The organism is Shewanella sp. AS16 (genome assembly GCF_021412365.1).
In the GTDB taxonomy this organism is placed as follows: Bacteria; Pseudomonadota; Gammaproteobacteria; order Enterobacterales; family Shewanellaceae; genus Shewanella; species Shewanella salipaludis.
Genome location: NZ_JAKCLK010000006.1, coordinates 1 through 57,671 on the forward strand (window position 1 = coordinate 1; position 57,671 = coordinate 57,671).

A 57,671-nucleotide genomic window follows, 5' to 3' on the forward strand; every position below is an offset into this window, starting at 1 on the left:
AATATATCGTTGGATATTACAGCCAGGTCAGGCCGCATCAATATAATGGCGGTCTGACACCAAGTGAGTCGGAGAGAAGGTTCTGGCTTGCGTATAAAACCGTGGCCAAAAAAGGTTGACCACTACAGACCACAGCCCATTGCCAGTTGATTGATGCCGACAGTACACCCTTCTACCATGTGATTAATCTCTGTGTCCGAAGGGCATTTTGCGGCGACTGAAGTTTATCAGGGCACTCGTGCACTCAATCTTTGGCGCATCAGCCACCTTAATCCCCCGACAATCTTAGCTTTGATGTGCTTGCGACCCCGTGACCTATATGATCTATGAATCAGTGACTGACGGACTCTGTTCTGGACGTGTTATTGCCTGGCGAAAGAGTTTAGCTGTCCTTAATAGCTCTTGTCCTTATAGCGCTTGTTATAATTCCTTATAGTTGGCGTTTAGACACTGGCGCGGAACCACTGGGAGATAGCCATGAGTGAGTTCAATCTGCAGGCACCCGAGACAGGGGCTCTCCACCCGCTCGTCGAACCCGAGTGGCTGGAGAAACACCTGGACGACCCGGACCTACGCATAGTGGATGCAACTGTGCAAATCAAGCTCTGGCCATTCCCGCGCATCAGGAGCGGTTGGCGTGAGTTTAAGCGAAGCCACATCCCAGGCGCCACATTTGCAGATCTCCTGAAAATATCGGATCCGGGGCGACCTTCCCATACCTTTACTATGCCGACCGCGGAACATTTTGCCGACCACATGGGCCGGCTTGGCATAGGGAAAGGCACACGTGTCGTGCTTTACGATGGGCGGGAGAACATGTGGGCCACGCGATTGTGGTGGATGCTGCGCACCTTCGGGTTCGACGACGCGGCGGTCCTTAACGGTGGCTGGACGGCCTGGCGGCTTGAAGACCGTCCCGTCTCTTCGAAACCTTGCGTGTACCCTGCTGCCACCTTCACCCCGCATGTCAGATCTGGGCTCATCGTTGGCAAAGAGGAGGTGTTGAGTGCAATTGAGGACTCGAAAACCTGCATAGTGAATGCGCTGGGCCGCCGCCAGCATCGTGGTGAGCGTAAAGAATATGGGGGACGTGGGCATATTCCAGGCGCAAAAAACGTGACGGCATGGGAAATCCTCGACCGGGAGACGATGCGCTATCGTCCGGTCGAAGAGCTGCGCAAGCTGTTTCGCCCCATGTTGGAGGCCGAGCGCGTCATTACCTACTGTGGCGGTGGCATTGCCTCTTCGAGCGATGCGTTTATCCTCCACTTGCTGGGGCATAAGAACGTGGCCGTTTACGACGGGGGGCTCATGGAGTGGTCGGCAGATCGCAGCTTACCCCTTGAACTCGGAGAATAGGACAGCCCAACCTTTTGGTACTTCTTGACCATTATTGCCAGGCTTGAGATCTCTGGAATTCACCTCATAACTGTAAGCCATGCTCTTAGTGAATCAAAAGTTAATGGTGAACCTTTATCAGCGTAATGGGTACCCAGCCGGAAGGTTTAGCTGAGTGACTAAACAGAATGTTTTACATAACAGTCTCTTGTGATAATCTGAACGCCATTTAAGCCATGTGCATGCGTACTAGCACATACGTACTATTAACCCAGTTCGACGTTAACCCAGTTCGACTTACAAGGAAAGTTGATGAAAATATTCAAACTATTAATTGTCCTAATCTCTGTCACGTCATTCGGTGTCCTGGCTAAAGAACCAATAAAAATCGGGATATTAGGTGATATTGAAACCGAAGGCTTTTTCAGCTCCACACTCACCTCTTTCTCCATCCAAGAAGTAACCCCCAATTCCCCTGCTGAAAAAGCTGGGATCATTGCAGGTCAAAAAATCATTGCCATTGAAAATTGCCATATTCCTGGATGTGCCTCAAGTGAGGCCAAGAAATTAATGAAGAAGGAGTCCGGAGAAACTCTAAACTTACTCTTGGAAAACAAAGACGGGAGCCATGTTCCCGTCAAAGTTGTTTTTAACGCTGGGTAAGTCTAACAAGCCAAGTCTGCGGCTTTTACTCGCAGGTCTCCGGCCAAAGCACTCGCAAGCCGCGGTTTGCGAGTAAACAATGGAGTGATAAGGCATAGATGAGAGCAAGTTTAAGACAAAAAATTATCTCTGTTTGCGAGCAGAAAATAGCCAGCAAGGGCCAGAATGTTGGGCTGTCGTTCTATGCCTTTTTCGCCAATAAAAATGATGATCCTGCACTGCTCATGGAAGCCGCCGAGTGGTGGATAGAGACGCAGCGACTGGACCACTTCGAAAAAGCCGTCAAGATCAAGGCGCTGGTGCAGGCAGACTGATGCTTTAATACGACAGGTAACAACAGGCAACGTATCGGACAAACCCGGGGCGAGCAGCCCCCTCTCCCAAAAAAAGAAAAAGCGAATGCCATGGCATTCGCTTTTTTGCTTTAGTCCAGCTGGGGCATCAAGCCTGGTTATGCTTGGCGGCAAACTCGTTCATGAAGTTCACCAGCGCCTGCACGCCTTCGAGCGGCATGGCGTTGTAGAGGCTGGCACGCATGCCGCCGACTATCCTGTGGCCCTTGAGCGCCACCAGACCCGCGGCCTCGGCCAGCTTCAGAAACTCGGCATCCAGTGCCGGGTCGGCCAACTGGAAGGTCACGTTCATCCGTGAGCGGTTGGCGAGATCCACACCATTGCGGTAGAAGGCATTATTGTCGATGCAGGCATACAAGAGCTCGGCCTTGCGGCGATTGACGTCGGCTATGTGGGCCACGCCGCCAACGGACTTGAGCCAGGCGAAGACTTCGGCCGCCAGATACCAGGCGAAGGTCGGTGGGGTGTTGAACATGGAGTCATGCTCGACCGCGATGCGATAATCCATCACGGATGACTGAGGCAGCGACGGCAGTTTGAGCATGTCGTCACGCACTATCACCAACGACAGCCCGGACGGACCTATGTTCTTCTGGGCGCCGGCATAGATGAGGCCGTAACGGCTGACATCGATTTCGTGGGACATGATGGTCGACGACATGTCGGCGACAACAGGCCAAGGGCTGTCCAGCTCATCGAAAATTTCTATGCCATCGACTGTCTCGTTCGGACAATAGTGCACATAGCGGTAATCGGCATCGATTTTATGCAAGTCAGGCAAAACCACGGCATTGAGCCCATTGTGTTTTTCAACAATGTTCAGGCTGTCGATCTGCGCCTCACCCGCCAGTTTCTTCGCCTCGGCTACCGCCGCCGAAGACCATTGACCGTTGACCAGGTACAGGGCACGGCCGTTGTCACCGAGGAAATTATTCACCACGGCGGAGAACTGACCGCGACCACCGCCATGCATGAAGAGCACATGGTAGTTGGCCGGGATCTGCATCAGCTCGCGCAGATCCGCTTCGGCCCTGGCCGTCAGCGCGATAAACTCTTTGCTTCTGTGGCTGATCTCCATCACTGAGACACCCAGACCATTCCAATCCAGTAATTCCTGTTGTGCTTTCTTCATTACGGCCTGAGGCAACATGGCAGGACCGGCACAGAAATTATAAATCGCGCTCACTTCTCTACTCCTTCAGCATCATAAATATTTGAATGGGGCTAAAAAAACGAGCGTCCAAATGGACGCCCGTTATCATGACTCTCGCTTAGTCTTCGTCTTGCTCATCGTCAACAAGCTCGTCTTCATCTTCGTCCGGCTCTGGCTCTTCCTCGATATCATCATCGAGCGGCTCGTCGGCCAATTCGCCTTCGCTGACCGTCGCGGCAATGGCAACGGGCACTATCGGCAAACCATTTTCATCCAACTCAACCTCATCGTCATCGCTCTGTATCTCATCGATACGTTGCAAGCCGACCACGGTTTCATCGCTGGCGGTGCGGATAATGGTCACGCCCTGGGTGTTACGGCCTATGACAGACACGCCCACAGCCGGGGTACGCACCAGGGTGCCCTTGTCGCTGATCAGCATGATTTCATCATTCTCACCAACCTGCACCGCACCGACCACGGCGCCGTTACGTTCGCTGACCTTGATGGAGACCACGCCCTTGGTGGCACGGCTCTTGGCCGGGTATTCTTCCAACAGGGTACGCTTACCGTAACCGTTTTCGGTCACGGTCAAGATGGCGCCATCTTCTTTCGGCACTATCAGGGAGACCACGCTCTGACCGTCTTCAAGCTTGATACCGCGCACACCCGTGGCCGTACGGCCCATGCCACGCACTTGATCTTCGCTGAAGCGCACTACCTTGCCTTCGTCCGAGAACAACATGATCTCGTTGCTGCCATTGGTGATGTCGACCCCGATCAGCTGATCGCCGTCTTTCAGGTTCACGGCTATGATGCCGTTGGCTCTTGGGCGGCTGTATTCAATCAGCGAGGTCTTCTTCACTGTGCCGTGGGAAGTCGCCATGATGACATACTTCTCGGCGTCGTATTCTCGCACCGGCAATATCGCCGTGATGCGCTCACCGTCGGTCAGAGGCAAGAGGTTGACTATCGGACGGCCACGGGCGGTACGGCTCGCCAGCGGCAGTTGATACACCTTGAGCCAGTACATCTTACCGAAGTCGGAGAAGCACAGTATGGTGTCATGGGTGTTGGCGACCAGCAGCTTCTCGACGAAGTCTTCGTCTTTCACCTTGGTCGCGGCCTTGCCCTTGCCACCGCGGCGCTGGGCCTGGTAATCGCTCAAGGGTTGATACTTGGCATAGCCCAGGTGCGACAGGGTCACTACCACGTCTTCTTCGTTGATAAGATCTTCCAGACTCATATCGACTTCGTTGGCATTGATCACTGTCCGGCGGGCATCGCCGTATTCTGTGAGTATGAGTTCCAGCTCTTCCTTGATGACTTCCATCAAACGCTCTGGGCTGCGCAGAATAAACAGCAGGCCGGCAATGAATTCCAGCAACTCTTCGTATTCGGCGATGATCTTGTCATGCTCCAGACCTGTCAGGCGGTGCAGGCGCAGTTCCAGAATCGCCTGGGCCTGTTGCTCGGTCAGGAAGTACTGGCCATCGCGAATGCCGAACTCGGGTTCCAGCCACTCAGGACGGGCGGCATCGTCACCCGCCTTCTCCAGCATGCCCTGCACATGGCCCAGGGCCCAGCCCTGCTCGACCAGCTTGGCCTTGGCATCGGCCGGGGTCGGCGAGGCCTTGATGAGGGCGATGATGGGATCTATGTTCGCCAGCGCCACCGCCAATGCTTCGAGTATGTGCGCCCGCTCGCGGGCCTTGCGCAGTTCGAATACGGTACGACGGGTGACCACTTCGCGGCGGTGCAATATGAAGCACTCGAGCATTTCTTTGAGGTTGAACAGCTTGGGCTGACCATTGGTCAGGGCCACCATGTTGATCCCGAAAGAACACTGCATCTGGGTATGGGCATAGAGGTTATTCAGTACCACCTCACCCACTTCGCCACGCTTGATCTCGACCACGATGCGCATGCCGTCTTTGTCAGACTCGTCACGCAGGCCGCTGATGCCTTCAATCTTCTTGTCTTTGACCAGTTCGGCTATCTTCTCGATAAGCTTGGCCTTGTTCACCTGGTAAGGGATTTCCGAGACTATGATGCGCTCGCGGCCATTGTCTTCGGTCTCGACGGCGGCCAGGGCGCGCATCACGGCGCGGCCACGGCCTGTCTTATAGGCGTCTATGATGCCCTTGCGGCCGTTGATGAGTGCCGCGGTCGGGAAATCCGGCCCGGGGATATACTCCATCAACTGTTCGATCGACAGTTCAGGCTCTTCGATGAGCGCCAGACAGCCCTTGACCACTTCGGTCATGTTATGGGGCGGAATGTTGGTGGCCATGCCGACCGCGATGCCCGAGGAGCCGTTGATCAACAGGTTGGGCACCCGGGTAGGCAATACCGCGGGAATTTGCTCTGTGCCGTCATAGTTGGGAACGAAGTCGACCGTCTCTTTTTCCAGATCCGCCAGCAGCTGATGCGCCAGCTTATCCATGCGGATTTCTGTGTAACGCATGGCCGCCGCCGAGTCGCCGTCGACCGAACCGAAGTTACCCTGACCGTCGATCAGCGGGTAACGCAAGGAGAAGGGCTGCGCCAGACGTACTATGGTGTCGTAGACGGCAGAGTCGCCGTGGGGATGGTATTTACCTATGACGTCACCGACCACACGGGCCGATTTCTTGTAAGGTTTGTTCCAATCGTTCTTCAATTCACTCATGGCAAACAATACGCGGCGATGCACTGGCTTCAAGCCGTCGCGTACGTCTGGTAATGCACGACCCACGATGACGCTCATGGCGTAATCCAGGTACGAATTCTTTAGTTCGTCTTCGATATTAATTGGCGAAATAGATGATGCCAGATCAGTCATAAACTGCTCGTTCCCCTGAAAAATAGCCGACAACACAGATTCCGTGTCATTGCCCGGCCCAAAAACGTGATTTGGCATTCTAACACAGTTATTTAATGTCGCCAGAGCTATCATTAACGATTTAAATAAGCGCCCGGGACTGCGGCCCTTGGCGCGGCAATTTCTAGCTATCTAGCTGAGTTGGCAGCAAAAAATCCAGGGCAATTCGGCCCGGCGATGGGGATTATTGGCTTTCTCGGCCGGAAAACCGCAGGAGTGGCCGTTTATTTGTGCAGCAATAACCCGGGTTATGCTGTTTTTTCAAACAAGTATCACCAATTGGGCCCGCCTGACTTTGCTTATTTGCACCGATCGTTATAATAGCGCCACAATCACAGCGCATCAGGTTATCCCATGCATCAGAATCAAAACGTCGATCCCCAGGAAATTGCCAAGTTTGAACGTATGGCGGCCACCTGGTGGGATCCCAATGGTGAGTTCAAGCCACTGCATCTGTTGAATCCCCTGCGTCTGAACTATATAGACAGCACCGCCGGCGGCATATTCGGCAAGAAGGTGCTGGATGTCGGCTGTGGCGGCGGCATCTTGTCCGAGAGCATGGCGCGCATAGGAGCCGAGGTCGATGGCCTGGACATGGGCGAAGAGCCGCTGGAAGTGGCCCGCCTGCATGCGCTCGAAACCGGAATCGAAGTCAGGTATCTGAAAAATACCGCCGAAGCCCATCGCGAAAACCACAGGGACTATTATGACGTGGTGACCTGCATGGAGATGCTCGAGCATGTACCGGATCCCCAGTCGGTGATCCAGGCCTGTTGCGACATGGTCAAACCCGGCGGCACTGTGTTCTTCTCGACCATCAACCGCAACATCAAGTCCTATGTGCATACCATACTGGGCGCCGAATACCTGCTGAAGATGTTGCCGGTCGGCACCCATGACCATAATAAGTTCATCAAACCGTCCGAGCTCATGGCCCTGATAGACAACACAGATCTCATCTGCAAAGATGCCCTGGGCATAGGCTACAACCCGCTGACCGGGGTGTTCAAATACACTCCCAAGGTAGACGTCAATTATATGCTGGCCGCGGTTAAGGTCGACTGACATGGCAGCTAACCCGGCATCCCTGACACTGGCCGGCGTTGCCGGGGTGCTGTTCGATCTCGACGGCACCCTGGTCGATACCGCCCCGGATCTGGTGCAGGCGTTGAACCTGGCCTTGGCGGATGCGGGCTTCGACAGCCAGCCGTTGGCGACCCTGCGTCACGCCGCATCCCACGGCAGTCTGGCGCTGGTCAGGGCCGCCCTGCCCCATGCCGAGGCAGACATGCAGCATAGGGTGCAGACGGGCTTGTTGGCCCACTATCAGCGCATCAACGGCGATCACAGCAGCCTGTTCGCCGGCGTCCCCGAGCTGCTGGCATTGCTGGAGCAGCAACAAAGGCCCTTCGGCGTCATCACCAACAAGCCTGCGCGCTTTACCCGGCCCCTGCTCGACAAGCTGGCGCTGACCCCCAGACTCGACTGTATCATCAGCGGTGACAGCACCCGCTTCGCCAAACCCCACACGGCGCCCATGCTGCTGGGGGCACAGCAACTGGGACATGCCCCAGGACGCCTGCTCTATATAGGCGATGCCGAGCGGGATCTGGTCGCGGCGCAAAATGCCTGCATGCAGGGGGCGATCGCCCTCTGGGGCTATATAGGCGCAGGGGACGATCCCCTGAACTGGCCGGCGATCGCCCGCTTCGCCCGGCCACAGGCGGTGACGACGGCACTCAGCTTCAAGGACTGAGCCCCGGGCTTATCAGTCATGGGCGTCAGCCATGAGCCGGGACGGACAGGCTCAAACGATCCCTGGCGATCGCTGCTTATTTTGGCGATCGATTCGGGCCCATGATATTGAACAAAAAACACCCTGGCGGCTGCAGCGCCACCCAAATTTGGGCTCTAGGGTTAGCCACTACTAACGCCGGGCGTTATCCTCAAGATATCCACAAGATATCCCTGAAATTGATACTTGCAAAAGCCCCTCAACCTCACTATCTTGTAGTTAAGATTAAATTAAACACCATATCTTGTGTATAGGTAACAATCAGACACACTAGAAGTTCTCCGTTTAACTTAAGTGTTTTTTACAATACTTGGCGTCGTTAGCGGTATTTTGGTTGATTGTTTACAAGGAAGCGTACGGTGATCTAGCGTCACCCGAATAGATATTAGAACCAAGGCCTCTCTTCAATGAATAGCAATATGACAGTTACAAAGCGCTGTGGTGATCGCGAGCCGATCGATCTCGAGAAGATCCATCGCGTAATTACTTGGGCAGCCAAGGGATTGAAAAACGTTTCTGTATCTGAAGTTGAACTTCGCTCACACCTGCAGTTTTTCGACGGCATTCCAACGGAAGCCATCCACGAGACCATCATCAAAGCCGCAGCGGATCTGATTTCGCCCGAGTCGCCGGACTACCAGTTCCTGGCAGCCCGCCTGGCCGTGTTCCATCTGCGCAAGAAGGCCTTCGGTCAGTTCGAGCCACCTGCGCTGTACGAGCACGTCACCCGTCTGGTGGAACTGGGCAAGTACGATCAACACATATTGCAAGACTACAGCCGTGAAGAGCTGGAGCAGATGAATGATTTCATCGACCACTGGCGCGACATGGATTTCTCCTACGCGGCGGTCAAGCAACTCGAAGGCAAATACCTGGTGCAGAACCGGGTGACCCATGAGATCTACGAGAGTGCCCAGTTCCTCTATATTCTGGTGGCGGCCTGCCTGTTCGCCCGTTACCCGAAAGAGACCCGCCTCAAGTACGTCAAAGACTTCTACGATGCCGTGTCGACCTTCAAGATCTCCTTGCCGACCCCCATCATGGCGGGTGTGCGTACCCCGACACGTCAGTTCAGCTCTTGTGTGTTGATCGAATGCGGTGACAGCCTGGATTCCATCAACGCCACCGCTTCCTCCATAGTCAAGTATGTCAGCCAACGCGCCGGCATAGGGGTCAATGCCGGCCGTATCCGCGCCCTGGGCAGCCCAATCCGCGGCGGTGAAGCCTTCCACACGGGTTGCCTGCCTTTCTACAAGTACTTCCAGACGGCGGTCAAGTCCTGCTCCCAGGGCGGCGTGCGCGGCGGTGCTGCGACCCTGTTCTACCCCATCTGGCATCTGGAAGTCGAGTCTCTGCTGGTATTGAAAAATAACCGCGGCGTCGAAGATAACCGTATCCGTCATCTGGACTATGGCGTACAGCTCAACAAGCTGATGTATCAGCGCCTGATCAAGGGTGAAAACATCAGCCTGTTCAGTCCATCGGACGTGCCTGGCATGTACGATGCCTTCTTCGAAGATCAGGATGAGTTCGAGCGTCTGTACCTGCAATACGAGCAAGATCCTGCCATCCGCAAGAAGACCCTCAAAGCGGTCGAGCTGTTCTCGCTGATGATGCAGGAGCGCGCCTCTACCGGCCGCATCTATATTCAGAACGTGGATCACTGCAACACCCATAGCCCGTTCGATGCCAAGGTGGCGCCGATCAGACAGTCCAACCTGTGTCTGGAAATCGCCTTGCCGACCAAGCCTATGAACAACATAGACGACGAGCAGGGTGAAATCGCCCTCTGTACCCTGTCGGCACTGAACCTGGGCACCCTCAACTCGCTGGACGAGATAGAGCCGCTGGCCGATCTTGCCGTGCGTGCCCTGGATAACCTGCTCGACTATCAGGATTACCCGATCAAGGCGGCACAGATTGCCTCCATGAATCGCCGTACCCTGGGCATAGGGGTGATCAACTTCGCCAACTATCTGGCCAAGAATGGCGTCAAGTACTCGGACGGCAGCGCCAACAACCTGACCCACAGAACCTTCGAAGCCATTCAGTTCTACCTGCTGAAGGCCTCGATGAACCTGGCCAAGGAACAAGGTGCCTGTCCTGCGTTCAATGAAACCACCTATGCCAAGGGGATCATGCCGACGGATACCTACAAGCGCGATCTGGACAAGATCTGTGACGAGCCGCTGCACCTGGATTGGGACGGTCTGCGCCAGGACATCAAGCAATACGGCCTGCGTAACTCTACCCTGTCGGCCTTGATGCCATCCGAGACCTCATCGCAAATCTCCAATGCGACCAATGGTATCGAGCCTCCACGCGGCCTGATCAGCGTCAAGGCCAGCAAGGATGGTCAGTTGAAGCAAGTCGTGCCCGACTTCGAGCGCCTGAGACATAACTACGAGCTGCTGTGGCAGATGCCCAACAACGACGGTTATCTGCAGTTGGTCGGCCTGATGCAGAAGTTTGTCGACCAGGCGATTTCGGCCAACACCAACTATGATCCTGCGCGTTTCGAAGGCGGACGTGTGCCTATGCAGACCCTGCTCAAAGACTTGCTCTCGGCCTACAAGTTGGGGGTCAAGACCTTGTATTATCATAATACCCGCGACGGCGCCTCGGATCAGTTCGACGATCTGACCAGCCTGGAAAAAGAAGACGAAGATTGCGCCGGCGGTGCCTGCAAGATTTAATCTGCCGCACTCATGTTAACGGTTTTGCAGGGATCCATTGGGGTCCCTGCTTCTTGGAAAATAGACCATGGCTTACTCTACATTTTGTCAAACCCCGAACAATGCCACCCGCGAACCCATGTTTTTGGGTCAGTCGGTCAATGTGGCGCGTTATGACCAACAGAAATATGAAGTCTTTGAAAAGCTGATAGAAAAACAGCTGTCTTTCTTCTGGCGCCCCGAAGAAGTGGATGTCAGTCGCGACAAGATTGACTACAATGCCCTGCCGGATCATGAGAAACACATCTTCATCTCCAACCTCAAGTACCAGACGCTGCTGGACTCGATTCAGGGTCGCTCGCCGAACGTGGCGCTGCTGCCGCTGGTGTCTCTGCCCGAGTTGGAAACCTGGATCGAAACCTGGTCCTTCTCCGAGACCATACACTCGCGCTCTTATACCCATATCATACGCAACATAGTCAACGACCCTTCTGTGGTGTTCGACGACATAGTAGTGAATGAGGAGATACTCAAGCGGGCCGGCGACATAGCGCATTACTATGATCACCTGATCAAGCTGACCCAGATTTACCACCTGCTGGGCGAAGGCACCCATCAGATAGATGGCAAGGAGATGCTGGTCACCACACGTGAACTGAAGCGTTCCCTGTACCTGTGCATGATGTCGGTCAACGCGCTGGAGGCCATACGCTTCTACGTCAGTTTCGCCTGCTCATTCGCCTTCGCCGAGCGCAAGCTGATGGAAGGCAACGCCAAGATCATCCGCCTCATCGCCCGCGACGAAGCCCTGCACCTGAACAGCACCCAGCACATACTCACCATAATGCAGGCAGGCAAGGACGATCCCGAGATGGCCGAAATCGCCCAGGAATGCCAGCAGGAAGCCTATGACCTCTTCGTCAAGGCCGCCGAGCAGGAGAAGCAATGGGCGACTTACCTGTTCAAGGACGGCTCCATGATAGGCCTGAACGAGCAGATCCTTTGCCAATACGTGGAGTTCATCACCAACCAGAGGATGAAGTCGGTGAATCTGCCCCAGCCTTATCCGGAATCCAGCAATCCCTTGCCTTGGATGAAGAACTGGCTGGAGAGTGATGCGGTACAAGTGGCACCGCAGGAAGTGGAAGTCTCTTCTTACCTGGTCGGTCAGATAGACTCGGCCGTCGACGGCGACGAGTTCCTCGATTTTGATCTCTAAGCTATTTCGCAAGGCGCCCATAGTCAGCCTGAAAGGCCAGCCCGTGTTGTTGTTTACCCAGGAACACGGCAGCCTGCTGCAGGCGTTGGAATTCAAGAAGGTGAAGGTGTTTTCCGAGTGCCGCAATGGCTTTTGCGGCGCCTGCAAGACCCGGCTCAACAGTGGCAGTGTCAGCTACCTGACGCCGCCCCTGGCCGAGCTTGAGGCCGACGAATGTCTGCCCTGCTGTTGTATCCCGCAGACAGACATAGATCTCGAGCTATCCCCCAAGGGCGCAGAAGTGGTTGTCCGGACTCGCCTGAACAAGAAAGAAGTCGCTGTCTAAGCCTGCCCGGCTCTCTGTCCCTGCTTTTTGTCCCAGTCTTTTACAATAACCTTTTTGCAATAAGCCTTGGTAAATGGCCTAAGTAGCAATATCTGCCATCCAAGGCATCCGCATTGCTATACCTCTTTCTATACTTCTAGGTCTATTATGCTGCCCAGCATCTCCGACGCGGCATCCACCACGGCCACCGCCGCCTCTCCCTGCTGCAACGACTCGACCGCCGAGACCAGCGCAGTGGTCTTATCCGGCGCCAGAGACGCCGAATCGGCTGCGCCTGAGGCGGAACCTTGGCTGAGCGTCTGGGGCTCGCTGGGGCGGGCGACGTCCACGGTCGCCTGGGTCAGGCCGGATTGCGCCTGTTGCAGGCCCTGAAGGCCCGCCGAAAATCCCGCTTGAATTTGCATGAGTCGCTTCCTGTTCTCTGACGAATACGGCAATAAGAGGCCAATTATTAACCTCTTAGGCCAAGATGTACAGCATTGATGTACGGCATGAGTGTCGGCCGGTGCCATAGAGGCCGAGACTCATGCGGCTCAATCCCGCTCACGCTAAATCCTGGCTCATGGCTGTCAATCCCGGCTCATGGCTGTCCAGGCCTGCTCCCAGTCTTTCCACACTGGGTTGAGCCCCTTCTGCCTCAGCCTGGCCGCGACCTCAGCGACGCTGCGCTCATCGCTGATCTCGAACTGATCCAGTTGGCTGTCCGGGTGTTGATAACCGCCCGGCTGGGTCGAGCTGCCGGCACTCATCTGAGTGATCCCCAGCGGCATCAGATTGTCCCTCAGTGCCGGGGTCTCCCGGGTAGACAGGCTGATGTCGAGCTGGGGATTGAACAAGCGAAAGGCGCAGATCAGCTGCACCAACCCCAGATCCGAGAGTACCACCTTGGGCGCTATGCCGCCGGTGCAGGGTCTGAGCCTGGGCAGTGAGATGCTGTAACGGCTGCGCCAATAGCGCTGTTCCAGATAGCTCAGGTGATGCCCCATCAGCAAGGCGTCGAGGCGCCAATCGTCCAGTCCCAGCAACACCCCAAGGCCTATCTTATCCACCCCGGCACGGGCGGCCCTGTCCGGGGTGTCCAGGCGAAAGCCAAAGTCCCGCTTCTTGCCGCGGGTGTGATGTTGGGCATAGGTCGAGGGCCGATAGGTCTCCTGGTACACCATGACGGCATCCAGTCCCAGGGCCACCAGTTGGGCATATTCGGCCTCCGCCAAGGGCTGCACCTCCAGCGCGACTTGGCTGAACCTGCACTTCACTTGCGGCAATACCGACTTGAAATAGTCTATGCCGACCTTGGTCTCGTGCTCACCCGACACCAGCAGTATGGAGTCGAAGCCCCGCGCCTTGATGATATCCATCTCGGCCGCCAACTCCATGTCATCGAGCGTCTTGCGCTTGAGCTTGTTGCTCATGCTGAAGCCGCAATAGTCGCATTCGTTGGCACAGAGATTGGAAAGGTAGAGTGGCAGATACAGGCCCACATTGGCGCCGAAGCGCTGGCGGGTCAAGGCCAGGGACTGCTGCGCCATCTGCTCTATGTAGGGCGCCGCCGCCGGCGACAGCAGCGCCCGCAATGACGTCAGGCAGCCTGCGGGCCGTTGCAGCGCCCGCTCGACCTCGGCCGCCGTGGTGGAATAGATCTCCAGCGCCAGCTTATCCCTGGGCAGCGCACCGAAGTGTTCAACGAAGCTCATGCCGGCGCTCCCGCTTGCAGGAAACCGGTCAGGGGACTGGTGTTGACCGCAGTGGCGTTCACCTGTCCCAGGCCCGCCAGATAGGCGCTGCGGCCGGCGCTGACCGCCTCGGCGAAACAGCGCGCCATCGCCTCTGGGTTGCGGCTGCTGGCGATCGCCGTATTGACCAGCACAGCGTCCGCGCCCATCTCCATCGCGCGGCAGGCCTGGGACGGGGCGCCGAGCCCTGCATCTATCACCACGGGCACATTGGCCTGCTCTATGATGATCTTCAGGAAGGCCTCACTCACCAGCCCCTGATTGCTGCCTATGGGACTGGCCAGCGGCATCACGGCGGCGCAGCCCACCTCTTCCAGGCGGCGGCACAGGACGGGATCGGCATGCACATAGGGCAAGACGACGAACCCCGCCTCACATAAATGCCTGGCAGCGCCGAGGGTTTCTATGGGATCCGGCATCAGGTACTTGGGATCCGGGTGGATCTCCAACTTGATCCAATGGGTGCCCAGCATGTCTCTGGCCAATTCCGCGGCAAAGATCGCCTCCTTGGCGGTGCGGGCCCCGGCGGTATTGGGCAGGAGTTTTACCCCTGTCGCCCTCAGTGGCCCGAGTATGTCATCGGACGCCCTCGCCAGGTCCACCCTCTTCATCGCCAGGGTCACCAGCTCCGAGCCCGAGGCCGTCAGCGCCGCCAACATGGTGGCGGCGTCACTGAATTTGCCCGTGCCGCTGAAGAGCCGGGAGCCGAAGTCATGTGCTGCAATAGTTAACATATCAACCTCCGGCCACGGCGGAAAAGAGTTCCAACTTATCGCCCGCCCGGCACTGGATGTGCTGCCAGCGATTGCGGGGCACCAGCTCGGCGTTGAGTACCAGGGCGAAGGCGTTGGGATCCAGCCGGCGTTCATGCAATACCGCCGCCAGACTGGCGTGTTCTGGGACGGCCAGCGGCTCGCCATTGAGTTGAATCGAAATCATGGGATTAGCTCCATAGGGGACTGCAAACAGGGCAATCCGGGTCACGGGTTAACTTGGCATGCTGCCAGTGCAAGCTCTTGGCATCGAATCTGTGCAGGTAGCCGCCGTCGTTGATGTCCAGCAAGAGGTTGAGTGCCTGCAAGGCCTGCATGGACGCCATCACCCCGACCGCAGGCCCGAGCACCCCAGAGGTGCTGCAGCTTTGACTCAGCCTGGTGTCGGCCGGAAACAGGCAGTGGTAACAGCCGCTGGCGGCTAAGCTGCGGCCGTCGAGGCAGAAGAGTTGCCCCTGGAAGTGGGCCACGGAAGCACTGACCAGGCTCAGGCGGCGCTCGATACAGGCTTGGTTTACCCTCTGACGGGTCAGGAAGTTGTCGGTGCAATCCAGCACCAGGGCATGGGGCTCGGCCACAAGGGGCGCCAACAGGTGTCCGGCATTGTCGGCATCGAATGCAAGGCAGTGGTGCCGCAAGGCAAGACAGCCATGGGCCGCCTGCAGCTTGTTGGCGGCCACCTCGGCCTTGAACAGGCCGAGATCCGCCTCGCAGTAGAGTAACTGGCGCGGCAGGTTGGACAGCTCTATCCTGTCGCCGTCTATCAGGGTCAGGCGGCCGACACCCGCGGCGGCCAGATACTGAGCCGCCAATTGTCCCAGGCCGCCCAGCCCTATGATGGCTATGTGGGCGGCGAACAGCCTTTGCTGCCCAGACTCGGACACTTCCGGCAAGAGGAGTTGCCGCGAATAACGCATGAAGTCCCTGTCGCTCAGCGACCCGGGCGGACGCTGAGTCATGGGCATACCGCCTCCGACCAGGCGAGGCTCAGGGCCAGATAGGCCGCGGCCGGTGATTCTGCCTGGGTGACGGCGCGCACCAGGGCGATGGCATCCACCCCTGTGGCTTTGACGGCCGCCAGGTTATGCCTGTCTATGCCGCCGATGGCCACCAGAGGGAAATGCCCCTCGAGCAGGCGCACATAGGCCCTGAGCTTGTCGAGCCCCTGGGGCGCCGACGGCATGCTCTTGGTGCTGGTCGGGAATATGTGCCCGAGGGCGATGTAGGAAGGCGCCAACTGCCGGGCCAGCAACAGCTCGAAATAGCCATGACTCGAGATCCCCAGCGCCACCCCGGCCCGCGCCAGGGCACTCAAATCGGCGCCGGCCAGATCTTCCTGGCCCAGATGCACTCCGTAGGCGCCGTGTTTCAACGCCAGTTGCCAGTGATCGTTGATAAACAGCTGAGCTTGATGGTCGCGCCCCAGGGCGATGGCGCGCACTATGTCCGCCTCCAGCGCGGCGCCGGCTGCCGGGGTCATGCAGGTTTTGGTTCCTGCGCCTAAACCTGAGCCGGAGTCAGAACCAGGGTCAGAACCAGAGTCCGTGTCGGTCTTCAACCTCAGCTGCAGGGTATCGACGCCCGCCAGCAGCAAAGTTTCCAGCATGGCCAGGCTGTCCACCACGGGGTAGACGCCTATGGGCCGTTGCAGGGGGGGAAAGGCCATGGGGGCGGGATTGTCTCTGTCGAGATAACGCACCCGGGGGAAATCACTCAAACGCTGTGGCCAGCCGCTGCGTCCCAACACCCCGGCACCGACGCCCGGGGCATAGCCCTGCCCCAGACCCGCGTTGACATAGGCCTTGGCCAGCACCACGGCATCCTGCAGCACAAAACCTGCGGCGAGCGCCGACGCTATGGCGGCAGACAAGGTACAGCCTGTGCCGTGGTGATCCGCCGTCGCCACCCTGGGGCTCGTCAGACTGAAGCGGCAATGCTGGTGCAGCGGCGAGCTGCCCGCCACTTCATCCAGGATCAGTATGTCGCAGGACTCCTGCGCCAGCCAGCGGCCAGCGACATCGCCGCCCTTGGCCAGCACCCGGGTCTGCAGCCGCTGGGCCAGGCGCGCGGCGGCGGCCTCGAAGCCGGCGAAGTCCTCCACCTGGCTGCCATCCAGCAGCGCCAGCTCGGCATAGTTGGGGGTGATGAGGCTGAGCAGACCGGCGAAAGGCTCGAACTTGGCGCCGTCGGCCGGCGCCCGGGTTCCCAGGGGGTCACCGCAGCTGGCCGTCATCACGGGATCCAGGATCACGGCCACTGACGTGTGGCTGCGCGCCTGATAGTCCGCTAACCGGGTGGCGAGCCAGTGGGCCAGCAGACTTACCTGCCCTGGGCCGAGCAAGCCTATCTTGATGGCCCTGGGCGGCATGTCGGCGAGCAAGGTGTCGAGCTGCGCCAGCAACATGGCATCCGATACGGACTCGACCAGGCTGACCGCCACCGAACTCTGGGCGGTGATCTGGCTGATGATGCTGCAGCCATGACAGCCCAGATCTTGGATGGTCGCCAGATCTGCCTGAATGCCGGCGCCGCCGCCCGAGTCAGAACCCGCTATGGTCCAGACTATGGGTCGCGAACCCGCCGGCATAGGGGCCGGGGCTTTGCTTGCCATAGGTTATTGCTCCGACTCGAGTGCCAGGGGATCCGCAAGCTCGCCTACCGGGTGGTAGATGGCCGCGCCCGAGGCCTTGAACTGCGCCGCCTTCTGCGCCATCGCCGCCGCTAACCCGGCCTGATCACCGGGCTGAGTCACGGAGATGTGTTGCGTGAGGGTTTGCGCCTCCTGGGCGGCGGCATAGTCGCGCACTTCCTGGGTGATCTTCATCGAGCAGAACTTGGGGCCACACATGGAGCAGAAATGGGCCACCTTGGCCGACTCCTGGGGCAGGGATTCGTCGTGATAGGCCCTGGCGGTATCGGGATCCAGCCCCAGGTTGTATTGATCTTCCCAGCGGAACTCGAACCTGGCCTTGGACAAGGCATTGTCGCGCACCTGAGCGCCCGGATGCCCCTTGGCAATATCGGCGGCATGGGCGGCGATCTTATAGGCGATCAACCCCTGCTTGACATCTTCCTTGTTGGGCAGCCCCAAATGCTCCTTGGGGGTGACGTAGCAGAGCATGGCACAGCCATACCAGGCGATCATTGCCGCCCCTATGCCCGAGGTGAAGTGATCATAGCCTGGGGCTATGTCCGTGGTCTGGGGCCCCAGGGTGTAGAAAGGTGCCTCGTCGCAATGGGCCAGCTGCTTGTCCATGTTTTCCTTGATGAGCTGCATGGGGATATGCCCAGGGCCCTCGATTATGGTCTGGACATCGTATTCCCAGGCGATCTTGACCAGCTCTCCCAGGGTTTCCAGCTCGGCGAACTGGGCCTCGTCGTTGGCATCCGCGATACAACCCGGGCGCATGCCATCCCCCAGAGACAGGGACACGTCGTAGGCGGCGCACAGCTGGCAGATCTCACGGAAATGGGTGTAGAGGAAGCTCTCCTCGTGGTGGCTCAGGCACCATTTGGCCATGATGGAGCCGCCGCGGGAGACTATGCCCGTCAGGCGCTTGGCGGTCATGGGCACGTAACGCAGCAAGACGCCTGCGTGTATGGTGAAGTAGTCCACCCCCTGCTCCGCCTGCTCTATCAGGGTGTCGCGGAAGATCTCCCAGTTGAGCGCTTCGGCCACGCCATTGACTTTCTCCAGCGCCTGGTAGATGGGCACTGTGCCTATGGGCACGGGAGAGTTGCGCACTATCCATTCGCGGGTCTCATGAATGTAACGTCCGGTGGAGAGATCCATCACGGTATCGGCGCCCCAGCGGGTCGACCACACCAGCTTCTCGACTTCCTCCTCGATGGACGAAGTGACCGCCGAGTTGCCTATGTTGGCGTTGACCTTCACCAGAAAGTTGCGCCCTATGATCATGGGTTCGGCTTCGGGATGATTGATATTCAAGGGAATGATGGCGCGGCCGCGGGCCACTTCATCGCGGACGAACTCCGGGGTGATCAGCTCACCGACGACGGCCCCGAAGGCCTCGCCCTGGGCTTTCTGGGTCAGCACCCCTTCTGCGACTTCGGCGCGGGCCATGTTTTCCCGAATGGCTATGTATTCCATCTCAGGGGTGATGATGCCCTGACGCGCATAGTGCATCTGGGTGACACAGCGGCCGGGAATGGCGCGGCGCGGCGGGGACAAGGCCTCGAAACGCAGGTGATCCAGGCCGTCGTCGGCCAATCTCTGCTGGGTAAACTCTGAGCTTACAACCGTTAGCCGCTCTGTATCCTGGCGCTCGGCGATCCAGCCGTCACGCAGCTTGGGCAACCCCAGACGCACATTGATGTCTGCGGCCGGATCCGAATAGGCGCCGGCACAGTCATAGACCCTTATCGGTGGATTCTCCTCCGTGAGGGGGGCACTCTCGCTGCCGCCAATCAGGGTCGGGCTCTGGTGTATCTGCCGCATGCCGACGCGGAGATCCTCGCGGCTGCCGCCGAGATAGATTTTCTCGGAATTGGGGTGCTGCAAAGGTTTCAGGGTATCGATAAAGGCTTGCGCCTGGGCACGGGTTTCACGACGATTTGACATAAGCAATCTCACTTCTGAGTAAGTTGGAGTTGCTTGTCTGGAGACTTGAGTGGTTGATTAGCAGACGCAGCCGGGCAGTGCCTGTGCTGCGAAAATAACGCCTCTGGGTTCGAGGCCGTTTTCACGGCTCATCCGGTTGCTTGAAAACGCGCCCGGAACGAACATCATATGAGTTTCATTACATGACTTTCATTGGCGTTATTACGCTTGTTTCCTTCGCAGGTATTAACCTGATCAGGTTCAACGGATCCCGAATGAACGGTCTCAGCCCTAAGGCACTCCGACAAGATGTGCCTCAGTATAGACAGAAGCCTGAACCATGAACAAGGAAAATTTACTCGGCCTTAACAGACGTTAAAGCAAAAAAATAGATTCGATAAGATATTGTTTAACAACACTTAAATAAACATAATTATAAAAAATTGGTATATGAATGAATAAAACAGATGGCAATAGTGGCATTATTTGTGCTGCTTGACATGCATCTGCGCCCATCTGGCGTCTATGGCATCCTGAATATCCTGGTTCATCTTCTTGCCGCTGCAGTCGAAGGGGTAACCCAGGTTTTCCGCATAAGGGTTAAGTTGGTTGCCCACCTTGACCACCCGGTAACAGGTATCGCCCTTGCGCACGATACGGTTGGGATCCAGTTTGTTGCCCAGGGTCGTCGCTTTGCTGAAATCGTCGGCATTGGGCACCAGCAGCACTTCCATCTCAGCATCCATCTCGCTCATGGAACGCTTGGCGGTAAAGGCATCCGCCTCCTGCCGTACCAAGGTGTCCAGTGCCTGGCGGCGTTGACGCTGAAGATAACTCAGGGTGGACGCATCCCGGCTGAACAAGTCCTGAGCCACTGCGTCTCTTGGGGGTGTCGGGGTAAATCTGGCCTCAGGCACCAGCAGCCTAGTATCTGTCTCAGGCGGGGAAAACACCCAAGCTTCAGCTTCATTCGGAGGCGGCGCCGGCGCGGCCACATCATAGATAAAATGCGCCTCGGGCTCGGGCTCGGCAGGCTCAGTTTCAATCGTCTGGGGCTCAACAGCTGGCGTCTCTGCGGCCGGCCGGGTCCCTGTGGCCCGGCTCCCGGCAACATGAGTCTCGACGACTTGGCTCTCCTGGGCCTGGTTCTCGGCGGCATGAGTCTCGGCGGCTTGGCTCTCAGGGGGAACGGCCTGGCCGGCGGGTGCATACAAGAGGTAGGCCTGGATCTTGGGCGGTTTGACCGCCGCGACCGGACGCTCGGGCAGGCGCCAATACGCCTGCGCCAGCCACAAGAGCAACAGATGCAAGCCAAGCGCCAGGGTGACAAAACCTATGCCCGAGATTCGGCTAGCCGGACCCAGACGCATCAACCGCCCCAGGCCGCGGGCCGCCAGCGGTGCGCTGGCGAATGTTCGCTCTTCCCTCATGGCCTGTGTCGCCCGAGGATCCTGTGCCGCAACATCACAGCATTCAGGCACACTCATAAAGGGTACTTCCATTTCTTGCATCCATTCCCACTCCCTGACCAATGCGTCTGTTAGAGGTGGTGAGTCGAAGAAAGTTCCGCCTGGTCAATCTCTTAATCCGTCCCTTGAGCAGGCGGCTAAGCGGCGCCTGGAACCTAAGCTGGCACCCTATCCAGATCGGCAAGGAGCCAATCCATGGGCAGAGCCCGGGTAACCCGGGCAGGGAGTTTAAGCTTACACTTGTACGCTTAAATCTGGTATTTGACCGGCTCAGCTGTTAGACTCGCCGACATTCTAGCCAATACGGATGTTATCCCCATGCCCGAACAGAGCAACGCGCTCGACACTGCGACGCCCATCCCCCTGGAAGTCACCCAAGGCGCAGAGCCACGCCCCGAGGCTTATAGCCGGGCCGAAGAGTTGGCCAACAGCATCAGCCATGGCCTGGGGGTCATAGGCGGCGTAATCGGCCTGCTCGCCATGCTGGATAAAGGCAAAGATCATCTGAGTGGGCTCGAATTGAGCGGGGTGGGCATCTATGGTGCCAGCATCATACTGCTCTTTCTCTGCTCCACCCTCTATCACAGCGTCACCGCGAATCACTTGAAACGCAGGCTCAAGATCGCCGATCACTGCGCCATCTACTGCCTCATCGCCGGCACCTATACGCCGCTGATGCTGCTCGCCCTGCAAGGCACACAGGCGCTGGTGATCTTGACCGCCATCTGGTCACTGGCCCTCGGCGGTCTGGTGTTCAAGATGCTGTTCATTCACAGGTTCAAGCGCCTCAGCCTGGTGCTCTATCTGGCCATGGGCTGGTTATGTGTCACCGTCATGGGGGATCTCAGCGCCGCCATGTCGCCCCTGGGTTTTCGCCTATTGCTGCTGGGTGGGCTGTTTTACAGCCTGGGGGTGATCTTCTATGCGGGCAAGCGTATCCCCTTCAATCACGCCATCTGGCACCTGTTCGTGCTGGGCGGCGCCGTGAGCCACTTTCTCTGTGTCTACCTGACACTGCTCTAGCCTCGGGCTGCCAGCTCCCAGCGGGCAAAGTCGGCGCTCAGCCCGGCCGCCTCGGCCTTTAGATTGGCCGCGTCGAACAGGGCTATGATGCACTCCAAGGTGCAGAGGCCTCCGGGGATTTGATTGCGACGCTGGGTGAATCTCGATGCCTGTGGCTGTGCCAGGGATATTCTGGCGGCGGTGCGCAGATAAGGGCTCTGACGCAACATCTTACGCGCCTCCTGCCAGGTGGCATCGAGGATCACTATGGTGTCGGCTTCGCAGGCTTCTGCTGCCTGAGTTGCGGGTTCGTCAGCCCCGGGATTTCTGCCTGCGGCTAGCCGGCTTGCTGACGCGGGCACGGCACAGGCCTCAGACTCGGCGGGAAACAGCAGGCTCGCCTGCCGCGATTCGAGCATGGCCAGCAGAGCAGCTTCCGGCCGGGTCCTGGACCAGATCACCCTGCGGCATAATTCCGGAAAGGCCTGCAGAGCCAACTGGCCCGTATTGCTGGCGCGATCCAATTCCCGCTCATGGGTCAATAACACTATCTGCACGCTCATTGCCCGTCTCGCCTCACTGATCTGTGCATCCTGGCCTGTGCATCCGCCGCCAAGACGGCAAGCTGTGACCAAGGCCGGTGAAAAATCAATAAAAAAACACCTCCCGCTCAGGAAGGTGTCTAAGATGTCGAAAGCGACTGCCGTCAAGCGCCTCAGGCGTATTTACGCACTTTCTTCAGAGCTATCTGTTGCTTGAGCGTGGAAAGGTGCTCGATAAAGACTTTGCCATGCAGGTGATCTATCTCATGCTGCAACACTATGGCCAAGAAATCATCGGTTTCTATCTCTATGGCCTTGCCGGCGCGATCCAGGGCGGTGACTTTCACCTTCTCGAAGCGGGCCACCTTGGCACGGTACCCGGGAATGGAGAGACAACCTTCCTCACCCACATACTCACCGGACTTCTCGACTATCTCGGGATTGACCAACACCAGGGGCTGATCCCGGCCCTCGGACAGATCTATCACTATGATGGCGTCTTGACTGCCGACCTGGGTCGCCGCCAAACCTATGCCATCCTCCGTGTGGTACATGGTCTCTATCAGATCGTCGATAAAGCCTTGCACTTGGGTCACGTCCTGCACCGGGCGAGCCTTACGTTTCAGACGTTCATCCGGGATGGTTAAAATATCGAGTACAGCCATGGACAGTTATCATCTCTTTGCGGGTAAAAATTTCGCCGCTATTATGGACTAATTCGTGCAAAGACAAAACCCCATTGAGATGCGCCTGTCCTCGGAGGCGATTCACCCGGATGGGATTTAGCGCTATTATCCTTATTAGCTATCCCCACTGAATCACGAGTCATGAGCCCGGCATCGACTGAGACTGCAGAAGATGAGACGGCGCCACTCGGGTCAATATAAGGCAAGGCAAAGACGCAATGATGTTAGAAAACCGCAGCTGGTCGCCCATGGAAAAAATCTGGCATATTATCACCATGATCCCGCCGGGTCGGGTCATCAGCTATGGCAAGGTCGCCGACTATGCCGGGCTGCCCGGCCGCGCCCGCTATGTATCCAAGGCGCTGAAAACCGCGCCCGACGCCATGCAACTGCCCTGGCATAGGGTCATCAACAGCCAAGGTAAAATATCATTCAAGGAAAATTCTGCCGCCTTTCAAGAACAAATGGAATTATTGAGACTCGAAGGAATTGAGGTCATACGGGGCAGAGTCAAACTGCTCAACTACGAATGGCGCCCGGACATGGCGACGCTGGTGATGGCGATGCCCTTTTGAGTCTATTACCCGAACACATGAAGGAGTCCAGCTTGCGTACTATTGCCCGAATCATCTGCGGCCTGTTATCCCTGTCTCCCGGCCTGTGGGCGCAGGCGACACCTACGCCCTTAACGGCGCAAACCGCCGAGTACAATGTCTATTATGGCAGCATAGAACTGGGTAAGGCCCGCTACCAGTTGCCCGCCAGCGACGACGGCCTCTATGTCTATCGTTTCGACAGCGCCCTGAGCCTGTTGCTGCTGACCGACGTACGCCATGCCCATAGCGAGTTTACCCGCGAGGGCGAACAGCTTATCCCACTGCGCTACATGCATGAGCGTTCAGGCACGGGCCCCGACTACAATGAACAGAGCGCCTTCGCCAAGGGTCAGGCAGTAGTACATACCCGCTATAAGGATGAAAGGGGCAAACTGCCCTACGATGGCTTACTCTTCGACCCACTCATGTTGCAGCTGCAGCTGAGATTGGACATAGGGGCGGGCAAGACCCAGCTGCATTACAACATGGTCAAAGATAATGAGATCGAGGAGTATGACTTTCGGGTCCTGGACAAGGAACGGCTGACACTCGACAGCGGCAGCTATGACACGGTCAAAATTGAGGTGATGCGGGATAACCCCAAACGCCAGACCTTCTTCTGGATGGCACCCGAGCTCGCCTATCTGCCCGTGCGTCTGACCCACTTCGAAAAAGGCAGCAAACAGCTCGACATCCAGCTGCTCAGCTATCAGTTCAGTGAGGCCATGCCGCTGCCGGGCGAACAAACCACCCAAAGGGTCAAACCCGGCGAGCAACCCGGGTTATCGAAAAGTGCCGACACAGGAACCCAGTCGGCACACTGAGCCTAACCGGGGGGCCTGAACCGCCAGGCTAACGACTCAGGCCGGCGGCAGCAATTCCCCCTGTTTGAACAGGGTCCACTCCCCCGGCTGCAACAAATGCCAATGCTCGTTGTTGGTCAGCGGCCGGGTAGCGACCACTGTCACCACATCCAAGGGCGTCGTTTCCTTGTCGAAGTCGATCACCACATCCGTGTCTATCAGGGTCGCCTTGCCGAAGGGCGCGCGCCGGGTGATGTAGCAGAGATTATTGCTGCAATAGCTCATCAGATACTCGCCATCGCTGAGGATCATGTTGAATACCCCGAGTTGGCGTATCTCGTCGGCAAGCCCGGCAATGAAACGAAACACCGCCTGCATGTCCTCCGGGGCCCGGTCACCGAACTTGTCGGCCACGCATTCCAAAATCCAACAGAAGGCCCGCTCGCTATCCGTATCTCCGACCGGCTGGTAGCGGGCGACGACAAACTTATCCTGATAGTCGCTCAACTGACCATTATGGGCATAGGTCCAGTAACGGCCCCACAATTCCCGGGTGAAGGGATGGGTGTTTTCCAGCGCCACACATCCCCGGTTCGCCTGGCGAATATGGCTGACCACCACCTCGCTCTTGATAGGGTATGACTGGATAAGCTTGGCTATCTGGGACTCGCTGCTGGGACAGGCATCCTTGAAGGTGCGGCTGCCCTTGCCTTCGTAGAAGGTAATGCCCCAACCGTCGACGTGGGGGCCAGTGATCCCGCCTCTCTGTGCTAAGCCGGTAAAACTGAAGACAATATCGGTTGGCACGTTGGCACTCATAGCCAGTAATTCACACATCTATATGCCCTGAATGATCTAAAATAAGCAAGTAGCTTAATTCTAACGAGTTGACGGAATTTGTGGAATCCTCGCGGTCGACAAATAATTTAAACAATTGTTTGAAAAATGCTTGTGTTCAAATTCGCTTAGGTTTAACTTTTACTACGATACAGGTCTGACCACAGCCTATACTGTGTACAAGATAGATAAAAGTTATATGACCCGTGATGGACACAGCGTCATTTTTAAGGAGAACTACAGTGACTACCCTACTTTGGATCATCGCCATGATCTTGGTGCTGGGAGCCGTTGCATACCTCAGGGTATCTCTGCTCACTGCCACTATTGCCGCCGCAGTCGTCATGGCTGCCGGATGGGCTCTGGATATCATAGGCCCAATAGGCGGGATAATCTTCCTGGCCATTGCCCTGCCACTGAACATCAGTGCATTCAGACAAGGCATACTCAGCCGTCCGCTGTTGAAGCTCTATCGCGGCATCATGCCCGAGATGTCTTCGACCGAGAAAGAAGCCATCGAAGCCGGCACCACCTGGTGGGAAGCCGATCTCTTCGCCGGCAAGCCCAACTGGAAAAAGCTGCATAACTACCCGGTTGCCCGTTTAAGCGCCGAAGAACAAGCCTTCCTGGATGGCCCGGTCGAAGAAGTATGCCGCATGCTGAACCAGCATCAGGTATCCCATCAGTTGGCCGATCTGCCGGCCGAGATCTGGCAATACCTGAAAGACAACGGCTTCTTCGCCATGATCATCAAGAAGAAGTACGGTGGTCTGGAATTCTCCGCCTATGCCCAATCCAGGGTACTGCAGAAACTGGCTGGCCTGAGCAGCGAACTGGCTTCGACTGTCGGGGTACCTAACTCTCTGGGTCCTGGCGAACTGCTGCAACACTATGGTACACCCGAACAACAAGATCACTATCTGCCTCGCCTGGCCAAGGGCCTGGAAGTGCCTTGTTTCGCCCTCACCAGCCCGGAAGCAGGCAGCGATGCCGGCTCTATCCCTGACTTCGGCATCGTCTGCAAGGGTCAATGGGAAGGCGAAGAAGTGCTCGGCATGAAGCTGACCTGGAATAAGCGCTACATCACCCTGGCCCCTGTGGCTACAGTACTGGGTCTGGCGTTCAAACTGCGCGATCCTGAGCATCTGCTCGGCGACCAGGAAGAACTCGGTATTACCTGCGCCCTGATCCCGACCGATGTCGCAGGCGTGGAAACCGGCCGTCGCCACTTCCCGCTCAACTGCATGTTCCAGAATGGTCCGACCCGCGGCAATGAAGTATTCGTGCCCCTGAGCTTCATCATAGGCGGTCCCAAGATGGCCGGCCAAGGCTGGCGCATGCTGGTCGAATGCCTGTCCGTTGGCCGTGGCATTACCCTGCCGTCCAACTCGGCCGGTGGTGTCAAGACTGCCGCCCTGGCGACCGGTGCCTATGCCCGCATCCGCCGTCAGTTCAAGCTGCCTATAGGCAAGCTCGAAGGCATAGAAGAACCTATGGCACGCATAGGGGGTAACGCCTATCTGATGGATGCCGTGACTTCTCTGACCACCACAGGCATAGACTTGGGTGAGAAGCCTTCGGTCATCTCCGCCATAGTGAAATACCACCTGACAGACAGGATGCAGAAATGCGTCATAGATGCCATGGATATTCACGGTGGTAAGGGCGTCTGCCTCGGCCCCAACAACTACCTGGGTCGTGGCTATCAGGCCGCACCTATCGCCATCACGGTGGAAGGCGCCAACATACTGACCCGTTCCATGATCATCTATGGTCAGGGGGCGATTCGCTGTCATCCCTATGTCCTGGCGGAAATGGAATCGGCCTTCGATACCGATGCCAAGCGTGGTCTGGCGAACTTCGATGAGGCCCTGTTCGGCCACATAGGCTTCACCACAAGTAACCTGATCCGCAGCTTCTGGCTGGGTCTGACCTCGAGCCGCTTCTCCAACGCGCCTTATTCAGACAAGACCAAGCGTTACTATCAGCACATGAACCGCTTCAGTGCCAACCTGGCCCTGCTATCCGATCTCGCCATGGCGACCCTGGGTGGCAACCTGAAACGCAAGGAACGCATCTCTGCGCGTCTGGGCGACTTGTTGAGCCAACTCTACCTGGCATCTGCCACGCTGAAACGCTACCAAGACGAAGGTCGTCAGACAGAAGATCTGCCACTGGTACAATGGGCGGTAGAAGATGCACTGCATAAGCTGCAGACCTCGCTGGACGATCTGCTGGACAACTTCCCCATGGGTCTGGGCGGCGTATTGCGCTTCGTCTTATTCCCCTTCGGCCGTCCACTGAAACGCCCAAGCGATGTGCTGGATCACAAGGTGGCCAAGATAATGCAAACCCCTTGTGCCAGCCGCGATCGTTTAGGCCAGGGCCAGTTCTGGGAAGCCTCGGAGCATAATGCCGTCGGCATCCAGGAACAGACCTTCAAGGACATACTGGCGTCTGAGCCGCTGTACGACAAGGTGTGCCAGGCTGCCGGCAAGCGCCTGCCATTCATGTGGCTGGACAAGATCGCCGCCGAAGGCAAGGCGCTTGGCGTCCTCAGCGAAGAAGAGGTCGCCCTGCTGGAACGTGCCGAGATTGGCCGTATGAAGTCCATCAACGTCGATGACTTCGATCCACAGGAACTCAGGGCGCAGACGCTGAACAGCGACAAGACACAAGAACGCGCCGCTTAGTCTGACTTGGTCTGAGCAGACAAACCTCCTAAAAACCGCCCCATGCCAGGGCGGTTTTTTTATTTCCCGCCGCGGCAAACCTTTCTCAGGCGACACAAGCCAAGGGCATGCTCGCCGGCCTCACTCGAGCCCATGCCCATGGACAAGCCCCCTGCATCGCCCGAGGCTTAATCTCGAGATAAGACATGGGTGCAACTATTGCGTTTGCAACTATTTGTCTTTGATTTATTTGATTTTTTTACACGAACACACAATTTGAGTCTAAGATTAACTATAGGAGGCTGGTTTATCAGTTCATCCAAACCATAACATCACTTGCGTTTCAGGGGGTTACTATGGGCATATTCGAGCATTATCAAAAGCGGTATGAACAAAAACTCGAAGAAGAATACACGCTGCAACAGTTTCTGGACATATGTAAGGAAGATCGCAGCGCCTATGCGTCGGCGGCCGAACGCCTGCTGCTCGCCATAGGCAAGGCCGAGGTCATAGACACGGCGAAGGATCCTGTGTTGAGCCGCATCTTCTCCAATCGACTCATCTCCAGATACCCGGCTTTCGGGGATTTCTATGGCATGGAAGAAGCGATAGAACAAATCGTTGCCTATCTAAAACATTCGGCCCAGGGGTTGGAAGAATCCAAGCAGATCATCTACCTGCTCGGTCCCGTCGGTGGGGGTAAGTCATCCCTGGCCGATAAGCTCAAGGAATTGATGCAGAAAGTGCCCATCTATGTCCTCAGTGCCGACGGCGTTCACAGCCCGGTCAATGATCACCCCTTCTGCCTGTTCGATCTGGCGGAGGATGGCCAGCTGCTCAAGGAAGAATACAAGATCCCCGAACGTTACCTGAAAACCATAATGTCGCCCTGGGCGGTGAAACGTCTGCACGATTTCGGTGGGGATATTTCCAGATTCCGTGTGGTCAAGGTCTTCCCTTCCATCCTGAATCAAACGGCCATCGCCAAGACAGAACCCGGCGATGAGAATAACCAGGACATCTCCTCTCTGGTGGGGAAAGTGGATATCCGCCAGCTGGAGCATTTCGCCCAAAACGATGCCGATGCCTATTCCTATTCTGGGGCCCTATGCCGCGCCAATCAGGGATTGATGGAGTTTGTGGAGATGTTCAAGGCGCCGATAAAAGTGCTGCATCCCCTGCTGACCGCGACCCAGGAAGGCAACTACAACGGCACCGAGGGCCTGTCGGCCCTGCCCTTCAACGGCATCATCCTGGCTCACTCCAACGAGTCGGAATGGCTGAGCTTCAAGAACAACAAGAATAACGAAGCCTTCCTCGACCGTGTCTATATCGTCAAGGTGCCCTACTGTCTGCGGGTGTCGGAAGAAATTCGCATCTATCAGAAACTCCTGGTCAACTCGGAACTGAGCCAAGCCCCTTGTGCCCCCGGCACCTTGGAAACCCTGGCACAGTTCAGTGTGCTTTCCAGGATCAAGGTCCCGGAAAATTCCTCTATTTTCTCCAAGATGCGTGTCTATAACGGCGAGAGCCTCAAGGACACAGATCCCAAGGCCAAGTCCTATCAGGAATACAGGGACTATGCCGGCGTCGACGAAGGCATGCATGGTCTCTCGACCCGTTTCGCCTTTAAGATACTGTCGAAGGTATTCAACTTCGATCACAGCGAGATTGCCGCCAACCCCGTGCATCTGTTCTACGTGCTGGAACGTCAGATAGAGCAAGAGCAGTTCCCCAGCGATGTCAGCGAACATTATCTGGAGTTTCTCAAGGGCTACCTGATCCCCAAATATGTGGAATTCATAGGCAAGGAAATCCAGACCGCCTACCTTGAGTCCTACTCGGAATATGGCCAAAACATTTTCGACCGTTATGTGACCTATGCCGACTTCTGGATCCAGGATCAGGAATACAGGGATCCCGAGACAGGCCAGTTGTTCGACCGGGCCGCGCTCAATGCCGAACTGGAGAAAATCGAGAAACCGGCCGGGATCAGCAACCCCAAAGATTTCCGCAATGAGATAGTCAACTTTGTGCTGCGGGCGCGGGCCAACAACGAAGGCAATAACCCCTTGTGGACCAGCTATGAGAAACTGCGCACCGTCATAGAGAAGAAGATGTTCTCCAACACCGAAGACTTACTGCCGGTCATTTCCTTCAATGCCAAGACTTCGACCGACGATCAACGCAAGCACGATGATTTCGTCAACCGCATGATGGAAAAAGGCTACACCAAGAAACAAGTCAGACTGCTGTCTGAATGGTATCTGAGGGTGCGTAAGTCATCATAGTATCGCCATAACACCTGGGCCTTAAACCTGAGGCCCAGCTTATGGTTGGGGAGGTGCGTATGGCGAATTTCATTGACAGGCGACTCAATGCTAAGGGAAAGAGCACAGTCAATCGGCAACGATTTATCACCCGCTACAAGCAACAAATCAAGAAGGCCGTCAGCGATGCCGTCACGCGCCGCAGTGTGACCGACGTCGACACAGGGGAAAAGATCGGCATCCCCACCCGGGATATCAGCGAACCCATGTTCCACCAGGGGCAAGGGGGGGTTAAGGAGCGAGTGCATCCAGGCAACGATCAGTTTGTCCGCGGCGATCAAATCGAGCGGCCACCCGGTGGTGATGGTTCAGGTGCAGGCAAAGGCAAGGCATCGGATTCGGGCGAGGGCCAGGATGATTTCGTGTTCGAAATCTCCAAGGATGAGTATCTCGAACTCCTGTTCGAAGATCTTGAACTGCCCAACCTGCAGAAAAACCGCCTCAACAAACTGGTCGAGTATCAAACCTATAGATCCGGTTTCACCAACGATGGGGTACCGGCCAATATCAACATCATACGCTCGTTGCGCTCATCGCTGGCACGGCGTATCGCCATGTCGGCCAGCAAAAAGAAATTGCTCAGGGAATTGGAAGAAGAACTGCTGCTGCTCGAGAATACCCCAGGATCGAAAGCCGAAACCATCATGGAGCTCAAGAAACAGATTGACTTGCTGAAACAGAAAATCGCCAGCGTGCCTTTCATCGACACCTTCGATCTCAGGTACAACAACTATGCCAAGCGTGAGGTGCCTTCCAGTCAGGCGGTGATGTTCTGCCTCATGGATGTGTCAGGCTCCATGGACCAAGCCACCAAGGACATGGCAAAACGTTTCTATATTCTCCTGTACCTTTTCCTCACCCGGACATATAAAAACCTGGATGTCGTCTATATCCGGCATCATACCCAGGCCAAGGAAGTGGACGAACACGAATTCTTCTACTCCCAGGAAACGGGCGGTACCATAGTCTCCAGCGCCCTGAAGCTGATGCATGAGATCCAGCAGGCGCGCTATCCCGCCAGCGAGTGGAACATCTATGCCGCCCAGGCCTCCGACGGCGACAACTGGGCCGACGACTCCCCCACTTGCCGCCAATTGCTGGATAAACAGATCCTGCCCCTGGTGCGCTACTTCAGTTACATAGAAATCACCAACCGCACCCACCAGACCCTATGGCGGGAGTATGAAACCCTGCAACAGAAATATGACAACATAGCAGTGCAGCACATACGGCAGGCCGAAGATATCTACCCTGTGTTCAGAGAGCTATTCAAGAAACAAGCGGTTTAAGGGGGCATTATGGGGAACATAGCACGCACACCACTGAGTGATGGACCCGAATGGAGCTTCGAGTTGCTGCAGGAATATCTGGACGAAATAGAACACATTGCGGCCCTGTATCGCCTGGAGACCTATCCGAACCAGATAGAGGTGATCACCGCCGAACAGATGATGGATGCCTATGCGGGTATCGGTATGCCGCTTGGCTACACCCACTGGTCATTTGGCAAACGTTTCATAGAGACGGAGCAAGGCTACAAACGCGGCCAAATGGGGCTGGCCTATGAGATAGTGATCAACTCGAACCCTTGCATAGCCTACCTGATGGAAGAAAATACCATGACGATGCAGGCGCTGGTGATCGCCCATGCCAGTTTCGGCCATAACAGTTTCTTCAAGAATAATTACCTGTTCAAAGCCTGGACTGATGCGGGCTCCATCATAGACTATCTGGTGTTTGCCAAGAATTACATCAGCGAATGCGAGCAGAAGTACGGTGTCGAGCAGGTCGAAAATATCCTCGACTCCTGCCATGCCCTGATGAATTACGGCGTCGATCGCTATAAACGTCCCACAGAGATCTCCCTGAAAGAAGAGCAACTCAGGCAGGAGGAACGTGAGGAATACCTCCAGAGCCAGGTGAACGATCTATGGCGTACCATTCCCCTGTCTCCCCAGGAACAGGCCAAAGCCAAGCCTCGACGTTTTCCGGCAGAGCCGGAAGAAAACATCCTCTACTTCATAGAGAAAAATGCGCCGCTGTTGGAGCCCTGGCAACGTGAGATAGTACGTATCGTCCGCAAGATGGCACAATATTTCTATCCGCAGAAACAGACCCAGGTGATGAACGAAGGCTGGGCGACCTTCTGGCATTATACCCTGCTCAATCGCCTCTACGACGACGGCAAGGTCACGGACAGATTCATGATGGAGTTTCTCCAGAGTCACACAGGGGTCATAGCTCAACCCAGCTATAACAGCCCTTATTACAAGGGTATCAATCCCTATGCGCTCGGCTTCAACATGTTTGCCGATATTCGCCGTATCTGCGAAGAGCCTACCGACGAAGACAAGGCCTGGTTTCCCGACATAGCAGGCAGTGATTGGCTCGACACCCTGCATTTCGCGATGCAGAACTTCAAGGATGAAAGCTTCATCAGCCAATACCTGTCACCCAGACTCATTCGCCAGTTCAAGCTGTTTGGCATACTCGACGATGATCAGAAAAACTACCTGTCTGTGTCCGCTATCCACGACGAGCAAGGCTACCATGACATAAGGCGCATCTTGTCCCAGCAGTACAACCTGTCCAACATTGAACCCAACATCCAGGTGCATGAAGTCAAAATCAGTGGAGATCGTTCGCTGACGCTAAGGTATGTGCCTTCGAACCGCATCCCGCTGGCCGATACTTGCTCCGAAGTCATGAAACATTTACACAGGTTGTGGGGCTTCGCCGTCACGCTGGAAGAAAAGGATGACGAGGGCAATATCAACGTCATCGCCAAGTGTCCGGAACACCTGGAAGAACGCCGCAAGCAACCCAGCAGCATCTAGTCGGCAAAAAAAATCGCTTCGTCCAAAGGGACGAAGCGATGTCTTCTCAAGCCTCAACCAGCCCAGCAGATAGATTGCACATCTAAGCCGCCAATTGCCTGATAATTGCTTGGCTCAATTGCCTGACTGTTAATTGTCCTGGGCTATGCCGGCCGGCATATCATCACGCAGCAACTGCCACATCTTGCCACTGTTGATACCATAGGTGCGCATCAATGCCGGTACATTGCCATAATTTTTGGCCTTTGCCAGCACTTCCAATTCCTTATAGAAGTTCAGCGCCAAGGCTCTGGCTTCGGCGCTGGAGAAATAGTAGCGCCCGACCCGGCTGTACAAACCTTTGAAACCATTGAGGATCAGCACATACAGAGGATTGCCCGAAGAGAAGGCCAGGGTGTGATGCAGCAAATAGTCATATTCGGCGAAAGACTCGGCGGTATCCTCCAACTGATGGATCTTGGATAAGACTTCCACCGCAGTTTCAGGGTTATGCCTCAGGGCACCGCGAAAATAAATGGCACTGACATTGGTTCTGGCCGACAACAACTGATCGACCAACACGGGAAAACCTTCTGGGTTCAGGTCCGCTATGGTCTCGAGTATGTTCAAGCCGGAGGTTTCCCAGAAATTGTTCACCCGCGTCGGTTTGCCATGTTGGATTTTCAGCCAGCCGTCGCGCGCCAGTCTTTGCAACACTTCTCTCAAGGTGGTGCGGGTTACGCCTATGAGTTCTGATAGCTCTCGTTCAGCCGGTAAAATAGATCCCGGAGGGAATTTATTTTCCCAGATCGATCTTACTATGTATTTCTCTGCAAAACTTGCAGGTCCTTTGGCATTGATTATCATCAGCCCACTTATCCAGTTGTTAAGCATAGTTATAGACTGATCATACCAGAGCGGGGACAAATGAAAACCATTGCACCGCAATACGTCCCGGCTTAGGGCATTAATCTGTGTTTTTGTACAAAAAACATCCTTCTTGGGCGGGATTTTGTCGCAAATAACACCGGTTCCCACCGCCTGGGTATTTTCCCCCAAGGCCGAAAGCCGAACTTAGTGCATTGAAACCATCTTTGCACTGGACGCAAAGCCACAGACGTAGTACAAATCAAGGACTTCATAACATTAACAATTATATTAAGTGAGGGTGCCATGCCGGTGACAATGAGTCAGGCGTTTATTGGGAACTTCTTAGGCAATTCACCTAAGTGGTATAAAACCGCCATCCTGTTCTTCTTAGTGCTTAATCCTCTCGTCTTTTTCTATGTCAGCCCCTTCGCCGCCGGTTGGTTATTGGTCGTAGAGTTCATCTTTACCTTGGCCATGGCACTCAAGTGCTACCCCCTGCAACCAGGTGGTTTGCTGACCATAGAAGCAGTGATCATCGGCATGACCTCACCTGACCAGGTATTGCATGAGATCCAAGCCAACCTCGAAGTCCTGCTGCTGCTGATTTTCATGGTGGCCGGCATCTACTTCATGAAGCAACTCTTGCTGTTTATCTTCACCAAGATGATCACCAAGGTACGCTCCAAGATAGTCGTATCGCTGATGTTCTGTGTTGCCTGCGCCTTCCTGTCCGCCTTCCTGGATGCGCTGACAGTGATTGCCGTAATCATTGCCGTCGCCGTGGGCTTCTATTCCATCTACCATAAGGTCGCTTCGGGTAAGTCCTACGGGGCAGATCACGACCATACCACAGAGGCAGGTGGGCAACTCAATGAAGAAGAGTTGGAATCCTTTCGGGGCTTTTTGCGTAACCTGCTGATGCATGCCGGGGTAGGTACCGCATTGGGTGGCGTCTGCACCATGGTGGGTGAGCCGCAAAACCTGATCATTGCCGCCCAATCCGGTTGGCACTTCGCCGAATTCGCCATTCGCATGTCACCCGTGACTGTGCCTGTGTTTGCTACCGGCATACTGACCTGTTTCCTGGTCGAGAAATTTAAAGTCTTTGGCTACGGGGCGCAGCTGCCTGAAGCAGTGCATAAAATACTTCACGATCATGCGGCCCACATGGATTCGAGCCGCACCAACAAAGACAATATCAAGTTAATCATCCAGGCCCTGGTGGGCGTCTGGTTGGTCGCCGGCCTGGCGCTGCATTTGGCGTCGGTGGGACTCATAGGTTTGTCAGTCATCATACTGACCACGGCATTCAACGGTGTCACTGATGAACATGCCCTGGGAAAAGCCTTCGAAGAGGCTCTGCCCTTCACAGCCTTGCTGGCGGTATTCTTTGCCATAGTGGGTGTCATCATAGATCAACACTTGTTTGCCCCTGTGATCCATTGGGCACTGAGTTATCAGGGCAATACCCAACTGGTGATCTTCTATATCGCCAACGGCCTTTTGTCTATGGTCAGCGACAACGTCTTCGTCGGCACCGTCTATATCAACGAAGTCAAATCGGCACTCAGCGCCGGTCAGATAACCCGGGATCAATTCGACTTGCTGGCGGTCGCCATCAATACCGGCACTAACCTGCCCTCGGTAGCCACCCCCAATGGTCAGGCCGCATTCCTATTCCTCTTGACCTCGGCACTGGCCCCCCTGATCCGCCTGTCCTATGGCCGTATGGTGTGGTTGGCATTGCCCTATACCATTACCATGTCGCTCGTCGGCATTCTCGCCATAGAGACAGGTTTCCTGGAACATATGACACAGTTTTATTATGACAGTCATCTGCTTATCCACCACAGTGCCAAGGAAGTGCTGGGCACAATGTCCGCACATTAATCTTGGGAAGCCATTGAACTTTTCAGATGGCTGTCAGTCGAAAAAACGCCCCCGGGATAGTGGGCGTTTTTCATATGGAGAATCCTTTTGAACCCTGTCACTCGATTTGCTCATACACGCAATGCCTGGCTCATCCTGACCCTCAGCGCCCTGGCACTGGAAGTTGCGGCCCTCAGTTTTCAGTATCTGATGAAACTCGACCCTTGTGTCATGTGCATCTATCAGCGGCTGGCCGTCTTTGGCCTGCTGGGTGCCGGTCTGATGGGACTGGTGGCGCCGGGCAACCTGCTATGCCGCTGCCTGGCGGCACTGGTTTGGGGGATAAGTGCATCATGGGGATTGAAAATTGCCCTCGCCCTGGTGGCGCTACAAACCGACCCTTCTCCCTTCGCGACCTGCGCCTTCTTGCCCGAGTTCCCCAGTTGGATGCCATTGCACCAGTGGTTGCCTTCTGTGTTTATGCCAACCGGCATGTGCACCGACATCCCCTGGATGTTCATGGGCGTGACCATGGCCCAATGGATGGTGGTCGCCTTCAGTCTGTACCTCATCGCCCTGCTGATCTTCATAGCCCCGATTATGAGCAAGAAGTAGCTGACGATAACCGGCAAGCATAGTCCTAGGCATAGTCCTGGGCATAGCCATGAGCATAGTCCGGAATATAGTTATAGCCATAGCAGGGCCGGGAATAAACACCTAAGCTCATCCGCTGGGGAAAACACCCGGCCAAAGCCGATATTCGGCAACCGAGCCGCTCTCGCCAGAGCGGCTTTTTTTATGCAGCCTATCGGCAAAGACAGATGGCTCAGCCACAATCAGCCACAATCAGCCACAATCAACAATAATTAGTTTTGCGATAAAAGCTGCCATCACAATGAAAACACAGACATTGACTACTACACTTTAGCGGTAAATCCGCCACAATAGCGCCCATCGGGAACCTCTACCATGAAGAAAGTCCTGCTCTTGTGTTTGGCCGTCGCGCTGATCTGCATCCCGGCTTATTTATGGCTGCGACAGGAACCACTTCAGTCTCCCGCCAGAAAGATCAGCATCGCCATCTCCACCACCCCCTTATCGGCCCCTTTCATCGTCGCCAAGGCCCGCGGCCTTTTCAGGCAGCATGGCCTCGAAGTGGAGCTGCAGCCCTTGGATGGCGGCCTGCTCTGCTTTCAGAAGTTAATCGCCCGCCAGGTCTATATGGCCACCAGCTCGGAATCTGTGGTGATGTTCAACAGCTTCGAACATGATGATTTCAGCGTGCTGGCCAGCTTCGCCGAATCCGATAAGGACATCAAACTCCTCAGCCTCAAATCCTCTGGCCTGAGTCGCCCGCAGCAATTGGCCGCGAAGCGCATTGGCATAGTGGAAGCCAGCTCCAGCGAGTTTTTCCTGTATGCCTATATGCTCTTGTCCGGTCATGGCGATCTGGGCTTTACCCAGGTGAATATGCCCGTCCAGGAACTCGCCTCGGCGCTGCTGGAAAAGCGGGTCGATGTCATCTCTGTCTGGGAGCCCTACGGCCATCAATTGCAAAGACTCATGCCCCAGGAGTGGCTGGAATTCGATACCAAGGGGGTTTACTCTTTGTCCTTCAACCTCCTGGGACACAAGACAAACGACCCTGAGGATCTCCGGACCAATACCAAGGTTCTGCGGGCGCTGGCACAGGCGATTGATTTCATGGATAGCGAACCGGCGCAGGCCAAACGCCTCATCGGCCAATACCTCGACATCCCGGCCGCCGAACTGGACGCCCTCTGGCCTGACTATGTCTTCAAGTTATCCCTGGGCAATGCCTTGATCGCCAACCTGCAGATGCAGGCACATTGGGCCATAGCCACGGGTCAGGTCAGGGCCGACAGCACCCCGGACTTCAGGCGGCTGTTGGATCACCGCGCCCTGAATAGCCTGCCTCTGTTTGCGCAGACACTATGAAGTTATCCAGGCGCCTGCAAGTCTCGGTCCTGCTGTCCACCCTGCTGGTGAGCTTGATCTTGTTCACCTCGTTAAAACAGGCACAAATTCAGGCCCTGGCCGATCATCAACTCGAGCGCATCATCCGGGTTCAGTTGCAGATAGATGCCTTGAGTAACAGGCTGTGGTTATTACAGCACTACAGGGATAGATCCGCCTTGGATGAAGCCTTGGCTGTGCAGGCCGAGTTGAACAAAAAGCTTTCCCTCACCCCCATGATCAATCCTGCGCAGCGGCGGCTCTTAACCAACCTGATCCGGCTCAATGGCAACCTGGGCAGCCTGATCCGGCTGGCGAGCCAACAGGTCACGGGCGTCGATGGCGGGCCCATGGCGGTTGCCGCCCAGATGTTGCAGGCGAGGTTCACCATGACGATGCAAGCCATGGCGGAAGACAGCTACCGTTTTCAACTCAGTGCAATGCAACACAGCGAAAAGCAGCGCATTCGCATGCAAAGCCTGCTCTTTACCCTCTTGGTGCTGAGTCTGCTCAGCCTGACACTCTTCACCCTGACCATCTTGAGGCGCTTCAGCTCGAGCCTCAAGTCCCTCAATCAGGGCATAGCCTCTCTGGCCCAAGGCGATCTCAAGAGTCGGCTCGAGGTCGACGACACGGATGAATTCGGCCCCTTGTCGCGCCGGTTCAACGACATGAAGCTGACATTGGATCAGATCACCATCAAACGGGATCAGCTGCAATACGAAGTCGAGCAGCAGACAAAATTATTGACCCAACAACAGAAGAAACTGCAGTTCCTGGCCGACCATGATGAGCTTACCCAGCTCATGAGCCGGCATGCGTTCAAGTTGCATATGGAACAAGGGCTCATCAGATGCAAACGCAATCTGACCTCGGCCGCCGTGCTCTACCTGGACTTGGACAAGTTCAAACCCATCAATGACAGTTATGGCCATAGCATGGGGGATTTGGTGCTGGTCGAGATAGCACAGAGGCTGCAGCAGAGCATGCGCCAATCAGATATGGTGGCCAGGTGGGGCGGGGACGAATTTGTCATCTGGCTCGAGCCGGTAAAGTCCAGGGCAGAAACCCTGACCGTCATCCAGAAGCTCATCCCCCTGCTCTGCTCGCCCATTTTCATTGACAAGCACGCCTTCAGCATGGACATCAGCCTGGGGGTCAGCCTCTATCCCCAGGATGGCAAAGACGTAAACAGCCTGCTGCAGATAGCCGACAACAACATGTATCTGGCCAAGAGCCAGCCCGGCAGCAATTGTTATTTCAGTGCCAGGGACGCTGAACCGTGGCGCGATGCGGCGCTCGGTCAGGGAGAACCCGACAATGGCGGGCCCAAGTTGGTCAACTGAGGCCAAATAGCTCAGTTGAGGCGCGCTATCAGACTTTTGCTGCGCAGCCGCTGCAACCATTTGGCAAAGGGCATGCGCCACAGCAGCAGGCCCCCCAAGCCGAGCAAGTACAGGCTGGGCTCGATGATCTCGGATTTTACCGACCAGTAGAAGTGTATCGGGGCCAATAAGGCCACCAGATACACGCCATAATGCAGTTGCTGCCAGCGACGTCCCATCTTGCGCTTGACCCTATTGAAGGACGTCAGCGCCAATGCCAGCACTATGAGATAAGCCGAGGCGCCCACCAGAATGTAGGGGCGTTTAACCACTTCCTGCAGCAACAGCGACCAGGCAAACAGGAGATCCAGGCTGAAGAACGCCAGGATATGCAGACTGGCATAGGCAAACACATACAGGCCCAGCAGCCGCCGGGTTTGCATCAGCAAGCCCAGCTTGAATCCCTTGGCCAGCGGCGACACCAGCAAGGTGGCCACCAGGGCATTCAATGCGCCCATCCCTGTGTAGTGGATTATGTATTGCACGGGATCGCCGCCGGCATTATCCGTCAGCACCTGCCACAACAGATAGCCCAGCGGCAGCAGTGCCAGCAAATGAAATAAGCATTTCAACCAAAACAAATACTTAGCTGTCAGTCTGATCAATAGAACTTCCTCAGATCCATGCCCTTATACATATGGGCAACGTAATCGCCATAACCATTGAAGGGTAAGGTGGCGATGCGCCTGGCCGAGAACAGGCCACCGGCACCTATGCGCCGCTCCGAGGCCTGGGACCAACGGGGGTGATCCACCTCAGGATTCACATTGGCATAGAAGCCATATTCATGGGGCGCCAGCAGATTCCAACTGGTGGGCGGCTGTTTCTCTGTCAGCCGGATGCGCACTATGGACTTGATGCCCTTGAAGCCGTATTTCCACGGCACCACCAGGCGGATCGGCGCGCCGTTCTGTGGTGGCAGTGTCTTGCCGTACAGCCCGACGGCCATCAGGGTCAGCTCATTCATGGCCTCATCCAGCCGCAAGCCTTCGACATAAGGGTAATCTATGCCGCCGCCCACCATGCGACTCCTCTGACCCGGCATCTGCTCGGGATCATAGAGGGTCTCGAATGCCACATACTTGGCCTTGCTGGTGGGACCGACTTTCTTGAGCAGCGCCGCCAGCGGAAATCCCACCCAGGGAATGACCATGGACCAGGCTTCCACGCACCTGAGCCGGTAGATGCGCTCTTCCAGCGGCAACAACCGGGTCAACTGCGCCAGATCCAGGGTCATGGGGCGTTCGACTTCGCCATCTATTCTCAGCTGCCAGGGATCGACCGAGAATCCCTGGGCATTTTCCGAGGGATCTTGCTTACCCGTGCCGAACTCATAGTAATTATTGTGCCGGGTAACCTTGTCGAAAGGCGTCGGCATATCCTCCGCCCGGTAATTGGCATTGGCCGTATAATCCAGCGCTTGGGTCACAAATTGGGGCCGCTTATCGCCAAACACGTCCAGCAGTCCGGCATGTACAGATCCCGGCAGGCTGGCACCGACGGCACCAAACCCCAACGCCTTGATGATTTGCCGCCTGGCCTGGAATACCGCTTCCGGGGTCACATCCTGCTCCCCTTGCTGCCATGGCAGCCGGGCCAGTATGCCCTTGGTAAATCGCTTCTGCTGACTCAATGGACACCTCTTGTGATTATTGACTCGATGTACAGAGTAGACAGTCCCGGGACGAAAAAACTTCCCGGGCAGAGGAAAAAGTCTGCTTTTGCAGGCAAAACCGGCGACGGAAACAAAACAGACACCTTAATTTAACCTGATTGAAACAATCAAGACCCGCCAGGCAAAAGAGTACCCCAATCCGGGGCAAAGTACTTGAAGCCCCAGTGTCGGCATGCCAATCTATGTCCCACCTCTCATTATGCTTGTATTCTTTATGCCATTACCTCTCGCATTATCTGTCCCCGAAATAGCGGCCTTGGTGGCCACGGCCTTCCTGAGTATCCTGATAGGCGCCCTGCTCAATCAAAGATTCACCCGCCAGAGATGGCAGCAGCTCAGAACCGAGCTGGAACAAGAACTGCTGCAAAGCCAAAAGACCACGGATGACACCCAGCTGACATTGCAACAACAGCGGCAACTGTTGGAGCATAAGGAGGAGCAGCTCAATGCCTGCCAGGAAAAATTGGAGCATAAGCTGGCCCTGCTGGGAAAGGCCGAGGCCCAGGCCGAACGTCTGCCCCCTTTGGAGCAACAGTTGGCCGAGCTGCAGCGCAAGCAGCTGGAAACCCAACTGGCGCTGTCCAAGTCCAACGCCATGCAACAGAGCATCCTGGCCAAGAGCGAAGTGCAGCAACAGGCGCTGCAGGATAAGATAGCCCTGTTGGAATCGGCCGAGAGCCGGTTGACACTGCAATTTGAAAACCTGGCCAATAAAATTTTTGAAGAGCGCAGTGAAAACTTCAAGCACCAGAATGTCAGCCAGCTCGATGGGGTACTGGGTCCCCTCAAGCAACAGCTGGAAGGCTTTCGTCAGCAAATACGCGAATCCTACGGGCATGAACAGGCCGAGCGCAGCGCCCTGAAACATCAACTCGAACACCTGAGGGATCTCAACCTCAAGATGAGCCAGGACGCCATCAACCTCACCAAGGCCCTCAAAGGCGACAACAAGCAGCAGGGCAACTGGGGGGAAGTGATACTCGAACGGGTATTGCAGGAAAGCGGTCTGCGTGAGAGCCACGAATATCATATCCAGCAAGATCTGAAAGATGACGCGGGCAAACGCTTCAAGCCAGATGTGATAGTGCATCTGCCCGACAACAAGGACGTCGTCATAGATGCCAAGATGTCACTCCTGGCCTATGAGCGTTATTTCAACAGCGAAGATCCCGAGCTATGCCAACAGGCCGCCAAGGAACATGTGCTGTCGCTGCGCAGCCACATCAAGGGCCTGAGCCAGAAAGATTACCAGAAGCTGCATGGCCTCAAGAGCCTGGACTATGTGTTGATGTTCATCCCCATAGAACCGGCATTTTTGCTGGCGCTGGAGCAAGATCCCAGCCTGGTAAATTATGCACTCGAACATAACATAATGCTGGTTTCCCCGACCAATCTCCTGGTCGCGCTGAGGACCATAAACAACATCTGGCGCTATGAATATCAGAATCAACATGCCCAGACAATCGCCAAGCAGGCCGGCAAAATTTACGATAAGCTTTGTGGGTATGTCGAAGACATGGACAAATTGGGACGGGCATTGGACACCGCCGACAAATGTTATCAGGGTGCCATGAATAAGCTGGCCTCGGGCAGGGGCAACCTGATCCGCCAGGCCCATTTGATGCAGCAACTCGGGGTAGATACCAGCAAGCAGTTGGATAAACAGCTGCTGGACAAGGCGCTCGATGACAGCCTGGACACTCAGGCAGAAATGTTAACCGAAGCGGAAATCCCCACCACACAGATCAAGGCCGTCATTAGGTAGCAGAGCGCCGTGGCAGCCCAGCCCGGCACCCATGATTAATCGATAAGGAAATCGAATTTTGGAGGCAAGTTGTTAATGCGTAAACCATTAATCAATATGGTTTTGTCGGCTTCTATTCTGTTGGTGACGCTGGTGTCGGCCCCCCAGGTGCAGGCGTTGACCATCAAGCAACAGCAATATCTCGATGCCAAGAAGGCATTGGACCAAGGCAAGCGCAGCCAATACCAGAAGCTCAGACGCCAGTTGGATGATTATCCACTGGCCGTCTATCTCGATTACCACGAGCACATAGACAAGCTGCTCAAACAACCCGCCACCTCGGCCGAGGCCGGCTTGGCCCCCTTCAAGGGCCTGCCCCTGTACAACAGCGCCAGATACAGATACCTGATGGCCTCGGGCAGCCAGAGGCGCTGGCAGGACTTTTTGCAGTTCGCCGCCGAGCCACCGAACAACACCCGCTTGCAATGTTTCTACTACAGGGCCAAGCTGGCTCAGGGTGAGCATGCCGCCGCTTATCTGGGAGCCGCCGGCCTCTGGCTCAACGGCAACTCACTGCCGAAGGAATGTGATCCCCTGTTTCATGCCTGGGCCAAGGCGGGTCAGCTCTCCCAGACCTTGATCTGGGAGCGCATGTTGCTCAGTTTCGATGCGGGCGAGGCAGGTCTGCTCGGCTATCTGGCGAAGAAAATCACCACACACCAGAACTATGCCAAGAAGCTCATCGCCGTCTACCGGGATCCCAACAGCTTGCGCCACCGCCAAAATTTCAGTGCCAAGGCCAACATACTGGGCGACGTGGTGGCCGCAGGGCTGCGCAAGCTGGCCAGGAAAGATCTCGCCCAGGCGGTGAGCCTCTATGTCAAATACCAGCAAGCGGGCCGCTTCAGCGATCACCAGGGGCGCCAGCTCAACCGTTATCTGGTGCGGCGGGCGTTGATCCGTCAGGAGTCGTCGCTGAAGGATCACATAGATACCATGTTGCCGCTGCTCGGATCCGATGATCTCTATGAGATGCGCTTGCGCTGGGCCATCAGGGAGCAGGATACCCGGAGCATAGGCCTGTATCTCGAGCTGCTGAGCGACGCCACCCTGGCCAAATCCCGCTGGCAATTCTGGTACGCCCGGAGCCATGGGGCATCGCCGGCCACTGAGCAGACGCTGAGTGCACTGAGCCGGGAGCGCGACTTCTATGGCTTCTACTCGGCGCTGTCCCGGGCCAAACCCATCTCACTCAGGCAACAACACGCGACCCGGGATCCACTGCTGGTCGACAAGTTGGCCGATGACCCAGGCCTGGCCAGGGTCAGGGAACTGCTGGCACTGGAGAAACTGCCCGAGGCCAGGGGCGAATGGGTGTTGCTGCTGGGCCGCCATGACAATGACATGCAGGCGCAGTATGCCTTATACGCCCTGCAGCAGGGTTGGGACGATCTCAGTGTGCAGGCAAGCATTCAGGGGCGGTTCTGGAACGATTTGCCGCTGCGTTTCCCCTTCGCCCACCAGCAGGGGTTCGAGCAGGCGAGCGAAAAATTCAAGGTGGACATAGATGAGATCCGCGCCATCGCCAGACGCGAGAGCGCCTTCTATCCCTATGCCACCTCGGGCGTCGGCGCCAGGGGGCTGATGCAGTTGATGCCGGCCACGGCGAAACAGACGGCCAGGAAACAGGCACTGAGATACACAGGCCCGAGCAGCCTCTATTCGCCGCAGATGAACCTGCAGCTTGGCAGTGCCTATTATGCCCAGCTGCTCGAGGAGTTTAACCAGAACCGGGTGCTGGCAACCGCCGCCTATAACGCAGGTCCCCACAGGGTCAGGCGCTGGCTGGCAGACTCGCAGGGCAAGCTGGATGTGATGAGTTTCATCGAGACCATCCCCTTCAGCGAGACTCGGGAATATGTACAGGCGGTGCTCAGCTATCGTCTCATCTACCAGGCGCAACAAAACAAGCCCCTGTCCTTATTCAATGAGGCCGAACTCAACTTCGGCTATTGAGCCAGGCCATTTTCCCCTGGCTTAAATACCCGGCAAGCCCCATAGTTAGCCACAGGAATAGCTTGGGAGGGGACAGCAAATGAGCCAGACTGCCATTCAGGGGATATTGCATCAACTCGAGTGTGTGCTACTCGGCAAGCCGCAGCAGATCCGCCTGGCCCTGGCCTGCATCCTGGCCAGGGGCCACCTGCTGATCGAAGATCTTCCCGGCATGGGCAAGACCAGCCTGTCCCATGCCCTGGCGCAAACCCTGGGGCTCAGCTATCAGCGCATCCAGTTCACCAGCGACATGTTGCCGGCAGACATACTCGGGGTATCGATTTTCGACAAGCACCAGGCACAGTTCGTGTTTCATCCCGGGCCCATCTTCAAGCAGATGATACTGGCGGATGAGATTAACCGGGCCAGCCCCAAGACCCAGAGCGCCCTACTCGAAGCCATGGCAGAGCAGCAGATCACGGTCGACGGCATCACCCACAGCCTGCCGAGTCCTTTCTTCGTCATCGCCACCCAGAATCCGACGGATCAATCCGGCACCTTCCCGCTGCCGGAATCCCAGCTCGACCGCTTCATGATGCGCCTCTCCATAGGCTACCCCAATTTGGCGGCCGAGCTCGCCATGCTCAAGCAAGGCCACAGGGAAACGGCGCAGGTGCTGCCCCAATGCATAGATCCCATGACCCTGAGACAATTGCAGTCACAGGTAGAGGAAGTGACGGCCTCGGATGCCCTGCTGCAATACATATTGGCACTGGTGGAACATTCCCGCGCCCAGACAGAGAGCTATGGCCTGTCCCCCAGGGCCAGCAAGGCCTTGCTGCAAGCCGCCAAGGCCTGGGCGCTGATCCAGGGGCGCCACTACGCCGTCCCCGAAGATGTGCAGGCGATCTTCTCCCCCGTGGCCGAGCATAGGGTCCGCAGCAGCAGCCAACTGCAGGGCGAGGCGATATCCGAGAAGATCCTCGCCCAGGTCAACCCGATACGCTGATCAGGCCCGGATGATGAAATCGGCATCGGCCCGGAGAACAGGGCAAACAGGCACCAAACGCCACCAAGCCCCAGGCAAGCACCGCCGGCATGGCATCTGGGCGCTGCGGCGCTGGTTCGGCGAGCGCTGGCAACTCTGGTTGGCCAGACGGCTGCCGCCGGGGCCGAAGATCACCCTGGACCACAGCCGGATATTTATCCTGCCCAGCGGCTTCGGCCTGCTGTGGTTGCTGCTGGTGCTGATCCTCTACCTGTTTGGCACCAACTATCAGAACAACCTGGTCATAGGCCTGAGTATCCTGCTATTCAGCCTATTCAATACCTGCATCATCTACAGCTACCGCAACCTCGCCGGTCTCACCCTGGCATCCCTGCCACCGCCCCAGGTCTATGCCGGCGATACCCTCACCTTTCCCATTCATCTGAGTTCGAGCCATTCCAGCCATGAGTTGTATCTCAGGTTCGGCGCCAATGCTGCCCACAGGGTGCCAGGGGTGACCCGGGAAAAAGTCCTGGCCCGGGTCACCCTGGCGCATCCGCGCCGCGGCCTGGTACACCCAGGGCGCCTGACCCTGGCTTCCAACTACCCGCTGGGGCTATGCCGGGCCTGGTCCCATGTGGATCTGGCGTTGCACCACTTGGTGTTCGCCGCGCCCCGCAGCCAGGCGCCGCAACTCGCGCGCCGTCAAGACAGTGACGACAAGAGCCTGACCCAGGGCAAGTCCACCATGGGGGTCAATGAATTCAAGGGGCTCAAGAGCTATGTGATAGGCGAATCCCTCAAGCACGTCGCCTGGAAGCAATGGGCCCAGGGGCGCGGCATGCTCAGCAAGGAATTTCATCAGTTGCAGGGCGTGCCGCTCTGGCTGGAATTGGGGCCCCTGGCGCCCAATGGGCTGGAGCAGAGGTTAAGCGAATTGGCCTGGCAGGTCGACCGCCTCACCGCCGATGGCCAGAGATTCGGCCTCAGCCTGGGGCAGCAGCGTTTCGGACCGGGCGAAGGCGCGGCGCACCGGCTCTTATGTCAGCGCGCCATCGCCCTGTATCCTTCCGACCCGCAGGACTCGGCAAACGCCCCAGGCACCGGGCCAGGGGTGACCCCATGAAGACCCAGGGATTGCCGCCTCTGGGTCAAGCTACGCTTCAGGCCCGCGACCAGGCTCGTGACCAGGCTCGTGACCAGAGTCGGCCCCAGGCGGGAGACATAATAGGACGCCAGACCCTATTCTGGCTGCTGCTGACCTATATCGCGATACTGGGGCCACTCTACAGGCAATGCACCAGCTGGACCCTGGGCATCTGTGCCATCTGCCTGGTATGGCGAGTCGGCATCTATCTGGGCAAGGTGGCCAGACCGCCGCGGCCCCTGGTCAGCATCCTGGCCATAGCCGCGGCCCTGACCCTGGCCTTGGTGGCGATGGAACTTGGGGTGCTGAACGCCCTGATCAACCTGCTGGTGTTGGGCTATGGCCTCAAATACATAGAGATGCGGGAGAGGCGCGACGTCAAGAGCCTGGTACTGGTCGGCTACTTTCTCATAGGCCTGAGCCTGATTGAGCACCAGTCACTCTGGTATTCCCTGTACCTGCTCGGCGTCAGCGCGCTCAACACCTGTGTGCTGCTCAGCCTCTATCGCGAGCGCGGCGGCATACCCGACACCCTGGCGACCGGCCTGCGGCTCATGGGCCTCAGCCTGCCACTGGCGCTGGTATTGTTCATAGTGCTGCCACGATTTCCGCCGCTCTGGTTAGTGCCTCAGCTCAAGAGCAGCCAAACGGGCCTGTCGGACACCCTGGGCTTTGGCGACATTCGCCGCCTGACCCGCTCGGCGGCGCTGGCGTTCAGGGCCAGCTTCGACGGCGATATCCCGGCCAACAGCGGTCTCTATTGGCGCGCCCTGGTGTTGGAAGATTACGACGGTAAGCATTGGACCCAGTCAGCCAGCATCAAGATGCAGCAACACAAGGCGAGGCTATTGGCGACGCCCGCGGCAGATGACGGCCATGGCCTCACCAGGCTCAAAAAAACCGGGCCGCGGCTGGACTATCTGGTGATTGCCGAACCCAGTCGCCAGCACTGGTTGTTCGCCCTGGATCTGGCCCAGAGCCAGGATGAGACCCTGATCAGGCTGCCGGATTACCGTCTCTATTCGCTGCAGCGGCTGGAGCAGCGCCGGGTCTACCGGGTCAGCTCCTGGCCCTCTGCCCGCCTGGGTATGAGCCTTGACGATGCCGCCAGGGCCCGCAACCTGCGATTGCCCGAGCATGGCAATCCCGCCACCCGGGCACTGGCCGAAACCTTTCTCGACTCTTACCCCGAGCCCAGGGCGCGCCTCGATGCCATGATGCGCTATTTCCATCAGCAACCCTTCTTCTACACCTTGAACCCGCCCCGGGTCGGGCCGCAACAGCTGGACGATTTCCTGTTCGAGAACCGCGCCGGCTTCTGCGTCCACTACGCCTCGGCGCTGGCCTTCATGGCCAGGGCAACGGGCCTGCCGGCCAGGCTGGTCACAGGCTATCAGGGCGGTGAGCCCAATCCAGATGCGGGTTACTTGAGCGTTTACCAATACATGGCCCATGCCTGGGTCGAAGTCTGGCTCGACGACGGCGGCTGGCTGAGACTCGACCCCACAGCCATGGTCGCCCCTGAGCGGGTGGCGCAGGGTTTCGATGCCAGCTTCGCCGCCGCAGACAGCTACCTGAGTGACAACAGTTTCAGCAGCCTGAGGTTCAGAACCTGGCCATGGCTGAACGCGCTCAGGCTCAGCCTGGCCAGCATAGATTATTACTGGAGCCTCTGGGTGCTGGGGTTCGACACCCAGCATCAATATCGGCTGCTGGCTAACCTGCTTGGCAATGTCAGCGCCACCCGGGTGGCACTCCTGATGCTGATAAGTATCGGCGTCATAGGCCTGGCCATAGCCTACAGCGCGGGTCTGCTGCGCTTCCCCCGGGACAGAGACACCCTCAAACTCGGCTACGACGGGGTCTGCCGCCAATTGGCGCGCAGGGGCCTGGCGCGACACCCAAGCGACGGGCCCGAGACCTTCGCCGCGCGCGTCGCCATGGCGGCACCCGAGTTTGGCCGCAGCTTCCATCGCTTCAGCCGCAGCTACATAGGGCTCAAGTACGGCCTCGACAGCGATAACGACCGCAGCGACGCCAAAGAGAGCAAGCGCCGCCGCCAAGCCTTCAACAAACAGGCATGGCGACTGAAGCTGCGGCTCATGCTGTTATCACCCTGGCGGGGATTAAAATAATGCCGCTATCGGCATTAAGACAGGGCTGCGATGTTGAATGCGGTAAATCAAACACATAGAATAGTTTGAATTGCACCTTGCCGAGTCGCCCATGCTATACCTGCTCCAGTCCAACCAGATGGAATCCCTGTCGCAACAACTCGCGGCCATGTTGGCAACGGCGCCCGGCGGCGCCAACCCCTTGGCTCAGGAGGCGATTCTGGTCCAGAGCCCTGGCATGTCGACCTGGCTCAGGCTGGAGATAGCCAAATACAATGGCATAGCGGCTGCGCTGGAATTCCCCCTGCCCTCGAGCTTCACCTGGCAACTCTGTCATGAGTTGCTGCCGGACGTGCCCAAGGAAAACGCCTTCACCAAGGCCGCCATGACCTGGAAACTCATGGCCCTGCTGCCCGACCTGTTGGATGACGAGGCCTTCAAGCCGCTGCGTCACTACCTGACCCCGGATGTCGTCGAGCCCCCGGACGCCGAGCTCAAGCTGTATCAGCTCTGCGGCCGCATCGCCGACATATTCGACCAATACCTTGTCTATCGCCCCGATTGGATCCTCGGCTGGGAGCGCAACGAATCCCCATTGAAACTCGGCGCAGATCAAACATGGCAGCCGCTGCTCTGGCGGGCGCTGACCCGGTTCAACGCCCAGGTGCTGGCCCAGAGTGGCTATCACAGGGCCAACCTGCATCAGGCCCTGCTCGAGGCGCTCGGCAACCAAGCCACCTCGCTCGCCGCCCTGCCGCAAAGGCTATTCGTGTTCGGGATCTCTTCCATGGCGCCACAGACCCTGGAAGTCATCTACCACCTGGCCAGGCGCATAGATGTGGTGATGCTGAGCCTGAGCCCATGCCAACATTACTGGGGCGACATAGTAGATCCGCGCCAGCGCGCCCGGATGGCACTGCAATACGCCGACAAGAAGCAACTGGCCGAACATTGGCAGGACAAGCTGGAGGTGGGCAATCCCCTGCTGGCCAACAACGGCAAGATGGGCCGTGAATTGCTGGATCTGCTGCTGGAGTTGCCCGCCGAGCATACGGACTTCGGCTATGATCTCTATCGGGATCCCGGCGTCGACAGCCTGCTGCATGGGGTGCAACACGACATACTCGAGATGGAGACCCTGGGCCAGAGCCTGGGGCCGGACGCAGAGCTGTACCTGAATCTCCATGGCCGGCGCCCGTTGGCCAGTGACGATGACTCCATCACCCTGCGCAGTTGCCACAGCCCGCTGCGGGAAGTCGAGACGCTGCACGACCATCTGCTGGCACTGCTAGAGCAAGATCCCGGGCTGCAGCCCAGAGACATAGTGGTGATGATGCCGGATGTCGCCGCCTATGCGCCTTACATAGATGCGGTATTTGCCGCCAAACAGGGGCAGCACTACATAGCTTACGCCATCGCCGACCGCGGCGCGGCCCAGGAATCACCGCTGATCAACAGCTTCCTGCACTTGCTCGGCATACACCAGAGCCGTTTCGGCCTGACAGACATCATCAGCATACTCGAAGTGCCGGCCGTGCTGCGCCGCTTCGATCTGCTCGAAGAGGAACTGCAGCTGATCCGCCGCTGGCTCGACAGCGCCGGGGTGCGCTGGGGCCGCGACGAGCAGAGCCGAGTCGACCAGGGCCTGGCCGCCTTCGGCCAGAACTCCTGGGCCTTCGGCATCCGCCGGCTGATCTTGGGGTATGCCCTCAGCGACGATGCCCCCCTGTACCAGCAGCACCTGAGTGTCGAAGGCATAGAGGGCCAGGCCGCCCAGGCCCTTGGCAAGCTGCTCAACTTCATCGAGCGCCTCGACCAGCTGCAGCAACAGCTGAGCGTCAGCCTCGACAGCCGCAGCCGCCTGGTGCAGCTGGAACAGATGCTGGCGGACTTTTATGCCGTCGACGAGGATGAGCGCCCGCAACTGCAGGAGATACGCGAGGCCCTGGTGAAGCTAGGCACGGAGCTGGATGACGCCGGCCAGCAGGCGGATCTGGGCATGGCCGTGCTGCAGCACTGGTTCGGCAGCCAGCTGAACGAATCCAGGGTCGGCCAGCGTTACCTGGCCGGCAGCGTCAACTTCTGCACCCTGATGCCGATGCGTTCCATCCCCTTTGGCGTCGTCTGTCTGCTGGGGATGAACGACGGCGTCTATCCCAGGGTACAACACCCGGTCGGCTTCGATCTCATGGCTCACCAAGGGGCCCGCAAGGGAGACAGATCCCGCCGCCTCGATGACAGATACCTGTTTCTCGAGGCCCTGTTGTCGGCCCGGCGACAGCTGTACATAAGTTATCTGGGTCATAGCGAGCGGGATAACTCGGAGCGCATTCCCTCCATGCTGGTGTCTGAACTCATAGAGTATTGCCAGCTCTGCTATCTGCCACAGGGCCTTACGCCAAAGGTCACGCCTCAGGACGCCGAAGCGGCCCTGTGGCAACACTTGGTTTGCCTGCAACCCTTGCAACCCTTCGACGAGCGCCTCTATCTGCCCAAGGGTGCCGAATCTGACCAGAATGACTCTGCCGTCAGTACCCAATCCCAGCGGCTGCAACCCAGCTACAGCCGGCAATGGTGCCCGGCCGGTGCCAGAGACGCGACTGAGCCGCCCTTCATGGCTGCCGATGCCGGCATAGATCTGAGCGGCGATGACGAGCTGCTCGGCGAGGCAGCAGAGACAGACGGCGAGGCGCAGCAGATCGAACTGTCGGCCCTGGTGCGCTTCTTTCGCAACCCGGCGCAGTATTTCTTCAACCGCAGCCTCAAGGTGGATCTCGGGCTGAAGATCCAGGCCGAGAACAACGACGAAGCCTTCAGCCTCAATGCCCTGGAGCGGTATCAGTTACAGCTCAAGCTGCTGGACGACGCCATAGGCCATAACAGCGAGCTCATAGACGGCGAACTGCTCGAACGCCTCAAGGCCGGCGGCAGCCTGCCGATGGCGCCGTTCGATAACCTCTTGCTGCACCAATATCAAAGGGATCTGGCGCCGCTCATAGGCCGCAGCCTCTACCTCAGGGGCGAGGCGGGCAAGACCCGGCATCTGGACATAAGGCTGAAGCTGACGAGCCAGGATGATGGCAAAGGGATCACCTTGGTTGGCCGCATCGAAGACCTAGCCGCCAAGGGGCTGGTCAACTATCGTCCGGGCACGGCCCATGGCCGGGACTTGGTGCGTCTGTACCTGCGCCACCTCTGTGTCAACGCCATGGGTCATGGCTGCCACAGTTATCTGCTGGATGTTGGCCATTTCCACGCCCTGGCCCCCCTCAGCCAGGAGATGGCCAAGGCCAACCTGACGCAACTGCTGGCGTTATTCATTCAGGGCCAGCAACGGCCGCTGTGCTTCATGCCGCGCACCTCGCTCGCCTATGCCGAGGCGGAGGGAGATCACCAACAGAGGCTCCTGGCCGCCAAGGAGCAGTGGCTGGACGAACAGAGTCAGCTGGGCGAAGCCATGGAGCCCCATTACCAGAGGCTGTTCAGCTTCCCCCGGGATTTCAGCGAGCAGGAGTTCGGCGGTCTCGCGCTGGCTATCTGCACCCCCTTGCTGAGCCTGTACCACAAGGACCCACTGGCCAAGCTCGGCGACTATGTTGACAATGCCGGGGGTGACAATGTCGGGATAGACAATGCCGGAATTGACACCAGCCGGGGCGAGGAATAAGCCATGTCGACAGCACAAGTACTCAACCCCCTGACCCTGCCCTTCGGCGGCAGCCGCCTGATCGAGGCCAGCGCCGGCACAGGCAAGACCTATACCATCTCGGGCCTGTATCTGCGGCTATTGCTCGGCGACGGCATTCCCCAACCGCTCGGCTGCGAGCAGATCTTGGTGGTAACCTTCACCAATGCCGCCACCCAGGAACTCAGGGACAGGATAAGACGCCGCATCCAGCAGGCATTCAAGTGTTTCCTCGGCCTGCCGACCGAAGATGTGTTTATTCGCCAGTTGTATGAGTCCATCCCCGAGGCCGAGCGCGCCACCGCGCTCAAGCGCCTGGATTTGGCGCTCAAGTCGCTCGACGAGGCCGCCATCTACACCATACATGGCTTCTGCCAGCGGATATTGTCGGACATGGCATTCGAATCCTCGCTCTTGTTCGAGTCCGAATTTACCCTGGACGACAGCGAATTTTTGCACCATGCGGTGCGGGATTTCTGGCGCGAGGCCTGCTACCCCCTGAGCGAAGAGCTGGCGCAGATCATCGCCAACCAATTCGGCGATCCCGACAATCTGCTGCGCAAGTTAAGACCCTTGCTCGGCGCCAGCCAGGCCGAGCCTAAGGTGCAGCCCGTCGCCTTCGGCCCCCTGACCCAAGAGCTGAGCCAGAGCCTGAGCCGCTTCAGACTGGTTTGGCCCAGGGAACGGCAGGCCTTGCTGGAACTGCTGCATGAGCTGCCGCTCAACGGCGCCCGCTTCGGCAAGGCGGCGGACAAGTACCCCAAGCTCGGCGCCATGTTCGATGCCCTGGATAACTGGGTCAAATACGGCAACGGCCTGCCGGACGACAAGGTGCTCGATGCCCTGTCCCTGTCCGGGCTCAAGCTCAACAAGGGCGGCGTGGTGCCGGGCGCCGACGAAGCGCCGTTGCTGGCCCACATAGAGAGGCTGCACCAGTTGATCGCCGCCGTGGCGCCGGCCTTCCTGGCCGGCGCCAGAGACGGCATAGACAGGCGTTTTCGCCAACAAAAACAGCAGCGCAACCTGCTGACTCCGGACGATCTGCTGCTGACCCTGAGCGAGGCGCTCGCGGCCAATCCGGCCAGTCTCGGCCAGGCGATCGCCAGTCGCTTTCCCGTGGCCCTGATAGACGAGTTCCAGGACACAGATCCACTGCAATTCGCGATCTTCTCCGGCATCTATCAACAGCAACCAGCCCCGGGTTCCCCCCTGAGCCTGCTGATGATAGGCGACCCCAAACAGGCCATCTATGCCTTTCGCGGCGCCGATATCCATACCTATATCCAGGCGCGAAACGAGACCCAGGCGCACTACTACCTGGAGACCAACTACCGCTCCAGCGCCAAACTTGTGACCTCAGTCAACAGCCTATTCCAGCAATCGGGCGATCCTTTCCTCAGCCGGGCCATCCCCTTCGATGCCGTCGCCACCCCGGCGAGCGCCGCCAACAAGTGCCTGACGGAAACCGGCGGCGACGGCAGTGCCTTGCGGCTGCGGCTGCTCGCCGAAGACCCGGACAAGGGGCTCAACAAACTCACCGCCAGGGCCAAGCTCGCCGACGATGCCGCCGCCCAGATAGCCAGGCTCCTGACCCAGGCGCAGCAGGGCCAATGCCATATCGCCGGCCAACCCCTGAAGGCCAAAGACATAGCCGTGCTGGTGCGCGACAGAAACGAGGCGGCGGTGATGAAAGAAGCCCTCGGCCGCCGTTCCATAGGCGCCGTGTTCCTCAGCCGCGACAGCGTGTTCGACACCCTGGAAGCGCGGGAACTGGCATTGGTCCTGGCCGCGCTGGCCAATCCCAGGGACGAGCGGGCGCTGCGCAGTGCGCTGGCGACCCGGCTGCTCGGCTTCGATGCGCTGCAGATCCACGGTTTCAATCAGGATGAAGAGCGCCGGCAGACCCTACTTGGACAATTCTTCGAGCTCCATAACCTCTGGCTGCGGCGCGGCATAATGCCGGCGCTGCTGAACCTGGCCAACGACACAGGCCTCATCGGCCGTCTGCTGGCCAGTGACGACGGCGAACGCCGGCTGACGGATTTTCGCCACCTGGCCGAATTGCTGCAGCAGAAGGCCACCGAACTCGATGGCAGCAGCGCCCTGGTCAACTGGTACCAGCAACAGCTGCTGGAAAACAGCGGCACAGACGAGCAACAGCTCAGGCTGGAGAGCGAGCAGAACCTGGTGCAGCTGGTGACCATACACAAGAGCAAGGGCCTGGAATACCCTGTCTGCCTGCTGCCCTTCGTCAGCCTCGCCAGGGACAATCGCCGCAAGCCGGCGCCCATGCTATACCATGAGGAGCAACGCCTGCTGTGGGACATAGAGGGCAGCGACGAAGGCTGGCAAGCCTACAAGCGCGAGGTGCTGGCCGAAGACATACGTCTCCTGTACGTGGCACTCACCCGCCCCGTGTATCTTTGCTATCTCTATGTCGCCAACCACAGCAAGGTCACCAAGGTCGCCGGCCTCAGCAGCCAGCTGCACGAGACGGGCATAGGCTATCTGCTGGGCATAGACAGCAAGGACTGCGACTTTGGCCGCATCCAGGCCCAGACCCAAAAGCTCGCCAGTGAGGCCATCAGCATAGAGTCCATACCGGACGAGATAGCGCAGACGCCACTGGCCGACAACCGCCCCGAGCGCGGTGAACTCGCGCCCAAGCCCCTGAACCGCCCCCTGAGCCGTCCATGGCGGGTCGGCAGCTACTCGGGTCTGGTGAAAAACCTGCCCCACGAGCGCACCAGCCCCGGGGCCGACGATGAGAGCTTCGATCCTGCACAAGACCGGCTGCAGCCGCAGAGCCCATCCGAGGCTGAGCCCGGCTCGCAGGAGCAGAGCCGCTTCAGTTTCGAGCGCGGCGCCAATGCCGGCAGCTTCATGCATTTGGTGTTGGAGCTCATCGATTTTACCGTCGCAGACCCTGAGCTGGAGCGCCACCTGCCCCAGGCCATGGCGCAATACGGCATAGACCCCCAATGGCAACCTCTGCTCGAGGACTGGTATCTTGATCTGCTGCACGCGCCACTCAGGCTTCACAACCCAGAGTCACAACAAGCCCAGACAGCAGACGAGCCGCTATGCCTGAGCCGGCTCTGCGAGCGGCAGAAGCTGGTGGAGATGGAGTTCTATCTGCCGCTGGCGCGCCTCGATGCCGGCGGCCTCAACGCCTTGTTGACTCGATTCGGTTATGGCGGCGAGGCCAACGGCTACCGCCACGAGCTGAGTTTCGATGAACTCGAGGGCATGCTCAAGGGCTTCATCGACTTGACCTTCGAACACCAGGGCCGCTTCTATATCTGTGACTATAAGTCCAACCATCTGGGCGACGACTTCAGCCACTACCGGCAGAGCGCCATGACCCAGGCCATCCGCAGCCACAGATACGATCTCCAGTACCTGCTCTACACCCTGGCACTGCACAGGTATCTGGGGGCCCGCCTGACAGACTATGACTACGACAGGCATATTGGCGGTTGTTATTACCTGTTCCTGCGCGGCATGTCGGTCGCACATCCGGATGCCGGCATCTTCTACGATAAACCGCCCAAGGCGCTGATCCAGGCACTGGACGCCCTGTTTAACGGCGAGCCGCCAACGCCTGTCGCACAGGAGGCCGCTCCCCACGCCAACCCAGGCGCTCAAATGGAGTTCAATTTATGATCCACGCAGCCGCCCCCCTGCCCCAGCTGCTGTCCCAGTGGGAAGCCCAGCGACTGCTGACGCCGCTCGATCGCCACTTCGCCCTCGAGCTTGCCGCCGCCCATGGCGAGACAGAGGAATTATTCCTGCTCTTCTGCGCCCTCCTGAGCCGGCAGTTGTCCCAGCAGCATACCTGCCTGGTGCTGGCACAGGTGGATCTGGCCAACCCAATGCAGGAAAACCACAGCCAATGCCGGATCTTGCTCGAGCAAGATGCACTGCAACAGGCGCTGGCAGGATTCGCCGCCGTTGGCGATGCCGACAGTCACTGCCCCCTGATCCTCGAAGACGGTCGCCTGTACCTGCAGCGCTATCACCAGTTCGAAACTCAGGTGGCGGCCAGGCTGCTCAACTTGGCCAGTGGTACCATAGCCACAGAGCAGCACAGGCTGGCGCCGACCCTGGCACTCTTGTTTCCCGCCCAGGCGCAAGGGCTGGACTGGCAAAAGATTGCCACCGCCACGGCGCTGACCAAGCAACTGGCGGTGATCACCGGCGGCCCAGGCACGGGCAAGACCACCACTGTCACCAAGCTGTTATTCCTGTTGCAACTGGAGCAGGAGCTCAACATCCGCCTGGTGGCGCCGACGGGCAAGGCCGCTGCCCGCTTGAGCGAGTCGATCAAGGCCTCCAAGGCGAGGCTCGCCTCTGAGCTGGAGCGCGATGGCGCCATCTTGCCCGAGTATCGCACCGCATTACAGCGGATCCCTGAGCGGGCCGCCACCCTGCACCGCTTGCTGGGGGTGATCCCAGATTCCCACCGCTTCCGGCACCATAAAGACAATCCGCTGCGGCTGGAGCTGCTGATCGTCGACGAAGCTTCCATGGTCGACTTACCCATGATGCATAAGTTGCTGCAGGCGCTGCCGGATGAAGCCAGGCTGATCTTGCTCGGCGATCAGGACCAGCTCGCCTCGGTGGAGGCCGGCGCCGTGCTGGCAGACATCTGCGCCGGGCTCAGGCTGTCGCAGCGGCAAGACAAGGCCGGCCCCCAGTGGCGCATGCGCTATTCCCAGGCCCAGGCCGAGCGCTTGTCTTCCCTCTGCGCGGCGGATCTGACGGCATTCGTCGACCCTGAGCCCAGGCTGGGCGACAGCCTTTGCATGCTGCTCCATAGCCACAGGTTCAGGGGCGATGCCGGCATAGGGGTATTGGCAACGGCAGTCAACAACGCCGACAAGGGCGCCATCATGCGCGCCTGGCAACATGGCTACCGCGAGCTTCACTGGTTCAACCATGAGTTTGGCGCCGCAGGCAACCCGGCCCAGAATGCTCAAGCGGCGAATAAGGGCCTGCAGCTGTTACTCGAACAG

At 57.6% G+C, this 57,671-nt stretch carries 43 protein-coding genes, 1 pseudogene and 1 riboswitch (1 of these 45 running past the window's edge); of the genes and pseudogenes, 28 read left to right on the forward strand and 16 right to left on the reverse strand.

Annotation, left to right across the window (positions count from 1 at the left end):
• Positions 1–146: 146 nt before the first annotated feature.
• The 4 genes and pseudogenes from LZP73_RS14475 to LZP73_RS14490 all read left to right on the forward strand — a co-directional run.
• A pseudogene (locus LZP73_RS14475) lies at positions 147–218 on the forward strand (transposase); the annotation flags it as partial.
• A gap of 259 nt (positions 219–477) precedes the next feature.
• Complete coding sequence (locus LZP73_RS14480; protein ID WP_234235706.1) at positions 478–1,359, forward strand: sulfurtransferase; 882 nt, start codon at positions 478–480, stop codon at positions 1,357–1,359.
• 291 nt (positions 1,360–1,650) lie between these two features.
• On the forward strand, positions 1,651–2,001 hold the full coding sequence (locus tag LZP73_RS14485) for a PDZ domain-containing protein (RefSeq protein WP_234235707.1): 351 nt from the start codon (positions 1,651–1,653) through the stop codon (positions 1,999–2,001).
• Positions 2,002–2,099: 98 nt separating this feature from the next.
• Positions 2,100–2,315, forward strand: coding sequence for a DUF6500 family protein (locus tag LZP73_RS14490; protein ID WP_234235708.1), 216 nt, complete (start codon positions 2,100–2,102; stop codon positions 2,313–2,315).
• A 127-nt stretch (positions 2,316–2,442) separates the two neighbouring features.
• Here the strand turns inward: LZP73_RS14490 and serC are convergent, their stop codons facing one another.
• The gene (gene serC, locus LZP73_RS14495) at positions 2,443–3,540 is read right to left on the reverse strand and encodes a 3-phosphoserine/phosphohydroxythreonine transaminase (protein ID WP_234235709.1); all 1,098 of its coding nucleotides are present in this window, start codon (positions 3,538–3,540) and stop codon (positions 2,443–2,445) included.
• Positions 3,541–3,625: 85 nt separating this feature from the next.
• The gene (gene gyrA / locus LZP73_RS14500; protein WP_234235710.1) at positions 3,626–6,331 is read right to left on the reverse strand and encodes a DNA gyrase subunit A; all 2,706 of its coding nucleotides are present in this window, start codon (positions 6,329–6,331) and stop codon (positions 3,626–3,628) included.
• 393 nt (positions 6,332–6,724) lie between these two features.
• Here gyrA and ubiG point away from each other — a divergent pair, with 393 nt between their 5' ends.
• The 5 genes from ubiG to yfaE all read left to right on the forward strand — a co-directional run bounded on the left by ubiG (position 6,725) and on the right by yfaE (position 12,384).
• Complete coding sequence (ubiG, locus tag LZP73_RS14505; RefSeq protein ID WP_234235711.1) at positions 6,725–7,435, forward strand: bifunctional 2-polyprenyl-6-hydroxyphenol methylase/3-demethylubiquinol 3-O-methyltransferase UbiG; 711 nt, start codon at positions 6,725–6,727, stop codon at positions 7,433–7,435.
• A 22-nt stretch (positions 7,436–7,457) separates the two neighbouring features.
• Positions 7,458–8,126, forward strand: coding sequence for an HAD family hydrolase (locus tag LZP73_RS14510; RefSeq protein ID WP_234235827.1), 669 nt, complete (start codon positions 7,458–7,460; stop codon positions 8,124–8,126).
• 446 nt (positions 8,127–8,572) lie between these two features.
• Positions 8,573–10,861 (forward strand): class 1a ribonucleoside-diphosphate reductase subunit alpha, encoded by a 2,289-nt coding sequence (gene nrdA, locus LZP73_RS14515; RefSeq protein WP_234235712.1) that lies wholly within the window; start codon positions 8,573–8,575, stop codon positions 10,859–10,861.
• Between the two features lie 67 nt (positions 10,862–10,928).
• Complete coding sequence (nrdB, locus tag LZP73_RS14520; RefSeq protein ID WP_234235713.1) at positions 10,929–12,059, forward strand: class Ia ribonucleoside-diphosphate reductase subunit beta; 1,131 nt, start codon at positions 10,929–10,931, stop codon at positions 12,057–12,059.
• Positions 12,046–12,384 (forward strand): class I ribonucleotide reductase maintenance protein YfaE, encoded by a 339-nt coding sequence (yfaE, locus tag LZP73_RS14525; protein ID WP_234235828.1) that lies wholly within the window; start codon positions 12,046–12,048, stop codon positions 12,382–12,384. Before nrdB ends, yfaE begins: the two co-directional genes overlap by 14 nt.
• 128 nt (positions 12,385–12,512) lie before the next feature.
• Here the strand turns inward: yfaE and LZP73_RS14530 are convergent, their stop codons facing one another.
• The 8 genes from LZP73_RS14530 to LZP73_RS14565 all read right to left on the reverse strand — a co-directional run bounded on the left by LZP73_RS14530 (position 12,513) and on the right by LZP73_RS14565 (position 20,953).
• Complete coding sequence (locus LZP73_RS14530) at positions 12,513–12,788, reverse strand: chemotaxis protein (RefSeq protein WP_234235714.1); 276 nt, start codon at positions 12,786–12,788, stop codon at positions 12,513–12,515.
• A gap of 165 nt (positions 12,789–12,953) precedes the next feature.
• Complete coding sequence (gene thiH, locus LZP73_RS14535; RefSeq protein ID WP_234235715.1) at positions 12,954–14,078, reverse strand: 2-iminoacetate synthase ThiH; 1,125 nt, start codon at positions 14,076–14,078, stop codon at positions 12,954–12,956.
• On the reverse strand, positions 14,075–14,851 hold the full coding sequence (locus tag LZP73_RS14540; protein WP_234235716.1) for a thiazole synthase: 777 nt from the start codon (positions 14,849–14,851) through the stop codon (positions 14,075–14,077). The genes thiH and LZP73_RS14540 overlap by 4 nt, the downstream gene beginning before the upstream one ends.
• A gap of 1 nt (position 14,852) precedes the next feature.
• Positions 14,853–15,056 (reverse strand): sulfur carrier protein ThiS, encoded by a 204-nt coding sequence (thiS, locus tag LZP73_RS14545; RefSeq protein WP_234235717.1) that lies wholly within the window; start codon positions 15,054–15,056, stop codon positions 14,853–14,855.
• 4 nt (positions 15,057–15,060) lie between these two features.
• Complete coding sequence (locus LZP73_RS14550; RefSeq protein ID WP_442800748.1) at positions 15,061–15,855, reverse strand: HesA/MoeB/ThiF family protein; 795 nt, start codon at positions 15,853–15,855, stop codon at positions 15,061–15,063.
• Positions 15,846–17,501 (reverse strand): bifunctional hydroxymethylpyrimidine kinase/phosphomethylpyrimidine kinase, encoded by a 1,656-nt coding sequence (locus tag LZP73_RS14555; protein ID WP_234235719.1) that lies wholly within the window; start codon positions 17,499–17,501, stop codon positions 15,846–15,848. Before LZP73_RS14555 ends, LZP73_RS14550 begins: the two co-directional genes overlap by 10 nt.
• A 3-nt stretch (positions 17,502–17,504) precedes the next feature.
• The gene (gene thiC, locus LZP73_RS14560; protein WP_234235720.1) at positions 17,505–19,472 is read right to left on the reverse strand and encodes a phosphomethylpyrimidine synthase ThiC; all 1,968 of its coding nucleotides are present in this window, start codon (positions 19,470–19,472) and stop codon (positions 17,505–17,507) included.
• A 194-nt stretch (positions 19,473–19,666) separates the two neighbouring features.
• Positions 19,667–19,765, reverse strand: a riboswitch (TPP riboswitch).
• Between the two features lie 168 nt (positions 19,766–19,933).
• On the reverse strand, positions 19,934–20,953 hold the full coding sequence (locus LZP73_RS14565; protein ID WP_234235721.1) for a hypothetical protein: 1,020 nt from the start codon (positions 20,951–20,953) through the stop codon (positions 19,934–19,936).
• Between the two features lie 285 nt (positions 20,954–21,238).
• Here LZP73_RS14565 and trhA point away from each other — a divergent pair, with 285 nt between their 5' ends.
• Positions 21,239–21,943: a PAQR family membrane homeostasis protein TrhA gene (gene trhA / locus LZP73_RS14570; RefSeq protein WP_267960205.1), complete on the forward strand. Its 705-nt coding sequence runs from the start codon at positions 21,239–21,241 to the stop codon at positions 21,941–21,943.
• Here trhA and LZP73_RS14575 read toward each other — a convergent pair.
• Together LZP73_RS14575 and def are read right to left on the reverse strand one after the other, a co-directional pair.
• Positions 21,940–22,485 (reverse strand): DTW domain-containing protein, encoded by a 546-nt coding sequence (locus LZP73_RS14575; RefSeq protein ID WP_267960206.1) that lies wholly within the window; start codon positions 22,483–22,485, stop codon positions 21,940–21,942. The genes trhA and LZP73_RS14575 overlap by 4 nt on opposite strands.
• A gap of 152 nt (positions 22,486–22,637) precedes the next feature.
• The gene (gene def, locus LZP73_RS14580) at positions 22,638–23,129 is read right to left on the reverse strand and encodes a peptide deformylase (protein WP_169562425.1); all 492 of its coding nucleotides are present in this window, start codon (positions 23,127–23,129) and stop codon (positions 22,638–22,640) included.
• A 239-nt stretch (positions 23,130–23,368) separates the two neighbouring features.
• Between def and LZP73_RS14585 the strand changes: the two genes are divergently transcribed.
• On the forward strand, positions 23,369–23,725 hold the full coding sequence (locus LZP73_RS14585; RefSeq protein ID WP_234235722.1) for an MGMT family protein: 357 nt from the start codon (positions 23,369–23,371) through the stop codon (positions 23,723–23,725).
• Positions 23,726–23,757: 32 nt separating this feature from the next.
• Entirely contained in the window at positions 23,758–24,570 is an 813-nt protein-coding gene (locus LZP73_RS14590) for a DUF3108 domain-containing protein (protein WP_234235723.1), read from the forward strand.
• A gap of 36 nt (positions 24,571–24,606) precedes the next feature.
• On the opposite strand, the gene LZP73_RS14595 is transcribed toward LZP73_RS14590, so the two are convergent.
• Complete coding sequence (locus LZP73_RS14595; RefSeq protein ID WP_234235724.1) at positions 24,607–25,386, reverse strand: class II glutamine amidotransferase; 780 nt, start codon at positions 25,384–25,386, stop codon at positions 24,607–24,609.
• 242 nt (positions 25,387–25,628) lie between these two features.
• Between LZP73_RS14595 and fadE the strand changes: the two genes are divergently transcribed.
• The 4 genes from fadE (at position 25,629) to LZP73_RS14615 (ending at position 33,225) form a co-directional block, all read left to right on the forward strand.
• Positions 25,629–28,079 carry an acyl-CoA dehydrogenase FadE gene (fadE, locus tag LZP73_RS14600; RefSeq protein ID WP_234235725.1) on the forward strand — a complete coding sequence of 817 codons (2,451 nt, stop codon included), beginning with the start codon at positions 25,629–25,631 and terminating at the stop codon, positions 28,077–28,079.
• Positions 28,080–28,414: 335 nt separating this feature from the next.
• Positions 28,415–30,349: a PrkA family serine protein kinase gene (locus LZP73_RS14605; RefSeq protein WP_234235726.1), complete on the forward strand. Its 1,935-nt coding sequence runs from the start codon at positions 28,415–28,417 to the stop codon at positions 30,347–30,349.
• A gap of 59 nt (positions 30,350–30,408) precedes the next feature.
• Positions 30,409–31,677, forward strand: a complete 1,269-nt coding sequence (locus LZP73_RS14610) for a YeaH/YhbH family protein (RefSeq protein WP_234235727.1) — start codon at positions 30,409–30,411, stop codon at positions 31,675–31,677.
• A 9-nt stretch (positions 31,678–31,686) separates the two neighbouring features.
• Positions 31,687–33,225, forward strand: a complete 1,539-nt coding sequence (locus LZP73_RS14615) for a SpoVR family protein (RefSeq protein ID WP_234235728.1) — start codon at positions 31,687–31,689, stop codon at positions 33,223–33,225.
• 129 nt (positions 33,226–33,354) lie between these two features.
• Here LZP73_RS14615 and fadR read toward each other — a convergent pair whose 3' ends face one another.
• A complete protein-coding gene (fadR, locus tag LZP73_RS14620; RefSeq protein WP_234235729.1) occupies positions 33,355–34,071 on the reverse strand; it encodes a fatty acid metabolism transcriptional regulator FadR in 717 nt (238 codons plus the stop codon).
• A gap of 306 nt (positions 34,072–34,377) precedes the next feature.
• Here fadR and nhaB point away from each other — a divergent pair, with 306 nt between their 5' ends.
• The 4 genes from nhaB (at position 34,378) to LZP73_RS14640 (ending at position 39,266) form a co-directional block, all read left to right on the forward strand.
• Entirely contained in the window at positions 34,378–35,964 is a 1,587-nt protein-coding gene (nhaB, locus tag LZP73_RS14625; protein WP_234235730.1) for a sodium/proton antiporter NhaB, read from the forward strand.
• Between the two features lie 87 nt (positions 35,965–36,051).
• On the forward strand, positions 36,052–36,558 hold the full coding sequence (gene dsbB, locus LZP73_RS14630) for a disulfide bond formation protein DsbB (protein WP_169562416.1): 507 nt from the start codon (positions 36,052–36,054) through the stop codon (positions 36,556–36,558).
• A gap of 354 nt (positions 36,559–36,912) precedes the next feature.
• Positions 36,913–37,902, forward strand: a complete 990-nt coding sequence (locus LZP73_RS14635; RefSeq protein ID WP_234235731.1) for an ABC transporter substrate-binding protein — start codon at positions 36,913–36,915, stop codon at positions 37,900–37,902.
• Positions 37,899–39,266: a sensor domain-containing diguanylate cyclase gene (locus LZP73_RS14640; protein WP_234235732.1), complete on the forward strand. Its 1,368-nt coding sequence runs from the start codon at positions 37,899–37,901 to the stop codon at positions 39,264–39,266. Before LZP73_RS14635 ends, LZP73_RS14640 begins: the two co-directional genes overlap by 4 nt.
• Before the next feature lie 11 nt (positions 39,267–39,277).
• On the opposite strand, the gene msrQ is transcribed toward LZP73_RS14640, so the two are convergent.
• Positions 39,278–39,910, reverse strand: a complete 633-nt coding sequence (gene msrQ / locus LZP73_RS14645; protein ID WP_234235733.1) for a protein-methionine-sulfoxide reductase heme-binding subunit MsrQ — start codon at positions 39,908–39,910, stop codon at positions 39,278–39,280.
• Complete coding sequence (gene msrP, locus LZP73_RS14650; RefSeq protein ID WP_234235734.1) at positions 39,907–40,938, reverse strand: protein-methionine-sulfoxide reductase catalytic subunit MsrP; 1,032 nt, start codon at positions 40,936–40,938, stop codon at positions 39,907–39,909. The genes msrQ and msrP overlap by 4 nt, the downstream gene beginning before the upstream one ends.
• Before the next feature lie 256 nt (positions 40,939–41,194).
• On the opposite strand from msrP, the gene rmuC reads away from it, so the two are divergent.
• The 8 genes from rmuC to recD all read left to right on the forward strand — a co-directional run.
• On the forward strand, positions 41,195–42,745 hold the full coding sequence (gene rmuC / locus LZP73_RS14655) for a DNA recombination protein RmuC (protein WP_234235735.1): 1,551 nt from the start codon (positions 41,195–41,197) through the stop codon (positions 42,743–42,745).
• A 75-nt stretch (positions 42,746–42,820) separates the two neighbouring features.
• A complete protein-coding gene (locus tag LZP73_RS14660) occupies positions 42,821–44,740 on the forward strand; it encodes a transglycosylase SLT domain-containing protein (protein ID WP_234235736.1) in 1,920 nt (639 codons plus the stop codon).
• Positions 44,741–44,819: 79 nt separating this feature from the next.
• Entirely contained in the window at positions 44,820–45,728 is a 909-nt protein-coding gene (locus tag LZP73_RS14665) for an AAA family ATPase (RefSeq protein WP_234235737.1), read from the forward strand.
• Positions 45,729–45,738: 10 nt separating this feature from the next.
• Positions 45,739–46,833: a DUF58 domain-containing protein gene (locus LZP73_RS14670; protein WP_234235738.1), complete on the forward strand. Its 1,095-nt coding sequence runs from the start codon at positions 45,739–45,741 to the stop codon at positions 46,831–46,833.
• Positions 46,830–48,989 carry a transglutaminase TgpA family protein gene (locus LZP73_RS14675; protein WP_234235739.1) on the forward strand — a complete coding sequence of 720 codons (2,160 nt, stop codon included), beginning with the start codon at positions 46,830–46,832 and terminating at the stop codon, positions 48,987–48,989. Before LZP73_RS14670 ends, LZP73_RS14675 begins: the two co-directional genes overlap by 4 nt.
• Positions 48,990–49,080: 91 nt before the next feature.
• Positions 49,081–52,635 (forward strand): exodeoxyribonuclease V subunit gamma, encoded by a 3,555-nt coding sequence (recC, locus tag LZP73_RS14680; RefSeq protein ID WP_234235740.1) that lies wholly within the window; start codon positions 49,081–49,083, stop codon positions 52,633–52,635.
• Positions 52,636–52,638: 3 nt separating this feature from the next.
• Positions 52,639–56,319: an exodeoxyribonuclease V subunit beta gene (gene recB, locus LZP73_RS14685; protein ID WP_234235741.1), complete on the forward strand. Its 3,681-nt coding sequence runs from the start codon at positions 52,639–52,641 to the stop codon at positions 56,317–56,319.
• A protein-coding gene (recD, locus tag LZP73_RS14690; RefSeq protein ID WP_234235742.1) for an exodeoxyribonuclease V subunit alpha crosses the window boundary here: on the forward strand, positions 56,316–57,671 show its 5' portion. Its footprint extends 678 nt past the window's final position; the window shows 1,356 of its 2,034 coding nt (coding positions 1–1,356); its start codon is at positions 56,316–56,318; its stop codon lies beyond the right edge, outside the window. Before recB ends, recD begins: the two co-directional genes overlap by 4 nt.

Bases quoted from the DNA above. Each gene is read 5' to 3' on its own strand.
- LZP73_RS14480 (WP_234235706.1), top strand. From the start codon at position 478: ATGAGTGAGTTCAATCTGCAGGCACCCGAGACAGGGGCTCTCCACCCG.
- LZP73_RS14485 (WP_234235707.1), top strand. From the start codon at position 1,651: ATGAAAATATTCAAACTATTAATTGTCCTAATCTCTGTCACGTCATTC.
- LZP73_RS14490 (WP_234235708.1), top strand. From the start codon at position 2,100: ATGAGAGCAAGTTTAAGACAAAAAATTATCTCTGTTTGCGAGCAGAAA.
- gyrA (WP_234235710.1), bottom strand. From the start codon at position 6,331: ATGACTGATCTGGCATCATCTATTTCGCCAATTAATATCGAAGACGAA.
- ubiG (WP_234235711.1), top strand. From the start codon at position 6,725: ATGCATCAGAATCAAAACGTCGATCCCCAGGAAATTGCCAAGTTTGAA.
- nrdA (WP_234235712.1), top strand. From the start codon at position 8,573: ATGAATAGCAATATGACAGTTACAAAGCGCTGTGGTGATCGCGAGCCG.
- nrdB (WP_234235713.1), top strand. From the start codon at position 10,929: ATGGCTTACTCTACATTTTGTCAAACCCCGAACAATGCCACCCGCGAA.
- LZP73_RS14530 (WP_234235714.1), bottom strand. From the start codon at position 12,788: ATGCAAATTCAAGCGGGATTTTCGGCGGGCCTTCAGGGCCTGCAACAG.
- thiH (WP_234235715.1), bottom strand. From the start codon at position 14,078: ATGAGCTTCGTTGAACACTTCGGTGCGCTGCCCAGGGATAAGCTGGCG.
- LZP73_RS14540 (WP_234235716.1), bottom strand. From the start codon at position 14,851: ATGTTAACTATTGCAGCACATGACTTCGGCTCCCGGCTCTTCAGCGGC.
- thiS (WP_234235717.1), bottom strand. From the start codon at position 15,056: ATGATTTCGATTCAACTCAATGGCGAGCCGCTGGCCGTCCCAGAACAC.
- LZP73_RS14550 (WP_442800748.1), bottom strand. From the start codon at position 15,855: ATGCCCATGACTCAGCGTCCGCCCGGGTCGCTGAGCGACAGGGACTTC.
- LZP73_RS14555 (WP_234235719.1), bottom strand. From the start codon at position 17,501: ATGGCAAGCAAAGCCCCGGCCCCTATGCCGGCGGGTTCGCGACCCATA.
- thiC (WP_234235720.1), bottom strand. From the start codon at position 19,472: ATGTCAAATCGTCGTGAAACCCGTGCCCAGGCGCAAGCCTTTATCGAT.
- LZP73_RS14565 (WP_234235721.1), bottom strand. From the start codon at position 20,953: ATGGAAGTACCCTTTATGAGTGTGCCTGAATGCTGTGATGTTGCGGCA.
- trhA (WP_267960205.1), top strand. From the start codon at position 21,239: ATGCCCGAACAGAGCAACGCGCTCGACACTGCGACGCCCATCCCCCTG.
- LZP73_RS14575 (WP_267960206.1), bottom strand. From the start codon at position 22,485: ATGAGCGTGCAGATAGTGTTATTGACCCATGAGCGGGAATTGGATCGC.
- def (WP_169562425.1), bottom strand. From the start codon at position 23,129: ATGGCTGTACTCGATATTTTAACCATCCCGGATGAACGTCTGAAACGT.
- LZP73_RS14585 (WP_234235722.1), top strand. From the start codon at position 23,369: ATGATGTTAGAAAACCGCAGCTGGTCGCCCATGGAAAAAATCTGGCAT.
- LZP73_RS14595 (WP_234235724.1), bottom strand. From the start codon at position 25,386: ATGTGTGAATTACTGGCTATGAGTGCCAACGTGCCAACCGATATTGTC.
- LZP73_RS14605 (WP_234235726.1), top strand. From the start codon at position 28,415: ATGGGCATATTCGAGCATTATCAAAAGCGGTATGAACAAAAACTCGAA.
- LZP73_RS14610 (WP_234235727.1), top strand. From the start codon at position 30,409: ATGGCGAATTTCATTGACAGGCGACTCAATGCTAAGGGAAAGAGCACA.
- LZP73_RS14615 (WP_234235728.1), top strand. From the start codon at position 31,687: ATGGGGAACATAGCACGCACACCACTGAGTGATGGACCCGAATGGAGC.
- fadR (WP_234235729.1), bottom strand. From the start codon at position 34,071: ATGATAATCAATGCCAAAGGACCTGCAAGTTTTGCAGAGAAATACATA.
- nhaB (WP_234235730.1), top strand. From the start codon at position 34,378: ATGCCGGTGACAATGAGTCAGGCGTTTATTGGGAACTTCTTAGGCAAT.
- LZP73_RS14635 (WP_234235731.1), top strand. From the start codon at position 36,913: ATGAAGAAAGTCCTGCTCTTGTGTTTGGCCGTCGCGCTGATCTGCATC.
- LZP73_RS14640 (WP_234235732.1), top strand. From the start codon at position 37,899: ATGAAGTTATCCAGGCGCCTGCAAGTCTCGGTCCTGCTGTCCACCCTG.
- rmuC (WP_234235735.1), top strand. From the start codon at position 41,195: ATGCCATTACCTCTCGCATTATCTGTCCCCGAAATAGCGGCCTTGGTG.
- LZP73_RS14660 (WP_234235736.1), top strand. From the start codon at position 42,821: ATGCGTAAACCATTAATCAATATGGTTTTGTCGGCTTCTATTCTGTTG.
- LZP73_RS14665 (WP_234235737.1), top strand. From the start codon at position 44,820: ATGAGCCAGACTGCCATTCAGGGGATATTGCATCAACTCGAGTGTGTG.
- LZP73_RS14670 (WP_234235738.1), top strand. From the start codon at position 45,739: ATGATGAAATCGGCATCGGCCCGGAGAACAGGGCAAACAGGCACCAAA.
- LZP73_RS14675 (WP_234235739.1), top strand. From the start codon at position 46,830: ATGAAGACCCAGGGATTGCCGCCTCTGGGTCAAGCTACGCTTCAGGCC.
- recC (WP_234235740.1), top strand. From the start codon at position 49,081: ATGCTATACCTGCTCCAGTCCAACCAGATGGAATCCCTGTCGCAACAA.
- recB (WP_234235741.1), top strand. From the start codon at position 52,639: ATGTCGACAGCACAAGTACTCAACCCCCTGACCCTGCCCTTCGGCGGC.